Source organism: Candidatus Cybelea sp., from assembly GCA_036489315.1.
Taxonomy (GTDB): domain Bacteria; phylum Vulcanimicrobiota; class Vulcanimicrobiia; order Vulcanimicrobiales; family Vulcanimicrobiaceae; genus Cybelea.
In genome coordinates this window covers 1-53,709 of sequence record DASXFZ010000041.1, presented here as the reverse complement: position 1 = coordinate 53,709, position 53,709 = coordinate 1, and the positions used below count along the sequence as shown (strand labels likewise).

Genomic DNA, 53,709 nt, shown 5'->3' with positions numbered 1-53,709 from the left:
CGTAACGAAGACGATGCGCAGGGAACCCATATGAAGCTCTTTTCGCCCGAGCGCGCCAACGCCCTCATTTCTAAGCTGGAGCCGCTGATCGAGGAGCTGCTGGCCAAGCGCCGCGAGCTTGCCATCAAGCTCTTGGAGTCCGATCCGGCGCTGCATCACGGGAGGCCGGCGCAGCGGCCGCGCTTAGCCGGAATGCGCTCCTCGCTTCCCGCGCCGCGATTCGCCGAGCTCAAACACGAGATCGGGCGCTTGATCTATCGGATCGAATCGTTTGGCTGCGTCGTAAAAGACATCGACCTTGGATTGCTCGACTTTCCCTCGATGCGCGGGGACGAGCCGGTCTATCTGTGCTGGAAACTGGGAGAGCCCGGGGTAGAGTACTGGCACGGCATGGACGAAGGCTTCTCCGCCCGCCGGATAATCTAACCGGCGGCGGCCTCGGCCTCGACGCCGACAAAGTCTTCCGCAAGCCCCTGCAGGCGCACGTCGCCGAAATCGGCCGTGTATGCGCCGCCCTCCGCGGCGATGATCTCCCCGGTCTCGGGAACACTCGCCAACTGCGGAATCTTCGCGCGAATATCCTCGGGGATGCGGACGCGATCGCCGACCGAGAGCGTGCGCTGATCGAAGAGCGCGTTGAGGTTTTCGAGGAGCATCGAAAGCGGGATGCCGTAATCGTCGCTGATCGCGCCGATCGTATGGGATTCGCTAATCGCGCAATTCGAGCAACCGCCTAGATGGAAGCGCGCGAAGACTCGGCGCGCACCGGCGTGGAGCTTGAACGCCTCGTCGACGGTCATTTCGGGGGTAAACTGCTGATTCATCATCGATTGATCTCTTTCGCTAGAACGCCTTTGGCGCCCCACCGGTTGCGTCTGTGCGAAGTACGCCTGTAAGCCGGATTCTGTTCCCAACTCGTGGGCGATGACCATCTCTCTGGGGCGTTCGTTACCGAACGCCTCGTTGCGACTTTGCTCGTTTGGACGGGCCGTCCGTATCGATCGAGCTGTCTTGCTTCGGGTGGGGTTTACCCGAGCCCGCGTCACCGCGAGACTCTGGGAGCTCTTACCTCCCAATTTCACCCTTACCCCAAAGTTGCGTTGCAACTTTGGGGACCCCCGTTCTTTAAGAGGCACTCCGGTGCTTCGCACCTGCGCGCCCCCCAGCGGCTAAGCCGCCTGGGGCCCCCTGAGTTGCGCCGCAACTTACGCTTTGGCGCAACCTGGGGCGGTATGTTTCTGTGGCACTTTCCTTCGAGTCACCCCGACAGGACGTTATCCTGCACCCAGCCCTATGAAGCCCGGACTTTCCTCCCCCCGATCGCGTCGAGGGGCGGTCACCCGGCGTACTCCGCGACGGTAGTATACCACCGAGCGAGGATTTCAGCCGCATCGACTAGGCGTGGGCCTGGGCGGCTTAGATAGGCGTTGCCGTCCATTGCTAGGACCCGGCCGCTCCGGCGCGCGTCGAGTTCCCGCCAGTGCGCTACGGCGTCGAGCTGGTCAATGGCGCGCCCGGTAGCGGCGAGGTCGAAGCCGCATGGGCTGACGACGACGGCCTCCGGCTGTGCGCGCGCGATCTCCGCCCACTCCAGGCGCTGCGAGTTCGCACCAGGATTCGCCAAGATCGGCTCGCCGCCGGCGAGTTCGACGATGCCGGGAATCCAGTGCCCGGCGCTCATCGGCGGATCGATCCACTCCAAGGTGAGCGTCCGCGGACGATGCGAACGGCCCTGCGATTCAACCCCGAGCGCGGCAGCGCGCGCGCGCAGCGTTTCGAGCAGCGCTTCGGCTTCCGGCGCATGGCCCGTCACCTCGCCCAAAAAAGAAATCGTTGCAAACACGTCGTCGAGCGACGCTGGCTCGAGCGAGACGATACGCGGCCCGCTCCGCTGCGGGTGAGAGGAACGCAACTGTTTCGCCGCGCGCACGACGATTTCGTACGAGACGGCACAGACTTCGCAGAGCTCTTGGGTAACGATGAGGTCGGGTGCGAGACGCTCGAGCAGCGCCGAATCGAGGTGATAGAGGCTCGAGCCGGCGTGAACCGCGGAGCGCACGTGGCGATCGATCGCCCCGGGATCGCGCAGCTCCGGTCCGGCCGCGGACGTTAGTTTGGGTAAGTCCCTCGCTCGCGCCGGATAATCGCACTCATGCGTGACGCCGGCGATTTGCTCGCCGGCGCCGATCGCAAAGAGAATCTCCGTGGCACTGGGGAGCAGGCTAACAATCCGCACGTTTCTTTGGGCTTACTCTCCTTGCGCGAGCGAGTACCCGCGCTCCCCGTTGAAGGTGTAGAGCCCCTCGGTCTTGATCACGTCGAAACCGGCTCGGTTCGCCGCCTCGAGCAGCGCGACGACGTGATCGGCGGTAAACGGCTTCCCATCGCCTTCGAAGCGGCACGACCAGTGGTCGCTCCAGTAGGTATCGGGATTTCCGTTCGGCCAGACCTTCGTGCCCCGATTGCTGATCGTGGTGAGGCGCGTGCCGTCGACGTCGAGCTGCTGCATCAGGCCGGCGATCACGTCGGGATCTCCGTCGCGACGGTCGATGAAAAGGTCGACGCCAGTTCGCACCTTCATCGGCGGTTTGCCCGCCGGCCGGATCGCCAGGTTCATCTGAACGTCCTTATCGTATTCGGCCGGTTTGAGGTTTTCAGGCTTCTCGCCCAAACGCGCGATGACCGCATCGGCAAACTCTTTCGTCCCGACTTTTTTGCGCGACGTCCCTTCCTTGAAGATGTCGTAGGTGTGAACGCCCTCTTCGATCGTCACCAGCCAGGCGTTGTGCACTCGCTCCGCAGCGTCGGCCTGGCCGACGTGCACGAGCATCATGATCGCGCCATGCAGCAAGCCTGAGGGATTCGCCATGTTTTGCCCCGCGCGGCGCGGCGCCGAGCCGTGGATCGCCTCGAACATCGAGCAGTGGTCGCCGATGTTGGCCGAGCCCGCGAGGCCGACGGAGCCGGTGATCTGCGCGGCGACGTCGGAGAGCACGTCGCCGTAGAGATTCGGCATCACGATCACGTCAAAGGCTTCGGGCGTGTCGGCCATCTTGGCCGCCCCGATGTCGACGATCCAGTGCTCGTTCTCGATCTCCGGATACTCGGTGGCGATCTCGGTGAAGGTCCGGTGGAACAAGCCATCCGTAATCTTCATGATGTTGTCTTTGGTGAAGCACGTGACTTTTTTGCGTTTGTTCGCGCGAGCGTACTCGAAGGCGTAGCGGATGATGCGCTTGCTTCCCGGGCGCGAGATCAACTTGAGGCACTGGGCGACCTGATTGGTCTGGCGGTGCTCGATGCCGCCGTAGACGTCCTCCTCGTTCTCGCGCACGATGACGACGTCCATCGCCGGATGTTTGGTTGCAACGTACGGATAGAGCGACATGCAGGGCCGCACGTTTGCGTACATGCCCAGCGTCTTGCGAACGGTGACGTTGAGGCTTTTGAAGCCGCCGCCTTGAGGCGTCGTGATCGGCGCCTTCAAAAAGACCTTCGTGCGGCGCAGGGATTCCCAGGACGAAGGCTCGATGCCGTTGCTCAAACCTTTTTCGTAGATCGACTCGCCGATCTCGATGCGTTCGAGTTCGAGCCGCGCGCCCGCAGCGTCGAGAATGCGCAGGGTCGCGGTCATGATTTCGGGGCCGATTCCGTCGCCGTAGGCAACGGTGACTGGTGTCGTCATCACGCCGCGACGCACCGGAACTTCGCGTACATGTAGGGATAGTCGTCGAAGAACCAGTTGCGGAAGCTTCGCCGGATCATCGTGCGGGCGGTCACCGGGCTCGCGCCCTTCATCACGTAGTGGCGGCCGTCAAAGAAGTCGGCCGAGTATTGCGGATAGGAGGCCATCGGCTCGAATCCGGGCAGTGGGCCAAAGGGTGTTGCGGTCCACTCCCAACCGTTGCCGATGAGGTCGGCGACGCCCCAGGCGCTGTCGCCGTCCGGGCGAGCGTCGACGGGTTCGGGGTCGAAGCGCGCCATCCCGAAGTTGCCGTGCCGAGCCTGCGGTTCTTGCGTTCCCCACGGGAAGGCGCGTTCGCTGCCGTCGGGCGCGCCGTAGGCGGCGCGATGGTACTCGGCTTCGCTCGGGAGGCGCATCCCCGCCCAAGCAGCGTAGGCTTCGGCCTGCCGATGAGTGACGTAGACGGGCCACGATAGCGGCAAGGGTATCTCCTCAAAAAGCGTGTGAAGGAACCACGCGCCGTCGCGTTCCTTCCAAAAGATCGGCGCGGGGCCGCCCTCGGCGACGAAACGAAGCCAAGCTCCGTTCGTTACCGGATACCGCATAATATCGAAGCCTGCAACGTCGACGGTCGTACGGCCGAACTCGTTGTCCCAGCCAAAGGGAATCTCGCCGGGCCGCGCCCCAAGCGTCGCGGTTCCCTGCTCGACGCGGATGAGGGGCGACCGCGGGTCTGCGTGATCGCGATGCTCCTGCGCGATTCTCTGTTTGCGGCCGGGCTCCAACTGATGGATGATGTAGAGCAGCGTCTCGTGATGCATCTCTTCGTGTTCGAGGATCGTCCACGCCGCCTGCGCGCGAACCAGCCGCGGATTCGATGGATCGTCGATCGCGCCGGAGTGCAGCGCACGTTCGACCGCGGTATCGCATTGCACCCCAAACGCAGCAACTGCATCGCGAGCCGGCCAATCGCTTCGAGCGTGACGGCGGGCCTCGTCACGACTGCCCGGATCGATGCCGCGCTCGAAGAGCCGTTCGAAGGCGGCATTGAGGGCGGGCGCGCCGAGGCTGCGTTCGTTGAGCGTGAAGTAGCTAAACGCCGGTATGTGTCCTTCGTAGAACGCAAACGGATGGCGCAGCGGGATTGGACGATCGTAAAACGCGTCCTCGTGGACGAGCCCGAAGAGCCGGGCGCTCCGCTTGCGGTTTTCGCGATACCGCGCGAGCATGCCGGCGCGGTCGATATCTGGCGTAGTAATCATGATCCTGACCTAGAGCGTTCCCCGTTTTTCCTGTTCTCGCTCGATCGAAACGAAGAGCGCTTTGAAGTTGCCTTTGCCGAAGGAGAGGCTGCCCTTGCGCTGGATGATCTCGAAGAAGACGGTCGGCCGGTCCTGCAGCGGCTTGGTGAAGATCTGCAGCATGTAGCCCATGTCGTCGCGGTCGACGAGGATCCGCAGCTCGCGCAGCGTCTCGATCGCTTCGTCGATCGTACCAACCCGTTCTTGGAGCATCTCGTAATACGAATCCGGGGTGTCGAGGAATTCGACGCCGTTGGCTTTGAGCGCGCGGATCGTTTCGGCGATGTCGTCGGTGCGGATCGCCATGTGCTGGACGCCGGCGCCGTGGTAGAAGTCGAGATACTCCTCGATCTGCGATTTCTTTTTGCCCTGGGCAGGCTCGTTGATCGGAAACTTCACCTGATGGCGCGGATCGGTCATCACCTTGGAACGCAGCGCCGTGAACTCGGTCGAGATGTCTTTGTCGTCGAACGAGACGAGTTGCGAGAAGCCGAAGACGCGTGCGTAGAAATCGCCCCAGGCGTCCATCTCGCCCCAGCCGACGTTGCCGACGCAGTGATCGATGAAGAGCAGGCCGGGCTTCTGGGTGCCGGCGATGCGGCGAGGCGCTTCGACGAATCCGGGGGCGAAGACGCCGCGATACCCGTCGCGTGCAATGAACGAATGCACCGTGTCGCCATAGGTTGCGATCGCAGCGCGAACGATGCGTCCGCTTGCATCTTCAAGGACTTCGGGCGGGGCGACGACGCGGGCACCGCCGCGGACCGCCATCTCGAAGGCGGCATTCGCGTCCTCGACGAGAATCGCGATATCTTTGATGCCGTCGCCATGCAGGGCCACGTGACGGGCGATCTCGTCGTCCGGCTGGAGGCTCGCGGTCAGGACGAAGCGCAGCTTGTTCTGCTGCAGAAGATAGCTGACGCGATCGCGGACGCCGGTCTCCGGTCCGGCGTAGGCGATTTGCTCGAAGCCGAAGGCCGACATATAGAAGTGCGCGGCCTGCTTGGCGTTCCCGACGTAGAATTCGACGTAGTCCCAATCGATCTGCGCTAGCGGGTTGCTGCGGGCCTCGGTGATTGTGCTCATAATCGAGAGCCTTAGCGAAGGCGCGGCGGCGGCCCTGTCGCGAAAGCAGGCGCCCTATGGGAACATCGGTTGCAGCGTCGCCGGCTGTTTTTGCGGCTTTCTCCGATTTAGTTGACTACGCGGGCCTCTTCCCGCCGGCGCAACTCTCGCTGTCGCAGGCGCGAGAGGAGTATCGTCAAGCTCGGTCGGGCCCCTACGCCTGGATGCTCGGCCGGTTTATCATCCCTTTAAAACTCCTAGCGGAGGAAGGGCAGAACGCGCCCGCGCCGTTCTCGGTCATCGCCGCTCCGTCGGAAATCGAAAGGCTCGCAGCACTCCGCAACGCCGGCGTTGCGATCGAGACGATCGAGTTGCCGGTGACCACCGGAAGCGATGACGAGGGCACGGTGCGCGAATCGCTGCAGCAGCTTCGCGTAACGCTCGATCTGCTCGGGCTCGGGGATCTGCCGGTCTATCTCGAGTTCGTGCGCTCGCCCGCGAACTCGCTATCGATCGAAAGCGAGCTCTCGGCCGCGGCCTCGGCGAGATTCGGTGCGAAGCTGCGCTGCGGCGGCGTCACCGGCGATGCCTTTCCGCCGGTAGACGAGGTCGCGCGCTTCATCGCCGCCGCGGCGGCAGCGAGCGTGCCGTTTAAAGCAACGGCCGGACTGCACCATCCCGTGCGCCACTTCAACGCGCAGAGCGGTTTCGTGATGCACGGCTTTCTCAACATCTTGGCGGCCGCTGCGCTGGCGCCGCGCGTCGATCTCGCCACGCTGAGCCGGGTCGTCGCTGAAGAAGATCCGAGCGCGTTTGGCTTCGAAGCGCCGGCGATGCGGTGGAGGGAGCAGCGTGTCGACGTTGCTCGCCTGAGGGAGACGCGCGAGCAGACCTTCGTTGCGTACGGCAGCTGCAGCTTCGCCGAACCCGTTGAGGACTTGACGGCGCTGGGGGTTCTCCCTACCCAATGAGCCCAGGCGACACGACCGACCAACGGCTCGAATCCTGGATCGAAGTTGCACCCGAGAGCGACTTTCCGATTCAAAACCTTCCCTTCGGCGTCTTCGAAAAGCGCGGCGTCGCACGAATCGGTGTTGCGATCGGCGATCTAATCCTCGACCTGCGCGAACTCGCCGAGACCGCAATGCTCGACGACCTCTGCGAGCGGGAGCTGCTGACGGCCGCGGTTCTCAATCCGCTGCTGGCTGCAGGGGCGAGCGTCTGGGGGCCGCTGCGGGAGCGGCTCTCGCAGCTGCTGCGCGCCGGAGGCGATCCGCGTCTAGCCCGGTTGGATCGAGAAGCATTTTTTGCGCGTCGCGATTCGGCCGAGATGCGCGTGCCGATGGAGATCGGCGACTACGTCGACTTCTACTCGTCGCTCGAGCACGCAACGAACTTGGGACGCCTCTTTCGACCCAACGCCGAGCCGCTGATGCCGAACTGGCGCTGGCTGCCGGTTGGGTATCACGGGCGCTCGAGCAGCATCGTCATCGACGGCACGCAGGTTCGCCGTCCGCAGGGACAACGCAAGGCCCCCAACGAGGACGCCCCCGACTACGGGCCGAGCCGGCGGCTCGATATCGAACTCGAGGTGGGCTTCGTTATGGGTCCGGGCAATCGCTTGGGCACCCCAATTCCGTCTGCTGACGCGCGCGAGCATATTTTTGGCCTGGTGCTCGTCAACGACTGGAGCGCGCGCGATATTCAGGCTTGGGAGTATCAGCCGCTGGGGCCATTCCTGGGCAAGTCGTTCGCGACGACGATTTCGCCGTGGATCGTTACGCTCGACGCGCTCGAGCCGTTTCGCGTTGCAGGGCCGGTACAAGAGCCGGCACCGCTTCCGTACCTTAAGACGGAGGGTCCCTGGGCCTACGATATCTCCCTCGCGGTCGATCTGCAGAGCGATGGCATGCGCGAGCGTGGCACTGCTGCGCAAACGATCTCCCGGACGACGTTCCGCGACATGTACTGGAGCATCGCGCAGCAGCTCGCGCACGCAACCTCCAACGGTGCCGTCGCGCGACCGGGAGATCTGTTTGCCTCGGGAACGATCAGCGGCTCGCAAGGCGCGAGTCAGGGCAGCTTTATCGAGCTCTCATGGAACGGCGAGCGCCCGATCTCACTGGGGGGCGGCGAGAGCCGCGCTTTTTTGCAAGACGGCGACGAGGTTACGCTGCGCGGCTGGTGCGAGCGTCCCGGAGCACGCCGCATCGGATTCGGCCGCGCTCGCGGGCGAGTGAGGCCCAGCTAGGACGCCACTGCGCAGCGGCTTCGTCTAGACGGCGCTGGACGTCTCGATCCACGAACGGAAGTACGCCGGATCTTCGGAGCGAAGCGCGGCCTGCGTAAGCTGCAGCGGCCGGAACGTATCGACCATCACCGCGATCTCGTCGGTCGACGTTTTCCCGAGGCTCGACTCGACGGCGCCGGGCTGCGGGCCGTGCGGCGCGCCCGCGGCATGCAGAGTGATCGAGCCCTCTTCGACCCCTCGCCGGCTCATGAAATTTCCGCTGACGTAATAGAGTACTTCGTCGCAGTCGACGCTCGAATGATTGTACGGCACCGGAATCGCGAGCGGGTGATAATCGAAGAGCCGCGGCACGAACGCGCAGAACGCGGCGCCGGGCGCTTCGAAGGTTGCGTGCGCCGGCGGCGGCTGATGGAGCTTGCCAGTGATCGGCATGAACTCTTCGAGGTTGAAAGCGTAGGGGTAACAGTAGCCGTCCCAGCCGACCACGTCGCACGGATGATTCTGCACGATGTAAATCGCGTTGCGTCCACCGTTGGTAACGCGCACCTCGTACTGGCCTTGCGCCTCAACCGGGGCCTGCAGCAGCGGCGCTCGAAAGTCGCGTTCGTAGTACGGCGCCTGCTCCTCGAGTTGTCCGAACTCATTGCGGTAGCGGCGCGGAATCGTCACGCTGCCCCGCGACTCGTGAACGAGCATCCGGGTCGGCGAGGCTGGAACGACCCGGTAGGTCGTTCCGGTCGGTATCACGAGATAGTCATGCGCGCGATAGGCGAGCTCGCCGAACTGGCTTTCGATGATTCCGGAGCCGGTGTGGACGAAGAGTAGCTCGTCGCCCCCGGTATTGCGATAAAAGTATTCCATCGGGCGCTCGGCGCTCGCAATCGAAAGGACGATATCCTCGTTACCAAGCACCGGCGTGCGCGATTCGATGGCATCGAGCCCGGACTGCGCAAGCTGCGGCGTCTTGAAGTGGCGGTTGCGCAGCGGCTCGTTCGCCGAGAAGGCAATCGCCGGGCGATCCCAGGGAAGTACGTCGAGCGTCGCGGTCGGCGGCCGGAGGTGATAGAGCAGCGAGTAGACGCTCTCGAACCCTTTGGTTGAGAAGAGCTCTTCGGCGTAGAGGCCGCCGTCGGGGCGTCGGAATTGAATGTGGCGCTTATGCGGGACGCGGCCTTCCCGAAGATACGAGGGCATTACGCCGTACTCGGCTCGACGCCCGGCTCGACCGCAGCCCGCTCGCCGGCCGAAAAGCCGTTTTCGCGGTGGGAGCCGTCGCAAAAGGGCTTGGTTTGCGAGCCGCCGCAGCGGCAGAGCGCAACATTCTCACCCGAAACGGTGTAGGGGTTTCCGTCGGCGTCGGTGAGCGTGATCGTTCCTCTAACGAGATATGGGCCGCTCTCGCGAACTTTGATCGTAACGTCGTTCATTGCCGTCTGCTTCGACAGCTTTCGACGGCGCTCCGGCTTAGGGAGTCGATGCGGTGTTTTGGAGAACGCCTCGCGCGATGACGTGTCCTTCCATCTGCCGTTCGAGCGCGGCGCCCGTCAAGGGCTGGTCGGCGGCAAAATGCGAGACGTCGAGCGCGTACAGGGTGATCGTATAGTGATGCGTCGGCCCGGGAGGCGGGCATGGGCCGTAATACTGCGCGCGTCCAGTCGAGCTTTCGCCCACTTCGCCGGGGGCAAGTTTCGCATTGGTCTCGAGGCGACGGGTCTGAGCCGGCAGATTGTAAACGACCCAATGGTAGAACCCGCCGGAAACCGCTGCGTCGGCGTCGTGCACGATCACCGCAAAGGATTTCGTGCCCTCCGGCACACCGCTCCAGTTTAGCGAGGGCGATGTATTGGTGCCGCCGCAGTCGCGCGCCATGAACGGTTTTGGTATGGCGCGCCCGGCGGCTAGGTCGCTGCTGTGCAGCTGGATTGGCGCCGTCGCGGCGGCGAGCGTGGCGGCCGCGATGAGCAAGGGGCGAACCATGGAAAGATCGTTGGCTGCTTGTGCTATCATGGCCTGGCCATGATGGGAGTTGGGCTTCGCGCGGCGTAAACTCGTGAACCCCGCCAGAACCGGAAGGTAGCAACGGTAAGCGAGCACTTACGGGTGCCGTGAACCACCTGACTCTCGTCGTGGTTACAGCAGTAGAAGCGTTATGATGCAGCAGTTCTCACCGTTATATGCCGCCCTAATCGCCTTTGGCGCTGCCTTGGCGGCGCTCGTGATCTATCACCTCGCCATCGTACGCCCCGCGCTAAGCCGAGTGCAGGCGCTGGTCGATGTCCACGACGAGCTCATTTCTGGGGGCGCCGGTCGCGCCTCCGAGCGCCTTGCGGCCCTCGAGAGCGCGGATACGTCGCTTCGCTCCACGCTCGAAAGCACGCAGGGTCGCCTCGCAGCGCTGGAGGCGCTTTCGCTTAGCGACGTTTCACGCTGCGGCTTCGTGCGCTACGACGCCTTTGCCGACGCCGAGTCAGGCCTCTCGTACGCGCTTGCACTGCTCAATCGCCAAGGCAACGGCGTGGTGCTGACGAGCATCTACTCTCGCGCCGACACGCGCACGTACGGTAAACCCGTCGAGGCCTTCAAACCGACGATTCAGGCATCGGCCGAGGAGCTGGAGGCGATCGAGCGGGCTCGCGCAGCGGGCTCGTAGAACGACGGTCAACGTGAATTTATTGCTTTGCGACCTTGCGAAGCTGCTGTACGGCGCGGTCAACGTCTACACGATCCTGCTCTTCGTCTATGCGATCATTTCCTGGTTTCCGGATCTGCGCCGAGGGCGCTGGGTCTACTACCTGGCTTCGATCATCGAGCCGGTGCTCAACCCGATCCGTCGCGTGATCCCGCCGATTGGCGGCCTCGACCTGGCGTTCCTCGTGCTGTTGCTGATCCTGCAGTTCGTCGTCAGGCGCGGCGTCTTCTCGCTCGAAGTCAACGCCTGCATCCAAATATTCTGATGACACTGCGGGCCGAGCACCCACATCGTCTCGACGTTGCGGACAACGTGCGGAACTTCTGCATCATCGCTCACATCGATCACGGCAAGACGACGCTCTCCGATCGTCTGCTCGAAATCACGCGGACGGTAGCCGCGCGGAATCTCGAAGAGCAGGCGCTGGACGCCATGGACCTCGAGCGGGAGCGGGGTATTACGATCCGCATGCACCCGGTGACGCTGGATTATCGCGCCCGCAACGGCGAAGATTACCGGCTCAACCTCATCGATACGCCGGGGCACGTCGACTTTTCATACGAGGTCTCACGGTCGCTGGCCGCCTGTGAAGGCGCGCTGCTGATCATCGACGCGGCGCAGGGCATCGAAGCACAGACGCTCGCGAACTATCATCTCGCGCTCGAGCACGACCTAACGATCATCCCGGTGATCAACAAGATAGATCTGCCGGCGGCCGATCCCGAGCGCGTCATGGGCGAAGTCGAAGAGCTGCTCGTGATCGAGAAGAGCGAGTGCATCTTGGCCAGCGCCAAAAACGGCGTGGGAATCGAAGAGATCGTCGAGGCGATCGTCCATCGAATTCCGCCGCCGAAGGGGCACCGCGACCGCCTGCGCGCGCTGGTCTTCAACGCGCAGTTCGACCCATATCGAGGCGTCGTCAGCTACGTGCGCGTCGTCGACGGCGAGCTCACCGCCGGCACGCGCTTTGTCTCGATGGCACATCAGCGAATCTTCGAGTGTACCGAGGTCGGCATCTTTACGCCCGACATGCGCGCGACCAAGTCGCTCGAGATCGGGAGCGTCGGCTACGTCATCGCGAACATCAAGTCGCTCGGCGAGATCGACGTCGGCGATACGATCACCTCGGCGAGCGATCCCGCGCACATCCCGCTGACGGGTTACCGCAAGGCCGTGCCAATGGTTTACTGCGGCCTCTATCCCAATGAAGGCGAGTACGACGGGCTGCGCGACGCGCTGGAGAAGCTCAAGCTCAACGACGCGGCGCTCGTCTACGAGGCGGAGAACTCGGCGGCGCTGGGCTTCGGCTTTCGCTGCGGCTTCCTGGGGCTGCTGCACATGGAGATCGTCCAGGAACGGCTCGAACGCAACTACGGACTCGATTTGATCGCGACCTCGCCGTCGGTCGGCTTTCGCGTAGTTCGCAGCGACGGAACGGTCGTCACGATCGACAATCCCTCGAAGCTGCCGCCGCCGACGGCGATCCGCATGATCGAGGAGCCCTACGTAAAGGCGACGATCATCTCGCCGCCCGACTACGTTGGCGCGATCATGGATATCACGCAGAGCCGGCGCGGAACGCTCGATAACATGGAGTACCTGCACGACGGGCGCGTCATCGTCACCTACGAGATGCCGCTCATCGAAGTGATCGTCGATTTCTTCGACGCGCTCAAATCGCGGACGAAGGGCTACGCCTCGCTCGACTACGAGGTCATCGGGTATCGCGAAGGCGACCTTGCGAAGCTTGAAATCCTGCTCAACAACGAGCCCGTCGATGCGCTCTCATTTATCGTGGCGCGCGACAAGGCGGTGGCGCGCGGCCGCGCGATGACCGAGAAGCTCAAGGAGCTGATTCCACGGCAGATGTTCGAGGTGCCGATTCAGGCCGCGATCGGCGGAAAGGTCGTCGCGCGCGAGACGGTGAGCGCGATGCGCAAGAACGTCCTTTCGAAGTGCTACGGCGGCGATATTACGCGAAAGCGGAAGCTGCTCGAAAAGCAGAAAGCCGGCAAGGAGCGGATGAAACGCGTGGGAAGGGTCGAGCTGCCGCAGGAGGCGTTCATGGCGGTCCTTCGCCTGGGGAGCTGACGCCGGCTATGGCACGCGGCCAAAGCCTGAGCGGAATGAAGACCTACGTTGCAACGCACAACGAAGGGAAGCTGCGCGAGCTCAAGGCGATCTTCGGGGACTCGCGGTTGACGCTGGTCAAGCCGCGCAAGTATCCCGACGTCGTCGAGGACGCCGGCAGCTACATCGGCAACGCGATTTTGAAGGCTCAGGCACTCGCGACGGTGCTGCAGGAGCGCAACGTCGCCGCCGGCGTACTCGCCGACGACAGCGGGCTGGAGGTCGATGCGCTCGACGGCGGTCCGGGCATCTACTCGGCGCGCTTCGGCGGAGCGGATATCACCTGGCCGCAGCGTCGCGCAACCCTGCTCTCGGATTTGCGGGGCGTCCCGCCCTATCGCCGTACGGCGCGCTTCGTCTGCGCCCTGGCATTCATCGCACCCGGCAGCGGGCCGATCGCCGCGACAGGTGTCGTCAACGGTTACGTTCTGGAAAATGAGTTTGGCAGCGGAGGCTTTGGCTACGATCCAATCTTTCTTTATCCGCCTGCGGGCTGCAGCTTTGCGGCGCTGAGCGAGAAGGAGAAGAACGACGTCAGCCATCGGCGGCGCGCCGCGGACGCGTTGCTCGCTGCCCTGCAGCGTGTCTAAGGCCCGCAGCCGTGTCTGAGTTTCCGGTCGAGCAAGCCTCGGTCGACGACGTCCGAGCAATCGCTCGCCGGCAAGCCTTCGACGAGGCGGGCATCCGCTTCGCTCTCGAATCCGCCGAACGGGGCGCGGCGTGGGTCGCGCGGGATGTGGGCGAGAGTGTCGGCGTAGCGGTTGCGCGCGATGCCGAGGGGGAGCGCTACGTGGGGGATCTGTTCGTCGAGCCGTCCTACCGCGGCCGCGGCGTCGGCCGCGAGTTGCTCGCGCAGGCGCTGCGCGATTGCGACGAGCGGGCGCGCGTTGTGCTGGTCGATCCCTCGGATTCGGCGGCGGTAGCGCTTGCGCTGCGGCAGCGGCTTTCACTGCGCGACTCGCTCCTGCGGCTCGCCGGCGCGATTCCGAAGGAAGAAGAGCTGGCGAAGATGGCGGCGGGTGACTATCGCTTCGCCGTCGAGCCGCTCGACGCAGCCGGGCATGCGTTCGGCTTACGCGGATTGGATCGGCTGGCGCGCGGCACGGCGCGCGACGCGGATCACGCCGACTTCGCGCTGCGCGCGGCGGGCAATGCGTTCTTTCTCAACGGCGAGTTCGTCGCCTACACGTACGTTTGGGCAGACGGACGCGTCGGCCCGATCGCCTGCGCCTCGCAGAACTATATCGTTCAGATTCTCGCGCATGCGCTATTGACGCTCACGCGCCGGTATAACGCATCCTGGTGCAGCGCGCTCGTTCCCGGATCGAATCTGCGGGTTGCGCGCGCCGCGATGCGCGCGGGATTGCGGATCGTGCAGAGTTTTGCGATCGCAACCGACGCGCCGGCGATGGATCTCTCGGCGTACGTTGCCGGACATACGCTGACGCTGTAAGGGAATAAATCGGCGGCAGAGGATTGCTCGGGAAATCGCGAAGCCTTCGACGGCCGCGAGGCGGGACGTAGCTCAGCCAGGTAGAGCGTCCGTTTTGGGTGCGGAAGGTCGCAGGTTCGACTCCTGTCGTCCCGAGATATTGAAGGCGTGGTATCCTCTGGGAGGGTCCATGCCTTCCTGCGCCCGTGGTCTAACAGGACAAGGCACGAGTCTTCTAAACTCGATGATGGGGGTTCGAGTCCCTCCGGGCGCGTGTGGAGGGCCGGCGGCCGGCGATGGATGCCCAGCAAGTTCGGGGAAGAAGCACGACGTATGGTGACTGTAGCTCAGTTGGTTAGAGCGCCGGTCTGTGGAACCGGAGGTCGCGGGTTCGGATCCCGTCAGTCACCCCAAAGCGGCGCGCCTTTAGCTCAGTCGGTAGAGCAGCGGACTTTTAATCCGTTGGTCCCGGGTTCGAGTCCCGGAGGGCGCAGAGACCGTAGCCCCTGCAACAGACCTCTTGCAGGGGCTACCTATTGAAGACCAGCGTTCTAAGAAAGAGGCCGCCCTTATTCGTAGGGAACTTTAGCGTTTCGGCGTATCAGGTTCGCTCGGAACATTACTCCATCTCAAAAAGGAGCATTTCAGCATGAAATTGTCGAGAACGGCTCAGCATGCATTAGGCACGCTGGGGGTTGCGGCATTGCTCGCCGGCTGTAGCGGCGGGACGCAGTCTTCGACGCCCACGATGGGCATGAATCCAGCAGCGGTGGGTGGTGCGCACGCCCTGGGCGCGCGCGGTCCCCACGCTACGTATACGTCGGTGAAGGCGCCGAAGGTGCACAGCGACAAGAGTAAGTCGCACGTTTCACCCGACGCCAAGAACGCCCCTCGACTGCTTTTCGTTGCGGACGACGGCACGAATGACGTCTACATCTTCACGATGCCGGCGATGGCACTCAAGGGAACGCTCACGGGCCTCAGCGAGCCGCAAGGCATGTGCAGCGACAAATCGGGCAACATCTGGATCACCAACACGGGAACGCAGCAAATCCTTCAATACTCCCGCACCGGAACGCTGCTCAACACGTTGAGCGACTCGATCGGATTTCCGGTCGGCTGCGCTATCAACAAGGCAACCGGCGATCTCGCCGTTACGAACATCTTCAACACCTCCGGTAACGGCACCGTCGCAGTGTATCCCAATGCGACCGGGACGCCGACGCAGTACAGCAATCCTAGCCAGTCTGAAAACTTCTTCGATGCCTATGACGGCAACGGGAACCTCTACGTAAGTGGAGAAGGCGGCGCCGGATACTCGCTCTCCGTGCTTCCCAGCGGAAGCAGCAACATGACGACGGTCAGCGTCAGCGGCGGCACCCTGTTCTTCCCAGGCTCGGTAAACTGGAACAAGAACGCCGGCTTGATCCTTGGCGACCAAGAGTGCAATGATGCTGGTGCGTCTTGCCTATATGCAGTCACGGTTTCCGGCTCGGTCGCAACGATCACTGGCTCGACGCCGCTTACCAACACCGACGGCGGTGGCTGCGACGTCGATCAAGCGGTGATCTCCCCGGGAGGCAAGTACTACGGGGGCGGATGCATCTCCGAGGGATCGGCTCCGAGCGTAGCGGCCCGTTGGGCCTATCCGGCCGGCGGCGCGCCGACCAACTCCACGACCACCGGCATTTCAGAGCCGATCGGCGCGGCCATCAGCAACAAGTAGCTGTTGCCGACGATTCTTCGTTGACTAGCTCAGCAGTCAGGCGGCTATTCTAAAGTTCTGCCGCAGTGCAGCTGAAGTCCTAAGCAAAGCGAGCCTTGCGAAAGCGGGCTCGCTTTTTTGTGACGGCGCTACGGCGTCACGGTAACGCGTAGGCGGTTAAGCTGCCGTTGTGGTCCGAGCAGTAGACCCAGCCGTTGACAACGATCGGGCTCTCCCAGTGGACGCTGCCGATCGTCTTCCCCGAACTCGACGTCGCGCTGCTCCAGAGCTCGGACCCGGTGCGCGCATTGAGCGCTACGATCTGGCCGTTGAACGCGACGAAGACGATGCCGTTGGCGACCACCGGTGAAGTACCGAGTACCGTCGAGCCCGCAGCGTTTTGCCAGATGCCCACGAGTTGGCTGACCCCCGACGCGCTGGTCTCCAGACGATATGCCTGAACGACGCTTGGAAATCCCATAAAGATCCACGCGTTATTCGAGGCATCGGTCCACACTGCGGGCGTGGAAAACAGCGCAGACGGCAGATTGAGCATTTGCAACTCTCCGCCGACGCCGGGGAGCGAGGCACGATCGACCAGCCGCAGCACGCCATCCTTACCGCCCTGTGCAAGCATTAACGGCGTAGTGCTCGACGGCTGGCGCGGCAAGAGCGTCGGCGAGGTGCTGCCGATGTCCAGATCGCGTTCCTGTAGCTGCTGGTAGTCCGTCGGCGTATAGCTCCCGTACAGGTCCGAAAGGTCCGGAGCAAGCGCGAGCACGGAGTCGCCGTAGTTGTGGCCGCCGGTGTTGGCGTTGAAGTCGCCGTTTCCCGTCGAGACGTAGATGCGGCCGTTCATCGACGAGTCGGGATCGACGACGGCGCTGCCGCGCGACCATATTCCCGAGCGCTGCTGCCGGCAGAAATGGGGTTCGGGGAGCTTGTGCACCTTGCTGCACAGCGAATTGAAGACTCGCTCTTCGCCGCTCGTGAGGCTAACGCCGACCACGTGCCCGAGGTACGGCAGGGCGTCGTCGTCGTTGTACGCGGAGGTCGTTGCGTACACATAACCATTGGCAACGTTGAGCGGAGCGTCGTCCGCCTCGGTATTCGGCATATGCGAGACGCGGGCCGGGAAACCCGCCGATCGAACCTCGCGACCCGTCGCAGCGTCGAGTTTGTGGACCTTGCCGTCGACCCCCGGGGCGTAGATTGCCGCGCCGGACGGATCCGCTGCCGGCGTGGATCGCGTGTACTTCGGCCCGTGGGTTGCAAACTTCCAAACGATTCGTCCTGAAAGCGCCTCGATGCCGAACGTAACGCCGCTTGTGGTCGTCTGATACAGCATCGGGCGGTGGGAGCGCCCGATACGCACACGATTGAGGAAAATCGGCGTCGAGTCCGCGACCAAGCCGGCCCCGAACGCGATCTGCCATCGCTCACGCAGGCGATGGACGTTGCCGACCGTGAGCGCCCGCTCGGAAGAGTTGAAGCTGCTGCGGGCCGGATCGAACCCAAAAACGGGCCAATCGACGGCACGTGCGGGAAGCCCCGTCATCAAAAAGACGATCGCAAAGGCGCTCGATCTCTGGAGCATAGTCGCAATTTGGCGCTGCTTGCTTATTCATCCTCCGAGCGTACGGAGCGGAGGCGAAACGCCGGAATCCAGGCTTGGCGGCCCCGCCTGAGCGCGGATCGGGCCGCCGCCCATCCGCTCCCTGACGCTCGATGCAGGCATCGGCCAAGCTTTCGGACAATGGCACGCTCGCTTCCCTGAAGCGTTTGCATCGTCGATGCGATCGACGAACGAGTAGCGTCTTACGTCTATAACCCGCGCACGTTATAGATGATGTCGAGCGTCCTAAACTCGTCGCGTTGCGACTTCAACGCCGCCCAAACATCTTGCACTGTACTTGCATCGTACGTTAACGTGTTAACGGATAAGAGAATGAACTTACTCGCTCAATGTAACCATGCAGTTGCGCGTTTTTACGTTCGAAAAGTGTTCTTTCGTTCGTCGGAAATTGTCGGTCGCCGAACGCAAGCCAAAATAGCACGGCGTTGCGCGAGGGGATTCACCTCTTAGTACGAACGGTATCGCAGCCACGATAGGCCTCGCGAATATTTTAGCTACCCGGCACTATCTTCGGAGACCGAAATGAGTCGAATGGTTGGCTTGGCAAAAGGAGCTTGCCACAAAGCGATCTTGTCGCTGCGAATGCCACCGCTAGCCGCAGTACTGATCGTCGGCGCTCCACTTTTGGTCACAGTGTCGCTCTGGGCCATGCGCGCGGAGCATTACCACGCAAACGTAAACCTGATCTACTACCCGACCTGCGCGCTCGTTTACCTAGTTTGGGTATTTCCGATACTAGGTTTTATGCTTTTCAGTTTTCCTCAGCTGCGGCCGAACCCGCCTCATCCGCCAAAGCATCGCTTTATTTGCATGATTCCCGCGTATAACGAGGAACGCGTCATTGTAAATCCCGTGCTGAGCTTACTCGGGCAGGATTACCCGGCAGAGCTCTACGAGATCTGGGTAATCTTCGACGGAACGGACAACACGGCGCAGATCGCGGGCGACCTCGGCGCAAAGGTGATGTTCACTCCCACCAGAGGCTTTGGTAAACACCGAGCTCTCGATTATGCGTTTCGAGAACTCTTGAGTGAAGACGACGACCGGTACGTGGCGGTTTTCGATGCGGACAACGTCGTTGGCACTAACTATCTCCAATCGATGAACAACGCCATAGAAACGCGCGGCTTTCGCTGCATGCAGGCATTTCACGACGTCCTCAACGGGTCGGATAACTGGATCACCAAAGCGCTATGGTGTTCCTGCGTCTCTGCCTCCCGCATGTACTTAACGGGACGCATGCGCACGTTTTGCAGCGTGCTCATATGCGGGACGGGTTGGTGCTGCGAGGCGAAGCTGCTGCGCAAACACTGGGGCGGTACGCGGACGCAGACCGAAGACATCGAGCTCAATGGAATTTTGGCTGTCGAATCCGGGGTTCGGGTCGGCTACGTTCCCGAGGCACATATTTACGACGAAAAGCCGCAGAATATCTGGGTGGCGATCCGGCAACGCATGCGCTGGATGTGCGGCCACTCGCGGGTGGCGTACTACCATTTCTTTCGCTGCCTTTGGCAAGGCATCGTCCGCGGTGACATCGCGCTGTTGGAACTCGCGCTCTATTATCTCGTGCCCTTCGCGCTGCTGGCGAGTTTTCTCACCTGGCCAATCCTAGCCGGGATCTGGGTTCGCGACTTTACAATCACGGGACCCTTAGCGGGTGGAACGGTCCAACGCGTCTTTGAAGGGATTGCGCTGTTCTTCATCTTTGGCTATCAGGTCGTTGGCTTCTGGGGCGCGGAGAAGCTCGGCAAAAATCCGTTCGTTAGGGGCGGCCGGGTGCTCCTGTACTCATTTTACACGCTTATCTTTACCGTTCTCGCTTGGCCGCCGGCTGTAATATGGGCGATATTCAGCGTGGGGAAAGCGGACTGGCTGTATCATACGCCGCACGTCAGCAACGTTACGGTGAACGCTGAAGCCGAGCCCGATCTCGCACTGGCACAAGGCGCGCCCGGACGACCAAGCGCGTTGGAAGTTTCCGTCGAGCAAGGGCTAATAAAACCGGGAGGCGAGAGCGCGCAGCGGGCGCGTTGCCCGTCTGAGCGCTCATCTGCGGCATCAATTGCCGAAGGAGTCATTTTGTGAGGCGATCCGTCCAAATCGGTATTCTCGTCGGCGCGGCGTTTTCGTGCTGCGGGCGCGTCGCGCTCGCGGACGCCTACGACCGGCTGGACGTCAGCGGTACGTCGATCGGTTTTAGCAGCCCGGGCAATGCCTACGGACCGTGGATCATCCAAGACGCGAAAATCGTATTCGTTACGCCGGGCGTCCAAGCGATTAACTTTGAAGTCGCGCACCAGGCCGACGGCGACGTCTCGTTTCCTACGCACGGGGAATACTTCGCGGCCGGAATCAACCACTCGATAACGTCGCGCCTTTACGGCGACTTCAACTTCGGTTACGGCACGTCGAACCCGTATTCGCACACGAATGCCCATCTCGAGTTCGATTATAAGACGACGCCGGATCTCAGGCTCGTTATGGCCGTAGCCGAGGACTACGTTACCTACTGGGGCGGCACGACGCTCAAGCAGTTTTCCACCGGACCGCAATACTACTATCCCGGCGGAGACGTTCAACTACGCTATCTGGTTGCCGCAAACACCGGCGCCCAGACCAAGAGCGGGCTTCTCGCGGCGTGGGACGTTACCCCGACGATACGCTCGAAATATTCGGCGACGGGTCTCTTTGGTTCGCAGCAATATCTGGTTTCGATCCCCGGCCTGCCCCAAGCGCTTGCAAACGACTTTGGGCAAACCTACACGGTGGGTACCGAACAGCAGCTCGGCCGTACTACCCAGCGGGGAGCGCGGTGGGGAATCGAAGCCAATGGGTTTTTCTCTCATTTGGTTAACGCGACCAACGGCGCCCCGGTCTACCAGGCGCGCGGGGTAACCTTCGGAATTTGGAGCATCTTTTGAAGGATGAACCAGCTTTCAGGAGTGCCTCCGTACCCCGCTCGAGCTTCCTAGCGAGGCTCGCAGGCGCGGCGATCCTTCCCTCTGCCATGTTAGCGCTGCCGCAGGCCTGCTCGGGCGCGGGCCCGGAGGGGCGGCGGCACTCCTTCGAACGATGGGTTCTGAACTATCAAGTCACGTCGAACGATCTTTGCAGGTACTACCGGTTTGGTCCGCACGCAGGTGAAGAATCGCCGCTGGCGACCGCGTACGCGATATTGTTGCTCAACGAAAGCCATCCCGACGTAGCAGATCGGCTCGTCGGCGGCCTCGGCCGCCTGCAAAAGGCCTACGCATCGAATCGCTTCGTGGGCGGCGGAGTGCCCTCGATCGCCAACGACCCGGCACCATTGTTCTACTCCTCGGATGCATTGGCCGCGACGAAAGCGGTTATGGAAGCGCATAAGCTCCGCCCCGACCCGGCCAAGCTTCGGATCGCGGGCGGATTCGTAGAATTCGTCAAGCGGATGGTGGACGGCGAGCGCCAAGGGATGCTCGTCGATAACCTCGATTTCCCAATGCAGTACGCCACTCCGGGCGGCCAGTTTCAGAATCTCTTGGTTCCCAACGTCGCGATGCTCTTCTGGGACGCCTTGCATGACTTCGCCCAGGCGAACGGGGATGGCGCGACCGCCAAACTCTTTGCGGGCGGTCAGGCGTTTTTGCTCCGCGCCCAGGCTGCAAATGGCGCGTATTACGACCACTATGATCCGGGCTACCCTCCGCGCGGTTACTCCGCGCAACGCTGGCGCTGGTACAAGATCGAGGACGATGGCCGAAAGATCGGCATCGGGGACAACATGATGATGTCGGCCCTGGGAGCGCAGCGCATGGGCCAGAAGAGCGCCGTCGACGCGTTCCTGCGCTGGGCCAAGCCAAAAGACGGTGCTTTTTTTGCCTACATCGATGTCGGCACCGGCGGCTCGGGGTTCCGCTCCGGATCGGCACCGTATTACGACGTGGTTACGTCGGCAATGTATTTCCAGCTGCTGGCAGTCGCCGGCCGGCTCGACAATGAAACGCGACGATCGCTCGAACACGTTTTCGGCTTGTCGGCCGCGTCCGATGGCGGCTATCGCTGGGGACTGCAGGTCGACGGCGGTGCGGTGCAGGATTCTGCCGAAGCGCTCGTCACCGGCTACTGGATCGCAATAACGTAGGTCGCCGAGGCGCCGTGCGGATTCTTGCAAAGTTAGGTTGCCGATGCGCGGGCATATTAGTCGTTTGCAGCGCCGTTTTCGCGGCGTGTTCGCCGATGAATATCGGGCCCGACGTTCGAGTCAACCCTGCAAACGCGTCGAGCGGGGTCGCCCATCCTTATCAAGTGATCTACGGTTTTAAGAACGTTCCGGATGCTGCGACGCCCTTCGACGGCCTCACCGAGGTCGACGGCACGTTTTACGGGACGGCCTATAGTGGAGGCAAGGAGGTCGGCGCGGTCTTTACCGTCGCGGCCGACGGTGCCGAGAGCGTTCTCTACGACTTCAAACGCGGCGCCGACGGCGCGAAGCCATTTGGCGGATTGACCGAAGTAAACGGCTTGTTATATGGCACGACCCAAGAAGGCGGTACAAAGGCGGATGGAACCGTTTTTTCGATTACGACCTCCGGAACGGAAACGGTGCTCCACAGTTTTAGCGGCGGCCAAGACGGAGAATATCCACGCTCCGATCTCACGAACGTTGCCGGCATGCTCTATGGCACGACGTATCTCGGGGGCTCGAGCCAGAACGGCACCGTCTTCGAGATCGGAGCATCGCAACCGGAGAAGGTACTCCATCGCTTCCGCGGGGGCTCCGACGGGGCGCATCCGTACTCGAGCCTCACGGCTGTAAACGGCCTGCTTTTCGGCACGACATCTGAAGGCGGAGGAGCGGGGAACTATGGAACTATCTTCGAGATTTCGATGTCCGGTCAGGAAAGCATATTTTACCGTTTCAAGGGCGGTGCCGACGGGGCGCAGCCGATCGCGGGCTTGACGCGCGTCGGCAACAAGCTTTACGGCACGACGCGGCTTGGAGGCGCGCGGGGGCTTGGAACGGTTTTTACGATCACGACCGCCGGCGTAAAAACGGTGCTCTACAGCTTCGAGGGAAGTCCGGACGGTGCGAAGCCGCTTTCCAAACTCGTCGTCGTGGGCGACGAGCTCTTCGGAACGACGAGCGCCGGCGGAACCAATGGCTACGGTACCGTCTACAAGATAGGTGAAAACGGCGCCGAAGTCATTCTCCACCGGTTCAACGAATCGCACGGCCGCGGTCCGGTGGGACGTTTGATGTATGCCAACGGTCAGCTTTACGGAACCACCGCGTGGGGCGGCGGCAACCCGCGCAAAAACGGACCCGTCTGCTGCGGAGTCGTCTACAAAGTGAAGCCGTGATGCGGGGAATTCGGGTCGTCTTCATCGTTATGGCTGCTCTCGTATTGACGGCCAGTTTTGCGAACACGCCGCCGGCGCCGCAGGCCGGGCTTTCGCAGATCGATCACATCGTAATAATCGTGCAGGAAAATCGCAGCTTCGATAACCTGTTCCACGGCTTTCCCGGAGCGCACTCGGTCTCGACGGGAAAACTGCCCAACGGAAAGACGACTGAGCTAAAGCCCGTCTCTCTCGCGGCCTTCTACGACATCTCGCACGGGCTTCAAGACGCCAAGACCGCCTACGATTCGGGCAAAATGGACGGTTTCGCCAACGAGTATAGCAACGGTCAAGGTAGCGGTGATCCGTATCCCCAGTACAAGTACGTTTCCAAATCCGAGATCACGCCCTACTGGGACATGGCACAGCAATACGTGCTGAGCGATCGGATGTTCTCTCAGTTGGACGGCAGCTTCGTTGCGCACCAGTTTTTGATCGCCGGTTGGGCGGGCCGAACGTACAATCACCCCGCCGATGCCCCCTGGGGCTGCGACGGCCCCTCCGGCAACGTCATCGGCGTGCTCAATGTAGCCGGGCAGCCCTACGGCGAAGAGACCCCGTGTTTCACCTACTCGACGATTGCCGGTGGTCTGGATTCAAAGGGCGTTTCGTGGCGCTACTACTCGCCGAAAACGGGCGACGGTTACCTTTGGAACGCATTCGATGCGATCGCGAAAATTCGCAACGGCCCGGATTGGCAAAAACACATGTCCTTTCCCGAGACCAAAATACTGAACGACGTCGCGAACGGCCAGCTCGCCGGCGTGACGTGGGTGATCCCGTCAAACGCGCTTTCCGATCATCCCGGCTCGAAGAGCAAACGTGGGCCATCGTGGGTGGCGTCGGTCGTTAACGCCATTGGGAAAAGTAAGTTCTGGTCCTCTACTGCAATCTTCGTGATATGGGATGACTGGGGCGGCTGGTACGACGACGTCAGCCCTCAACAGCAAGGCTTCGACGGGCTCGGCATGCGGGTGCCGCTGCTCTGCATCTCACCCTTCGCCAAACCGGGGTACGTCGACCATACTCCGTACCGGTTCGGAAGCATCTTGAAGTTCGTAGAGCAACGATTCGATCTGCCGGCGCTCGGGCGCAGCGACTCGGGCGCCGCGGCGCCGCTGAACTGCTTCGACTTCAAGAAGAAGCCCAGCGCGTTTCGCCCGATTCTCGCACCCTACGACGTCCGCGACGTCGAGGCCCACGCAACGAACACGGCGCCGGACGATGAATGATATGAACCTGCGGATAGGCGGATACGCGCTGCTTTTCGCGCTGGCATCGGCCGGCGGATGCTCGAGAGAGGGTGCCCAGACGCTACCGCAGACCATGCCGTTTCGCGTCCAGCCGGGCGCACAGCATTTTACGCTTCGTTTGAAACTGTACGTCTCCGATCCCGTCGCCAAGGCAGTGCACGTTTTCCAACTTACCGGGTCGGTAGTCAAGGAGCTTTCGACGATCACGCAGGGCATCGACGCGCCGGCCGGACTCGCCGTCGACAAATCGGGCGACCTCTTCGTCGCCAATACCGCCGGCAATACCGTTGCGGAGTACCGCGAAGGCGGCCACACGCCGGTCGCGACGTTCAGCAAGGATTTGACGGGTCCGATCGACGTTGCCGTCGATGGCAGCGGGATGCTCTACGTTGCGAATTTCTATTCGTTTCCCCACTCGGTCGTCGAGTTTCCCAAGGGTTCCGCGGAACCGTCGGCGACGATTCGAAATCCCTGCTCCTGCTACCCGACCGGTCTAACGCTGGATGGCGCCGGCAACATGTACGTGAACTACGAGAACCTCTACTGGTACATGTACTACTACGAATATCGGCACGGAACGACCAAAGGCGAGGATCTCGGCCTGCAGTCCGGATTGAAGTTCTGGGAAGACGGGGGGGTCGTGTCGAATAGCGCGGGCAGCCTGCTCGTAGCAAACGCCACGCTCCCCGGCGTTCAGGTCTTTGCCAAAGGCGGAAAATGTCACGGACTCTCTTGCATGCCAACGAAAACCTTTGCCGCGCAAGGCTCTCCACGTTTCCTCGCGCTTGATGCGGGTGGGCACTACGTGTTCGTAACCAACACGGCCGCTAACTCCGTCGACGAATACAGCTATCCGGCTGGGACGCGCATCAAGAGCATTACAAGCGGCCTCAAGAGCGTCTACGGCGTTGCGGTCAGTCCGCCGGCTTCCCTCGACGAAAGCCGTCGAACAGAGGATACAAAGTGAACATAATTAAGCTGCTCCCCTGCGCCGCGATGCTCGCGGCCTGCTCCCAATCGGGCAACTCCTCGGCGATTCCGCGTACGGCGGCTCTCGTGCGTGTCGATGGCGCTTCACGCAGCCAACCGGCCGCGGGCGGCACTTTCAAGCTGCTCTATCGGTGGACCGGGGGCCCCAACGGAGGCGGCCCATTTGCCGACCTCACCAGTTTAAACGGAGCCCTCTTCGGCACGACATACGCGGGCTGGTCGCCGCAGTATTACGGCACGGTCTTCAAAGTGACGACTTCGGGCGATGAAACGGTGCTCTATCGATTTACAGGGGGCAAGGACGGCATACGCCCGTTCGGGGGAGTTACGTACCTAAAGGGCGAGTTTTATGGAACGACGCAGCAGGGCGGCGCGCACAACTGCGGGATCGTTTTCACGATTACGCCGTCGGGCACTGAGCACACCCTCTATAGTTTTAAGTGCGCGAATGCCGACGGAAGCTATCCGCGCGCGAGCCTGGTAAACTTCAACGGTACCCTTTACGGCACGACCTACCAGGGCGGCGCGAACAATCTGGGAACCGTTTTCTCGATCACCCCGTCCGGCACGGAAAAGGTCCTTCACAGCTTTCGCGGCGGCCAGGACGGCGAGAAACCCTTCGCGAGAATGGTCGTGCTCAACGGGGCGCTTTACGGCACGGCGAGCGCCGGCGGCGGACCGGCCGGCGGGGGAGCCGTCTTTAAGATCACGCCGGCCGGCGCGGAGACCATAATCCACCGTTTCGCCGGCGCGGGCGACGGCGCCGAACCGCAGGCCCGTCTGCTCGTGGTTCGCGGGGTGCTTTACGGTACGACGCGCAAGGGCGGCACAAACAACAAGGGGAGCGTATTTGCGATCTCGCTCCCGGGCCAAGAAAAGGTGATTTTTAGCTTTAACGGGACCGACGGAGCCGCACCCGATGCCGGACTCGTCTTTGCCAAGGGCGTGCTTTTCGGGACGACGGCTTTCGGCGCTCCGGGTAACTACGGAGTCGTTTACAAGCTCACGAAGACCGGCACTCAGACGGTGCTGTATGCGTTTAAAGGTCAGCTCCAAGGCTTCGGGCCGGTGGCCGGCCTGACGGTGGTAAATGGCGTTCTGTACGGCAACACAACGTGGGGCGGTCAGAAAGAAGACGACTATTCGTGTTGCGGCATCGTGTACTCGGTGTCGCCGTGATGTGCAAAAGTGAGGGCTCCGAGATGTTGAAATTCCGCAGTCGTGCCGCGCTCAGCGCCGTGGTGGTGCTCCTTGCGAGTTCTGCCTGTGCGACCAGCCGCGTCAATCCCGTAGGCAGCGCGCCGCAGGGCATCGGGTCGCCGCTCTTCTCGCGTGACGCTGTGGCGAAGCCGGCCGACACGACGTCGATTCTCAAGAAGCTCACGAAGAACGTCGTGATCGGATCGACGGTCGATTCTCACAACGGCGACAAAGGTCCCCGTTCCATATCGATCGTCCCCAGCGGCCACGGGCTGCTGCAAAAAGGACAGTTGCTCGTATGCAACTTTAGCGATAAGTCCGGCGCGGCTGGAGCGGGGACCACGGTTGAAGTACTGAACCCAACTCCGGGTTCGAAGCCCACTCGCTTTGTTGCAGATGCCTCGATTAAGGGCTGCGACGGGAGTGTGATAACCGGTGCTTCCGAGGTGTATGTCGCGGGTTTTGCCGGGGGCACCGTTGTAAACTTCAACGAAGAGGCCAAGAAGATAAGGGCGTATACGGGTTCTCTATTCAAGGTGCCGCTCTCAGAGGTAAGCGCGAATCCAATGGAGCCCTATTCGCCGGCCTATGTCTACGTGAGCAACGCCGAGTCCGGGTCGATCGTCAGCATCAGTGTCGGCTTTTACGGTAACGGGCAGGCGACCGAAGTAGCGGACGGCTTTGCGGTGAACAAGTCCGCCCCTGGAGGCAAACTCGGCCCCTCGGGCCTTCAATACAACTCTTATCCCGATACGCTCGACATCGTCGATGGCGTGACGAACACCGTCGTTGAGTTCTTGCACGCGAGCAATCTGCTTGAGAAAGATGAGATCGTCGTTAAGCCGGGCGGCAAGACGTTCCAGTGCAAACACGCCAAGACGACCTGCGGGAAACTGATTCATGCCGGCTCGCCGTTAAACGCCCCGCTGGCCTCGGTGCTGCTGCCAAACGGAAACCTTATCGTAGCCAACACCAAGGGGACCGCCAACGAGCTCGTCGAGTTGACGCCCGCGGGCCAGATCCTAGCCACGAAGGTCGTCGACAAGAGCCATACCCAAGGCGTCTTTGGGCTGGCGGCAACGGGGACCAATGATACCAACGCGGCGTTGTTTTACACCGACACGAACTCCAACAGCGTGCACGAGCTCGAGCAGTAGCCCTGCGTGCAGCGCGAAAAACGAACGGGAGGCTCGCTACATGCGAGCCTCCCGTCTAGATGAGCGGAACGCAGAACCGTCGCTAGTCGGGAATGATTCCCACGTCGCCGGCCACGCAGGACGGACTGTAGTTGGGATTACAAGCGACGATGTGCTGGTCGTATTTAACCATCCCGCCCGAAGGCGCGAGCTGGAACCTTTCGGTGAGCGAGCCCTGGACCGGGTCGCCAGGATTCGGACTGAAGGCCCCGAGAACGCGATAGGACAGACGATGATTCTCGTAGGTAAACATCGTCTGGTCGAAGTACCACGCATCTTTTGAGCACGAAAAGCCGATCATGACGCAGGTTTGATACGTGGTCGTAGATCCCCACGTCACGTCCTCACACGAGAAATACTTTGACGGGCACGCTAACATTTGTCGCCCATGCGGATGCTTACGGGCGACCATGGCTAGATAGATATGCTGACCCATCGGCGCGACCGCCTTCGAAGCGCTGGAAACTGACTGCGAGCCACCGGGCACGGCTTGTGAGCCGCCAGAACATGCGGAAAGACCAAGTGTCGCAGCAACCGTTAGAACGAGTAGTATACGCACCTTGAACTCCTTCGCAGCTATGGTGCTAAACGATGCCACCGACGCAATGGTGGTGGAAACCGTGCAAACTACTACGGTAGCAACTCGCTCGCTTCCCCTGGCAAACGAGCCGATTACCAATGTTTGAAAACGTTGACGTATTAACGAAAAATGCGCGCTAGTTAGCACGCTAGTCAGCGCTTGCTCGCTCGTGCTGGAGCCCTCGGTTTTTCGCCGGCGTCGCAGTGTTGAAATCGCGCCGCGACGTCATTGCCAGCAGCTCGGATCGTTACTGACCGAATGGCCTTGTTGGCCTTTCCGGCGCCATCGGGGCAAGGTGATCCTGCGGGCCTGGGCCCGCCCTACTGATCCCCGGAACGTGATATGGTTGGACAACATGGGAGGATGACCATTACGCCCGCACTACCGCTTGAAATTCAGAGTCTCATAGATAACCACATCAATGGATTCAACACCCAGGACGGCGCCCTATTCCGAAGCGTTTTCGGCGACACGGCAATTATTATCGACGGTATAGCCCCATATCGCTGGCTGAATCCCAATGCTCCAGATAACTGGCTCGCTGATGTCCGCGAAATGGCGTAAGGACCTTCACGTGACCTATGAGCACCTCTCATACGAAATGGGGTTCTGGAATGTCGAAGGGTCCTATGCTTACGCCGTCATCTCAGGGACGCTGACCGTGACGATCAACAATCAAACCGTCGCTCGAACCGGCACCCTGGCGTACACATTCGCAAAGCACGGAGGCGAATGGAAGATCGAGTCACAGGCTTGGGGACGTACATCCTAGCCACTCCAGCTCCACTTCTACGCCGAAGTCTGGCGGGCAATTTGCGAGGCGGCCGGTCTACAGGGGGTGTCGTGGTCCATCGTCTCCGTCACAACTGCGCGATCCAGCTACTCCTTCACAACATCCACCCCGAGATCGTGTCCGAGAGGCTCGGCCACAAAGAAATCGGCTTTACCCTTAAGACCTGCAGCGCTTACATCCCGACCAATGCAGAAGGTCGCTGCCGGCGCCATGGGCGAAACCTTTGCGGCCCTACGGGACCTCAAGGGCAAGAACGAGGCCGCGTAAGGTGGACCTTAGGCGGACCAAGAAAAAGGGCCTAGGCCAAAAACTTAATAGATAAAGGCATATGCACCGCTAGCTCAATGGTAGAGCAGCTGACTCTTAATCAGTTGGTTGAAGGTTCGAGTCCTTCGCGGTGCAGAGATTTGAAAGCCTTGCGGGATATAATGTTTCGTGAGGCTTTCTTTTTCTCGAGTTTCGAGCATGTCCGGCAAATGCACGGCAGTTAGGCCGTTTTCCGTTTGGCGGGCTTAGCGAAGAGGCTCACCAGGCCGCGTACGCGTCCATGGTGAGGGTTATGGAAGCGTGGCTGAGCCGTTGCTGGACGACCTTCGGGTTAACGTTGGCCATGAGAAGAAGAACCGCACAACCTTACATGTTCCGCAAACATAATTCGTATCGGGATGCGCTTCTGCGATAAACGGGCCGCCAGAGAAGTTTAGCACGGCGGCGCCTTTAGGTGGCTTCGCTACGACTTGCAGGGTGACGCTTTTGCGCTTCCCGTTAGAACCTGCAGACTTACTCATTCGTACCCCTTACCCGGCTCAAGAGGCTCGCGGCTCGTGAACCATCTACTGGCGCGCCATCGCCACCTTGATCTGATCCTCGGCACTGATGAGGTGACTGTGGTCGTCGTCGCCGATATCGAGGCGAACCCATTCGACCTTTCCGTTGAAGGCGTTGCCGGTCGCGCCGTAATCCGGAGAGGCGGGCGAGCCGGTGTCGGAGCCAACGTCACACGCCTCGTCGGCCGAGTAACCCATGGGCTCGGTTTTATCGACGCGGCCTTTTCCAACTTCTTTGCCGTCGCAGTAGAGCGTGACGTCGCCGCCCTTGGCGAGGCCGCCCCCGTCGTATTTGAACTCCATTCGCACCTGATGCTTGCCGGACGGAATCGGCTGGGAAGTTTCGGTGAAGTAGTGTTCGAGGCCAAAGAAGTTGTAACAGTACTTCAGTCGCCCCTCGTTTGCGTAGAGCGTCCAGCCGCCAACGAAGCCGCCTTGCGTGACGATCACGCCCTTCGCGCCTTCGTCGGGAACGGTAATCTCCGCGGTCACAGAGTGCGATTTGTTTTTGAGGTTGATGATGCAGCCTTCGGCGACCCGCATGCCGGCAAAAAGCGTCTGCGACGTTCCGGTAACCAGTTGCGGACGGCCGGCGAGATCGGGGTTGATGCGTTCGTAGCTGCGGTCGTCAAGCGGTACGACGTTGTATTTCACCGCTTCGATGAGCCAGAGCCGCTGCATCTCCGCGAGCTTCTCTGGATGATCGGCGACCACGTTGCGTGCCTGCGACCAGTCGTCGGGAGCGTACAGTTCCCACACGTCGTCGTCGAACGGCGGCGGCTGGTCGGTCGTCCACGGGGTGCGGTGCTTGGTCACTGCCGTCCAGCCCTGGTGATACAGCCCGCGGTTTCCGAACATCTCGAAGTACTGGACCGAATGCTCTTCGGGAGCCTTTGCGTTGTCAAAGGTGGGCGCCATGCTCACGCCCTCCAGCGGCGCCTGGTCGATGCCGTTGACGCTGCGGGGTTCGGGAACGCCGGTAACGTCTAAAACCGTCTTCGCGACGTCGATAACGTGATGAAACTGATCGCGCGTCTCGCCCTTGGAGCGGATGCGGCTCGGCCACGCGACGATCGTACCGTTACGCGTGCCTCCGTAGTGCGAGGCAACCTGTTTGGTCCACTGATACGGCGTGCACAACGCGTGCGCCCAGCCGACGGCGTAGTGATTGTACGCCTTCGGCGTTCCGAAATCGTCGATCCGGCTGAGCAGAAACTCCGTCGTCTCGATGCCGGGCATTCCGTTAAGCGTCGTCATCTCGTTGAAGCACCCCTTGAGCGTGCCCTCCGCCGACGCGCCGTTATCGCCGATGATGTAGTAGATCAGCGTGTCCTCAAGGATACCGAGCTCGTCGAGCGTGTGAAAAAGGCGGCCGGCGTGATGGTCGACCTGCTCGAGAAATCCGGCGTAGATCTCCATCTGCCGCGCCAAGACCGGCTTGAGATCGGCCGGCATCTCGTCCCAGGCCGGGATCTCCGCATGGCGCTTGGTGAGTTCCGCATCCTCGGGAATCACGCCGAGTTCTTTCTGACGCGCGAACGTCTTTTCGCGCAGCTTGTCCCAGCCGTCGTCGAACTGGCCGCGGTACTTATCCGACCACTCCTTGGGAACGTGATGCGGCGCGTGCGTCGCGCCGGGAGCAAAGTAAACGAAGAACGGCTTATCGGGCATCATCGCTTTCTGCTGGCGAATCCACGTGATCGCGCGATCGGCCAGGTCTTCGGTCAGCGTGTAGCCTTCTTCGGGCGTCTTGGGCGGGTCGACGGCCCTCGTGCCCTCGTAGAGCCCCGGATAGTACTGGTTCGCCTCGCCGCCGACGAAACCGTAGAAATGTTCGAAGCCCGAGCCGGTCGGCCACTGATGAAACGGCCCCACGGGTGAAACTTCCCACATCGGCACTTCGTGGCACTTGCCGAACTGTGCCGTCGAGTAACCGTTGAGCAGGAGAATCTCCGCGAGGGGTGCCTTGCTCTTTGGACGGACGCTGCTATTGCCCGGCGCCGAGGTCGCCATCTCGGTGATCGCGCCCATGCCGACCGAATGGTGGTTGCGTCCGGTCAGCAGCGCCGCTCGCGTTGGCGAGCAGAGCGCTGTCGTATGAAAGCGCGTGTACTTCAAGCCGCGCCCGGCGAGCTTCTCGGCGTTGGGCGTGTGACACGGCCCGCCGAAGGCCGATGAGGCGCCAAAGCCGGCGTCGTCGATCAGCACGATCAGAACGTTCGGCGCGCCCGCAGGCGGGCGCAGGGGCTTGATGGGAGGATACTTCGTGTTCGGATCCTTCGCATCGTAGGTCGTGAGCCCGACGAACTGCTCGTCAGGAATCGGTAAGACGTCGCGTTTTAGGGCGTCACTGCTAGTCGACATAAGAATGGCGGGGTTCGGGCCACAGCGTCGGCACGACCTTCTCGCCTTATCCTCGGAGGTAAGCTGGAAAGACTTTCACGATGCCTGGCGGTAAATCTGAGCAATGGGACGTGTCGTACCGATTTTACGCATTCTCGACGTGGCGAAAGCAAAGGACTTTTATTGCGGCTTCTTAGGTTTTCAGATCGACTGGGAACATTATTTCGCTGCGAATCTTCCGCTGTACGCGCAGATATCGCGAGACGATGCCGTACTTCACTTGAGCGAGCACTTTGGAGACGGCACCTTCGGAGCGCACATTCGGATCGAGACGCCGGGGCTGCGCGCCTACCAAGAGGCGCTCCTCGAGAAACAGTACCGGCATTCGCGGCCCGGCCTGCGCAAACAAGAATGGGGCGAGATCTCGATGGCGATTGCCGACCCTCTTGGCAACGTCGTAACCTTTTACGAAACGTTGCCTAAAGAAGCGTAGCTGCAGCAGCGCCCGCCACGCGCCGCTACGGCGCCGCCGCCCAACTCTGCGTGATCTGCTTTAAGGTGGGTCGCGGCGTCAGCACGTCGAGTACGCCGCTCCCGCGCGAGACCGAGTTCAGCCCAAACCATGCCTCGTCGTTGCTGCATCCGGGATAGTGTCCGTTGAAGGCGATGTTGCCGACGTGCTTATCCTTGTTCCCGCTCTTCCACCACTCGTCGCTCCACTCAAAGTAGAAGCCGCCGGCAAGCACGCCGCCGTCTTCGAATCCGTCGCTCAGCCACCGGCCGTTGTTCCAGACCAGGTCGACGAGCCCCGGCATTCCTGGATCGCCGTTCTTAGGAAGCTCCTTGACGTCGCGGTTATCGGGGCCGGACTGTTTGTCGGGATGACACGCGCCGGGCTGATTGATGCCGTTGCGCCAGTCGTAGGTATTGGTCCAGTCGACGTGATACGCGGCGCTCGCGCCGTACTCGGTCAGCATCGTGGGTTTGCTCGTCGTCTGCTTGAGCTCTTTGAAGAGCGAGGTAAAGGTGCGTCCGCGGTAGATGTTAATTCCCCACGCGTCAACCGCCGCACCGAACTTCTCGCCCGCTTTGACGAAACCGATCTCCCCGTCGGGTTCGGAGGTCGTGACGATCTTGTCGGGATCGCCGCCGTCGGCAAAGCCCTTTTTCGCCGCCTTTGCGACCGTGTTGAAGCCTTGCCACCATTTCGCATTCGTGAGGAAGTTGTCGGCGCCGATCTCGTTGCTGATCGACACGCCGAAGACGGCAGGGTACTTCGCGTACTTCGCGTCGAGATCGTGATACTGCGTGGCCAGCGATTTGACGGCCCCGTCGTTGAGCAGTTTCTCGCCCGTAAAGTGGATGCTCATCAGAACGTAGACCGGCTTCTTCCCGCCGTTCCAGGCGGCGTTGAGGAACTTTGTGATCGGCCCGGTATCCTTGTCGAAGTCCGGCGGCACGACGTTGTAGACGTGGATCGCGTTGGCGCCTGCGGCACGGATGAGCGGAAGATCGCGCGACCAGACCGCTTCGTTGCCGTCGCGCAGCGCATCGTCGAGCATCGGCGGGTCGGAGACGTCCTTACCGATCGGCGTCGGCCAATAGACCAGGCCCTTAAGGAAGAACTTCTTCGCAGCGGCCGGCCGAATCGCCGAAGAATCCAGCCGGACTCGCTTGAGGTCGATGTAGCGGCCGTCGACGATGAACTCGGTGTCGACCTTCCCGGACGGGGCGGTCGAGGGCCCCGGCAGGGCCGTGTGAGGAATGTCGTTGGTGCTGTTGCACGCTGCAGCAAACGCAAAAAGAAGCAGCGCGATGGGAAGCTGACGCATCGGTCAATCATAGCAGAGCCACCAAGCGCCGCTACACCGGAAGGAAAAGCATCGGAGGCGTTCTATCTAAGGAGGTCGCCGGGCAAGTGGCGGAACTGGCAGACGCGCTGGATTTAGGTTCCAGTGGGGCGACCCGTCAGAGTTCGAGTCTCTGCTTGCCCATTGCGCGCTGCGCGCCAACGGAAGGGTTCGTGCGGAAGTAGCTCAGTGGTAGAGCATCGCCTTGCCAAGGCGAGGGTCGCGAGTTCGAATCTCGTCTTCCGCTAATTTATTAGATATGACCAGCTCGACTTTGACCCGACTCGCGCCCACCGAGGTGGCGCTTGAGTTCTCGATCGGTGCAGATGAGCTCGCGGCGGCCGAGGAGCGAGCCTACCGCAAACTCTCCAAAGGCGTGCGCCTGCCCGGATTCCGCGCCGGGAAAGTCCCTCGCAAGATTTTCGAGCAGACCTATGGCAGCGAAGCGGTCACGAGCCAAGCCGTTGAGGACGTGATTCCCGAGGTCTATGCCAAGGCGGTGCGCGAGCACGACCTCGACCCGGTGGATCGCCCCAAAGTCGAAGTGATCGAGGAGAGCGACGGGCGCCCGGTCCGGCTGAAGGCGACCGTCGAGGTCCGCCCGGCCATCGAACTCGGCAAGTACATGGGAATCAGCGTTGCTCGCCCGCCGATCGAGGTGACCGACGACGACGTGGAACGGAGCCTGGCCGCGCTCGCCAAAGAGCGTGCGACGCTCGTTCCGGTTGCCCGGCCCGCGGCCATGGGCGACCTTGCGACGATCGACTACGCCGGGACCATCGACGGCGTCCCGTTTGATGGCGGAAGCGCCCAAGGCCAGAGCGTCGACCTCTCCGAGGGCCGCTTCGTTCCAGGGTTCGTTGCCGGCATCGTCGGGATGAACGCCGGCGAAAGCCGGAACGTCGAGGTGCGCTTCCCCGATGACTATCCCTCGGCTGCGGTGGCCGGCAAGCCTGCCGTCTTCGCCATCAGCCTGCACGAACTCAAAGAATACGAACTGCCGGCAATCGACGACGAGTTCGCGCGGGCCGTTTCCAGCAACCAGACGGTCGAGGAATTGAGAGCCGACCTCCGCTACCGGCTCGAGGCCGTGGCGAAATCCCGCCGCCGCCGGGCCATCGGGAACGAGGTCGTCGAAAAGCTCCTCGCCAGCCACGATTTCGCGCTGCCGCCGACGATGGTCGAAGCGGAGCTCGACCGTCTGGTGGAGGATGCCGCGGCCGGCGCGGCCTCGCAGGGCGACGAAGATCTGCGAGCCTCGCTTCGCCCGGAGGCCGAATCGCGCGTAAAAACCACGCTTTTGGTCGAGCAGATCGCAAAAGCCGAAAAAGTCGCAGCGACGCCCTCGGACGTTTCCGAAGAACTCGAAACGCTCGCACGCCGATACGGTCAGCCGGCGGCGCGTATACGCAAGGCGCTAGGCAACAACTTGCTCTCCTTGATGGAGGGCATCGTGCGAACCAAAACGCTCGAGCTGCTGATCGATAGCGCGGAGGTCGAGGGCGACCAAGAAACTACGCGTTCGGTGTCGTAGTTAAACGATTCATGGGACATTTAGTACCGATGGTCGTGGAGCAAACGGCACGAGGTGAACGCGCCTACGACATCTATTCGCGGTTGCTCAAAGACCGCATCGTCTTCGTCGGCGGCGTGATCGACGACAATATGTCGAGTCTGGTCATTGCACAGCTGCTCTTCCTCGAAAAAGAAGACCCGGACAAGGACATCGATATGTACCTCAACAGCCCCGGCGGGAGCGTTACGGCGGGACTGGCGATGTACGACGCGATGCGCTTCATTAAGCCGGACGTGGCCACGATCTGCATGGGCCTGGCGGCCTCGATGGGGTCGATCCTGTTAACGGGAGGAGCCGCCGGAAAGCGGTATGCCCTTCCGAACTCCAAGGTCGTGATCCATCAGCCCTTTGTCCAGCAAATCGGCGGCCAGGCGACCGAGATCGAGATTGCCGCCCGCGACCTGGTCGCTACCCGGCATACGGTGGCGCGGATCTACCAGGAAACCACCAAAAAACCGCTCGACCAGGTTCTCAAAGACATCGAGCGGGATTATTATATGACTGCCCAGGAGGCCAAGGACTACGGGATAATCGACGAAATTATCGAAAACCGCCATGGCTTGCCGATACCGGCATAGGAGGTAGGGGGACCCCGGAAGCTGATGTTTCGCTTTGGAGACGACAAAGGTCAGCTGAAATGTAGCTTCTGTGGAAAGTCCCAGGAGCAGGTTCGCAAATTGATCGCCGGCCCAGGGGTCTATATTTGCGACGAGTGCATCGAGCTTTGTAACGAGATCATCGAGGAAGAGCTCTACAAAAACGTCGACGAGAGCCTGCGCCTACGCAACATCCCGAAGCCCAAAGAGATCAACCACATTCTCAATCAGTACGTGATCGGGCAGGAGCGCGCGAAGAAGTCGCTGGCCGTCGCGGTCTACAACCATTACAAGCGCATCAACGCCGGCGGCACGGCCGACGACGTCGAGCTTCAAAAGTCGAACATTCTGCTGGTTGGGCCGACGGGTTCGGGCAAGACCTACCTCGCACAGACGCTGGCGAAGATCCTCGACGTTCCGCTCGCGATGGCCGATGCGACCTCGCTGACCGAGGCCGGCTACGTCGGCGAAGACGTCGAGAACATTCTGCTGAAGCTCATTCAGGCGGCCGACTACGACGTCAAGCGCGCCGAAAAGGGCATCGTCTACATCGACGAGATCGACAAGATCGCGCGAAAGAGCGAAAACCCCTCGATCACCCGCGACGTTTCGGGCGAAGGCGTGCAGCAGGCGCTGCTCAAGATTCTCGAAGGCACCACGGCCAATGTCCCGCCGCAAGGTGGCCGCAAGCATCCGCATCAAGAGTTCATCCAGATCGATACGACCAACGTGCTCTTTATCTGCGGCGGCGCCTTCGACGGCCTCGAACGGATCATCGAGTCCCGGGTCGCGGCGAATAACATGGGCTTCCGGGCGCAGCCCGAAGGCAAGCGCGACATGCGGCTGGGCAAACTCTTCCAGCAGCTGATGCCCGAGGATTTGCTGCGCTTCGGCTTGATTCCGGAGTTCATCGGGCGTCTGCCGATCGTCGTAACGCTCGATGCGCTCGACGAGCTGGCGCTGCGCCGCATCCTCACCGAACCGCGCAATGCACTCGTTCGCCAGTTCCAGAAGATCCTCAACATGGATGGCGTCGACCTGCAGTTCACCAAAGAAGCGCTCGTCGCGATCGCCAACAAGGCACAGCGCCGCAAGACGGGTGCGCGCGGACTTCGCTCGATTCTGGAAGAGACGATGCTCGAGGTGATGTACGATCTCCCCTCACTGCAAGGCGTGAAGAAGTGCGTCGTCAACAAAGACGTCATCGAGAAGAAAGAGGCGCCGACGTTGATCTACCACCCCGACCAAAAGAAAGATATGCCGGCTTAGGGGCTACATTTGCCCCATCTCTTCGTCGCCGAGAGCCTCGATTACCAAGTCGTAAACTTCGGCTCTCGGCTCCTCGACCTGGGCCAAATCTAACCCCTAACCCCCGCTCCGGTTCGCTTTCACCAAGCTTCATCGTTCTGAGCGCTCTGAGAGGCGGCGTTGGCGGCGGTGCTGAACGCAGGCCCACCGATGGACCGCCCTAAGCAGTACGATCCGCAGGCGACCGAAGCGCGCCTGTACGCGCACTGGGAGCGCAACGGTTACTTTCACGAGGACCCGGATCCGGCACGGCCGCCATTTATCATCTGCATGCCGCCGCCGAATGTAACGGCCCGCGCGCATTTGGGGCACGGCTCGACCTACGCGCCGATGGACGTGCTGACGCGCTACCACCGAATGCTTGGGGACAACGCGGATTGGCTGCCGGGCCTCGATCATGCGGCGATCGCCACCGAGGCGGTGCTGATCAGAGAGCTCGGGAAGGAGGGCCGCCGCCGCGAAGACCTCGGCCGTGAAGCATTCGTCGAGCGAGCGTGGGAGTGGTCGCGAACGTACGGCGGCCAAATCTTCGAACAGTTTCGCCGGCTCGGCTTCGGGCCGGACTGGCAGCGCTCGCGCTTTACGATGGACGACGCCCTCTCGGCGGCGGTCCGGCGCGTCTTCGTCACCCTTTATCGCGACGGCCTGATCTACCGCGGAACGCGTCTGATCAACTGGGATCCGACCGCGAAGACCACCGTCTCCGATGCCGAGCTCGAATACGTCGAGCGCGACGGCACGCTATGGCGTATCCGCTATCCGTTCGATAAGAATGATCCCGATAGCGGCATCGAGATCGCGACGACCCGCCCCGAGACGATGCTCGCCGACGTCGCCATCGCCGTGCATCCCAACGACGAGCGATACGCGGCGCTCGTCGGGCGGAGCGTCTGGCTGCCGCCGCTCTTCGATCGTGCGATTCCCATCGTCTCCGACGAGGCCGTCGATCCCGAGTTTGGAACGGGTGCCGTCAAGGTTACGCCGGCGCACGATCCGACCGACTACGAGATCGGCCTGCGCCACTCGCTGGAGATGCCGTCGGTGATCGGACTCGACGCGCGCATAACCGGAGCGGACTGCAGCGTCGGTCCGTATCTGGGGCTGGATCGCTATGCGGCACGGGAACGAATCGTTGCCGACCTGCAAAAAAGTGGTGCGTTGCTCGAAGCGCAGCCGCACCGGCATTCCGTTGCCACGAGCGAACGCAGCGGCGATGTCGTCGAGCCCTTGCTGTCGCTCCAGTGGTTCGTTCGCATGGCGCCGCTCGCGAGGCCGGCGCTCGACGCCTACCGCGACGGACGGGTCCGCTTCGTTCCCGAGCGGCACGGACGCACCTACGAGCGCTGGCTCGAAAATATCCGCGACTGGAACGTCTCGCGTCAGATCTGGTGGGGACACCGGCTTCCCGTTTGGTACGCGCCCGACGGCCGCGAAGTCGTCGCCGAGAGTGAAGAAGAGGCGCGAGAGATCGCACGGCGCACCTACGGCACGACCGATCTTACGCGCGATCCCGATACGCTCGACACCTGGTTCTCGAGTGGCATCTGGCCGTTCTCGATTCTTGGTTGGCCGGAGGAGTCGCCGGAGCTGCGTTGCTGGTATCCGTCGCAAGCGCTGCTGACCGGCGGCGAGATCATTTTCCTCTGGGTCGCGCGCATGGTAATGCTGGGCCTCTACTTCATGAGGAACGTCCCGTTTAGCGACGTGGTCATCACCCCGCTGGTTTTCGACGCGGCCGGGCGGAAGATGTCGAAGTCGCTCGGCAACGTGATCGATCCGATGGACCTCGCCGACAAATACGGCGCCGACGCGTTTCGCCTCTCGATCCTGCGGCAGATGCGCCTCGAAAGTCAGGAGATTCGCTACCACGAGTCGCGCTGTGAGGAGGCGCGCAACTTCAACAACAAGATATGGAACGCAACTCGCTACCTGCTTGCGTTGCCCGAGGGTCTGCCGCAAGCCGCCACGCTCCCGGCCGCCGGCGCGCTAACCATCGCCGACAGATGGATCCTCACTCGCCTGCGCGAGACGGTCGTCCGCATGAGCGAACTGTTGAGCGCCTACGACTTCGGCAACGCGGCCGAAACCATCTGGCGTTTCCTTTGGTACGAGTACTGCGACTGGTATGTGGAAGCCACCAAAGCGCAACGGAACCGCCCGACGAGGGCGGCGGTGCTCTCATTCGTCTGGAACAACGCGATGCGTTTGCTCCACCCGATCGCACCCTTCATTAGCGAGGAGATCTGGCTCGCGCTGCCCCACGACGGACCGACGATCGTGACCGCGAACTGGCCCGACGCCTTCGAGATCCCCGCCTTCGACGAGGCGGCGGCGGAGTTTGCCGCCCTGACGCGCGCGATCGAACGCGTCCGCAACCTGCGCGCCGAGATCGGCGTGCATCCCAAGGAACGCATCGCAATTGCGGTGCCCACGAATGTCCCCGACGAGCCGGCCGAGCTGCTCGCACTCTTCGCCGCCGGCACCATCGAGCGCTCGGGGCCGGCTGGGGCATCGCTCGAGGAGGCGCTCGCCTCGGTCAGCGTTCACGCACCGCACGGCGTCCTCGAGGAGCGCTATCGCAAGGAAGTGGCGCACCTGCGGTCGGAGATCGATCGCGGAGAGAAAAAGCTCGGAAATGAAGCCTTCGTCGCAAACGCCGCGCCGCACGTCGTCGCGAAAGAGCGCGAGAAACTGCAGGGATACCGTCGCGACCTCGAGCGCGTCGAAGCGGCGCTGCGCGCGCTAAAGGAGCCCGCATGACCGCTACCGCGCCCTATCGTATTTTGGCCAAGCGTGACGAGATCGCGCGCGTCATCTCGCGCCTCGCGTACCAAATCGTCGAACCCAACGAGGCGCAGGACGAACTCGTCATCCTCGCCGTGCGCCGCGGGGGCGAGGCACTGGCCGTGCGAATCGCCGCCGAAATCGAACGGATCGCCGGCCGCATGCCGGCGCTCGGGTTCCTCAATATCAACCTCTACCGCGACGACCGAGTGACGCACGAGCTGCCGGAGTCGCAGATTCCCGTCGACCTCTCCGGGCGGCACGTCGTCATCGTCGATGACGTGCTCTACACCGGGCGCACGATTCGCTCGGCGCTCGACGCCGTCACCGACTTCGGAAGGCCCGCGGCGATCCGCCTCTGCGTGCTCGTCGACCGCGGCCTGCGCGAGATCCCGATTCAGCCCGACTATGTAGGCCGGTTTACGCCGACGTCGCGCAATCAGCGCGTAAAGGTCGTTCTCTCGCCGCAGCCCTCCGACTCGGACGAAATCGATATCCTGGGAACCACCGATGCGGATTCGCCGTAGCCTCCTCGATCTCGACGATCTGACCGCTGAAGAACTCGCGTACATTTTCGACCGCACGACGCAGTTCGAACAGACGCCGCCCGGGCCGAGGCTCGCCGGTAAAGCCTGCGTCAACATGTTTTTCGAGGAGAGCACTCGCACGTTCACCTCATTCAACCTCGCCGAACTGCGGCTGGGGGCCGACGTCGTGAACCTCGTCCCGCGCAATTCGAGCCTGGCAAGCAAAGGCGAGACGCTCGAAGATATGGCGATGACGCTGGGCGCGATGGGGATCTCCGTCGTCGTCGTGCGCCATCCGCAGGCCGGCTTCCCCGCGAAGATCGCGCTGGGCTTCGACGGGCACGTGATCAATGCCGGCGACGGCGCGCACGCCCATCCGACGCAGGCGCTGCTCGACATCTACACCCTGATCGAAGAGTTCGGCGATCTTGCCGGGCGCTCGATCGCGATCGTCGGCGACGTTCTGCATAGCCGCGTCGCGCATTCGGCGATTCGTGGTCTCGGACGGCTCGGTGCGAGCGTCGTCCTCGTCGGCCCGGAGCCGTTTCTGCCGTCCAGCTATGCCGGCAACGGCGTCCGCGTCGAACGCGATTTCGACGCGGTGCTGCCGGACGTCGACGCGATCGTTTTGCTGCGCATTCAGCGCGAGCGCTTCGCCGCGATGCCGATCACCGATACGGAGTACGTGAGCGCGTACCGGCTCGACGCACGAAGGCTCAAGTCGCTGCGGCGAGAGGCGATCGTCATGCATCCCGGGCCCTACAACCGCGGGATGGAGCTCGACGATTCGGTGCTGGCGTTCGCAGGCTGGCGCTACGCACGCCAGGTGCACCACGGCATCGCGATCCGAATGGCGGTTTTGGATCTGCTCGTTAACGCGAGAAGCCTATAACCGATGGAAGCCCTCCTCATCAAGGGCGGCAGGGTCGTCGACCCCGCGAACCGCTTCGATGGACTGCGCGACGTGCGGATCGGCGCTGGAGTCATCGAAGCGATCGGCGAGCACTTGACGGCGCGAGAAGAAGAGCTCGTCATCGACGCCCGCGGGTCGATCGTCGCTCCCGGCTTCGTCGACATGCACGTGCACCTGCGCGAACCCGGCTATCCCGAAAAGGAGACGATTGCGACCGGCACGGAGGCCGCCGTCCGAGGCGGCTTTACCAGCGTTGCCTGCATGCCGAACACGAAGCCGGCGCTCGACGCGCCGGCAACGCTCGAGCGGCTGCGCGAGCAAATCGCTCGCGAGGCTCGCTGCCGCGTCTACCCGATCGCCGCCATGACGCTCGGGCGTCTGGGCTTGGAACCGTGCGACTACGAAGCGCTCGTGCGCGCGGGCGCCGTCGCGTTCTCCGACGACGGCGACACGATCGCCGGCGCGCCCGTCGCGCTCGCGGTAGCGCAGCGCGGCCGCGCGGTCGCCGGCGTCTTCATTTCGCACTGCGAAGATCCGAGTTTCCCGAGTGCTGCGGGCCGGCCGCCGATGGCCGAAGACCTCGCCGTCGCGCGCGATCTCGTTATCGCCGCGGCGACGATGAAGAACTGGCACGTCGCGCATCTCACGACGCGGTGCGCGCTCGATCTCGTGCGCGTCGCACGCCGGCAAGGAGCGCCGGTAACGTGCGAAGTGACGCCGCACCATCTGATCCTTACCGGCGAGAGCGCGCGCGAGCTCGGCCCCGCGGCGCGCGTCAACCCGCCGCTGCGTGAAGAAGAAGACTGCGCCGCGCTGCGTGAAGGCGTTCGCGACGGCACGATCGATGCGTTCGCCAGCGATCACGCACCGCACACGAGCGCGGAAAAAAGCGGCGCCGGCGGAACCATCGCTCCCGGCTTCTCCGGCTTGGAGGTCGCGGTGGGCGCCTACGCGCACGCGCTCCCCGATCTGCCCGTCTCCCGCTTCGTCGAAATGCTGTCGACCAATCCCGCGCGCATCTTGGGAATCGCCGGCGGTTCGCTGGAGCGCGGCGCGCGGGCCGACGTCACCATCTTCGCGCAGCGCGAGTGGATCGTAGATCCGGCCGCGTTCGCATCGAAGGGTAAGTCGACGCCCTTTGCGGGCTGGAAGCTGCCCCGTAGAGTTCTGGCGACGATCGTCGGCGGCGAGCTTCGCTATCGAGCCGAGATTGCCGTATGACGGCGTTAACTCCGGCGGCGCTGTTCTTGGCCGACGGCAGCCGTTTCGACGGCCAGGGCCTCGGCGTCGAGGGCATCGCGCTAGGCGAGGCGGTTTTCTATACGGGGATGACCGGTTATGAAGAAGCGCTGACCGATCCGTCGTATGCGGGGCAGATTCTGACGTTCACCTACCCGATGATCGGGAACTACGGCATCTCGGGAAGTGCCGCGCAGTCCGGCCGCCCGTGCGCCGCCGCGACCGTGATCAAACAGATCGCCCATCACCCCTCACACCACCTTTCGAAGCAGAGCTTGCCGTCGTGGCTTGACCAATGGCTCGTTCCCGCCCTCGTCGAGGCGGATACGCGCGCGATTACGATTGCGCTGCGGGAACACGGAACGATTTGGGCGGCGCTGGCCGTCGGCGAGCCGGCTTTGCGCGAGGCCGAACGGAGCCTCGCCGACTACGTGCGCACCGCTAACACGAAAGCGCTCGTTCCCAGCGTTGCCGCGCGCGAGGCCTTCGTCGCGGCGTCCGGTCCCGGCCCCAGAATCGTCGTGATCGACTGCGGCGTCAAACGCGCGATCCTGCGGCAGCTCGAGGCGCTCGGGGCGGCGGTCTCGGTCGTTCCCTACGACGCGAGCGCCGACGAAGTGCTCGCACTCGAGCCCGACGCGGTCGTCGTCTCGCCCGGGCCTGGAGACCCGACCGATCTCACGCAGACGATCGACGCGCTTCGCGGGCTGGTCGGTCGCAAGCCGCTCTTCGGCGTCTGTTTGGGGCATCAGCTGCTGGCGCTGGCGTGCGGCGGCAGAACCTACAAGTTGCCGTACGGGCATCGCGGCGGGAACCAACCGGTGAAGGAGCTCGAGGCCGGGGCGGTGATCGTCACCGCCCACAACCACGGCTACGCCGTCGACGCGCAGTCGCTTCCCGACGATCTCGAGGCAACGATGACCAACCTCAACGACGGCACGAATGAAGGCTTCCGTCACCGCACCCTGCCAATTGCGGCGGTGCAGTTTCATCCGGAGGCGTCGCCCGGCCCATTCGACGCGCGCTATCTCTTCGCGAAGTGGCTTTCGGGAGTCTCCCGAGCTTGACGCGTCTCCTAACCGGCCTGGTCGCCGCCGCATTCGCGGCGCTTCTTTCCTGCAGCATGTGCACCGCACAGAGCCTGCAGCGGCTCTCGGTTGAGTCGTTCGTGCTTTCCGCCGACACGACTCGGCCGCGGGTCGACGCGCCCTTTCACCTCATCGTTTCGCTGCGCGTGCGCGAGCGCGTGAGCGAGATCAACAACATCGAACTGCCGCTGCTCGCTGCGCTCGAACTGCTCGGCGACGAGCGGGAGATCACGAGCGATTCTCACGGATCGCAGTACCGCGAAGTGATCACCGTCGTCGCCCACGACCCGGGAACGCTTGCGATCGCGCCGGCGACGCTGCAAGCCGTCGACGCGCGAGACGGCCACCCCAAAGAGTGGTACACGAATGACCTGAAACTCGTCGCGGGGCAATCCCCCGAGCGAATCGCCTCCAGCGTCCGCTCCGCGTTGCTCGGAGTGGTTTGGATCCTCGCGCCGCTCGTGGTGCTCGTCGCGCTCGGCGTCATCGTCCTCTTGGCGGTGCGTGCGGCGGCAAACCGCCCCAGAGTCGTGGTTCCAATCGTCCTCGAACCCGTCGCGCCGCCGCCTCCGCAGCGGACGCTTCGCCAGCAAATCGAAGACGCACTGGTGGTCTTGAGGGCCGAACGCACGAGAGCCGCCGCGGTACGCGTTCGCGCCGCCGTCTGGCGGACGATCGGCGCCTCCGAAGGGGCGACGCTCGCCGACGTGCTGCGCCGTCCCGGAACCGATGACGTGCCGCTGCGCGACGTGCTGATCGCGCTCGAGCGCAGTGCCTTTACCTACGACGCCGATCTTGCACCGGCGATCGAAGACGCGTGCGGCGCGCTCGAGCGGTACGCAGGATCGCTCGTATGATCGCGGCACGGGAACCGGGCGATCTTCGCGCCGCGCTCGCGAAGACGATCGTCGGACAAGAGGCGGTCATCGAAGGCCTGCTCCTCGCACTGCTCTGCAACGGCCACGTGCTGCTCGAGGGCCCGCCGGGGCTGGCAAAAACGCTGGCCTGCCGGTCGCTGGCCGCCGCGCTCGAAGGCGAGTTCAAACGGGTTCAGTTCACGCCCGATCTGCTCCCCAGCGACATCGTCGGCACGCGGATCTTCGATCAGCGGGAGAGCAGCTTCGCAACGGTGCTCGGCCCGATCTTTGCCAACGTCGTGCTCGCCGACGAGATCAACCGCGCACCGGCGAAGGTGCAGTCGGCGCTGCTGGAAGCGATGCAAGAGCGCCAAGTAACGATCGGACCGCAGTCGCACGCGCTGCCCGACCCGTTCGTCGTCATGGCGACGATGAATCCGCTGGATTCCGAGGGGACCTACGCGCTGCCGATCGCCCAGATGGACCGCTTTTTGATGAAGATCAACGTCGGATATCCGACCCGCGATCAGGAACGCGAGATCCTCGATCGCTTTGCGCTAGCCGATACGCAGCCGGTACGCGCGGTGGCGACGCTCGACGACGTTCGCAGCTGGCGCGCCGCAGCGCACGAAGTGCACATCGACGAGAAACTCAAGCGCTACATCGTCGACCTGGTGGCGATTACACGCGAGGCGGAGGGGGTGTCCGTACGTTCGAGTGGAGGCGCGACGCATCGCGCCTCGGAGCTGATCGACTACGGCGCGAGCCCGCGGGCGACGCTGGCGCTGGCCTTCCTCGCGCGCGGACGGGCGCTGCTCGACGGCCGGGACTTTGCGCTGCCCGACGACGTGCGCGCGGTGGCGGCGGCCACGCTGCGCCATCGAATCGGCTTCAATTACCGGCTCGCAACCGAAAACATCGCCGCCGACGAGGTGATCGCCGCCATGATCGCCGCGGTTCCCGCACCGTAGGGGAATGACGCTCCGAGAGGCGCTTCTGCGCGCGCGCCGGCGGCCGCGTCACTTCGGCGCCGGCTCGCCGACGATCTATCGCGGCGACGGCTACGAGTTTGTCGAGCTGCGATCGTACGTGCCGGGAGACGACGTGCGGCGCATCGACTGGGCCTCCACCGCGCGCTCGGGCGAGCTGCAGTCGCGCGTCGTGCTCGAGGACGTCACGCTCACGCTCGCCGTCATTCTCGACACCTCAGGCTCGATGTGCGTCGGCCGGCGCCGCCCGCTGCTGGCGGCCGGACGCGAGGCGCTGGACGATTGGTTCGGGGCCGCAATGTCGGACGATCGCTGCATTCGCGTCGACGGCGCGAATATCACGCCGGCGGCGCTCCAGCGCGGCTCACGACGGGCCGTCGCGCACCGCGACGCCGCGGACGAGTTCGACTTGGGGCGCACGCTGCGCACTGCGCGCGCGGCTCTGCCGCGCGGCACGGCGCTCTTAGCGATCTCCGATTGGTACGACCTTGGCGAGCAGTTCGATCGCGAGCTGGCCGATCTCGGGTCGCGTTTCGATTGCACTGCGCTCTTGGCGCGCGATCCTTGGTACGAGCAGCTGCCGCTGGCCGGGATCGTTCGTCTGCGCGGCGCCGAGGGCGGCGAACTGCGTGGCTACATTGGAAAGCGCGAGCGCGCGTCGTATCACGCGGCGGTGCGCGCGCGCGAAGCAACCCTGCTTCGCCGCTTCGAAACCGCGAACTGGCGAACCGGCGTGCTGCGCGAAGAGAGCGGGCGCGGTTCGCTCTTAGCCGCCTTTGGTTTACGCTCGTGAGCTTCGATCATCCGATTCGTCTGGTGGTGGGGATCGTCGCGTTGATCGCGTTCGGCTTTCTCTACGCGCTGCTGCAGCGGCGCGCGACCTCGCAAGACCTTGCTTACAGCAGCGTCACCTTCTTCGCGCAAGCCGCGAAGCCGCGAGCGTGGATCCCGCGCGCCCTACAGGCTCTTTGGATCGTGGCGCTGGGCGCCGTCGTGCTCGGGGCAAGCGGTCCGCACCTCTCGCTCTACCTTCCGGCGCGCGACGGGAGCGTCTTCATCTGTATCGATACGTCGGGCTCGATGTCGTCGACCGATGTCTTTCCGACACGCGCCGCGGCGTCGAAGGCAGCGGCCCGAGCCTTCATCGGCGAGAGCCCACCGGGCACGAAGATCGGCGTGATTGCTTTTGCGGGTGCGGCGGGCGTCGTCGTTCCGCTCAGCGCCGACCATCAGGCGGTGATCGCCGGGCTCGATGAGATTCCCGCGCCCAACGGCGCGACGGCGATCGGCGACGCGCTCGCGATGGCGGCGCGCCAGCTCCCGCCGCGCGGGCACCGGGTCGTTATCTTGATCACCGACGGCGTCAACAACAGCGGAACCGATCCCGCGGAAGTGGCGCAATACCTCGGCGCACATCACATTCCGATATATACCGTCGGCATCGGGACGCCCAACGGCGGACTCATCCCCGGGACGAACCAAGAAGCCACGATCGATGAGGAAGCGCTGCGCAGCTACGCAGGTGCCAGCGGCGGCGCGTACGCGCGCGTCGAGAATGCCGCGCAGCTGCGCGACGCGCTCGCGCGCCTGGGCCGCATCACCTCGCTGCAGAAACAGCACGTCGATGCATCCGTGCCGTTTGCCGTTGCGGGCGCGCTCGGCATGCTCGTCGCGTTTCTGCTGGGATTCGGCTTGGGCCGGTATCCGTGAACTCGCCGATCGAACTCTTGAACGGATGGATCGCCGATGCCGGCGGCGGCAGCCGCTTGGAGGCAATCGCAATGTGCTTGGCAACCGCCGACGCTCGGGCGCGCCCGTCCGCCCGCATGGTCCTGCTGCGCGGACTCGACGATCGCGGCCTGCGCTTCTACACCTCGTACGGAAGCCGCAAGGCGGAGGATCTCGCGGCAAATCCTTTTGCGGCCGTAACGTTCTACTGGCCGTGGATCGAGCGCCAAGCTCGTGTCGAGGGTGAGGTGAAGCAGCTCGCCGAGAGCGAGTCGGACGAGTATTTCGCGGCGCGCCCGCGCGGGCACCAGCTTGCTGCGTGGGCCTCCGAACAGAGCGCCGAGATCGAGTCGCACGCGCTGCTATCCGAGCGCTACGAGCACTTCGAGCAGCGCTTCGAAGGGGAAGAAGTCCCGCGTCCGCACTCCTGGGGCGGTTATTTGCTCGTACCGGACTACTTCGAGTTTTGGCAGGGCCGCCCCAATCGGATGCACGAGCGCACGGCCTACGAACGCCGCGGCGGCGATTGGCGCAGGCGCCTCCTGCAGCCGTAGCCGATAGGGACCGCAGCACCGCTCCCCAAACACAGAGGCCCGAAGTGTCGCGGCGGAACGTCATGGTCATCGGCTCGGGACCGATCGTCATCGGGCAGGCCGCCGAATTCGACTACGCCGGCGTTCAAGCGTGCCGCGCGCTGCGTGAGGAAGGCCATCGAGTCGTCCTCGTCAACTCGAACCCCGCCACGATCATGACCGATCCCGAGATCGCGGATGCGGTCTACTTAGAGCCGTTGACGACGGCCTCGGTCGAAGAGATCGTCGCGCGCGAGCGGCCCGACGCGCTGCTCCCGACGCTCGGCGGCCAGACCGGCCTCAACCTTGCCGTCGAGCTCGACGAAGCCGGCATCCTGCAGCGCTACGGCATCGAGCTGCTCGGAACGCCGATCGATACGATCCGCCTCGCCGAAGATCGCGAGCGCTTCAAGCTCAAGATGCAAGAGATCGGCGAGCCCGTCGCCGAGAGCGCGATCGTCACCGATATCGAAGCGGGCGTCGGCTTTGCGGAGATCGCCGGCTATCCGCTGGTCGTGCGTCCCGCCTACACGCTGGCGGGCACGGGCGGCGGCATCGTTTCGAACGAGGCCGAGCTGCGCACGACGCTGGACGCGGGGCTCTCGGCGAGCTTGATCCATCAGGTCCTGCTCGAAACGTCGCTGCTGGGCTGGAAAGAGATCGAGTACGAAGTGTTGCGCGACGCGGCCGACAACTGCATCGTCGTCTGCAACATGGAGAACATCGATCCCGTCGGGGTCCACACCGGAGATTCGATCGTCGTCGCTCCCTCGCAGACGCTCTCGGACCTCGAGTACCAAATGCTGCGCACCGCCAGCATCAACGTCATCCGCGCCCTCGACGTGCAGGGCGGCTGCAACATCCAGTTTGCGCTCCACCCCACTAGCAGCGAGTACGCGATCATCGAAGTAAACCCGCGCGTTTCGCGTAGCTCGGCGCTCGCGTCCAAAGCGACGGGCTATCCGATCGCCAAGATCTCGACGCGCATCGCGCTCGGGCAACGCCTCGATCAAATCGAGAATCCGGTCACCGGCGTAACGAAGGCCGCCTACGAACCGACGCTCGATTACGTCGTCGTCAAGATTCCGCGCTGGCCGTTCGACAAGTTCCCGATCGCGGACACGCTGATTGGAACGCAGATGAAGTCGACGGGTGAGGCGATGGGGATCGGGCGGACCTTTCGCGCGGCGCTGCTCAAAGCGGTGCGCGGCCTCGATCTCAACCGTGAGACGCTGACCGGACCGCTGCGCGAGTGGAGCGACGGCGAGCTCGAAGCGGTCATCGCGCGGCCGACCCACGAGCGCCTCTTCGCCGTCTGCGAACTGCTCGCGCGCAGTGCGGAACGCGGTGCGACGATCGAGCGGATCGTGGAACTCTCGGCGATCGATCGATTCTGGCTGCACGAGCTCGCGGAGCTCGTCGAGCTCGAACGACGCGCGCGCGGGGGCAACGGCGACGCGGCAACGCTGCTCGCGGCGGGATACTCGACCGCGAGCTTCGGATCCCCGAGCGGTGAGGGGAGCGCGTTTCGCATGGTCGACACGGCCGCCGCCGAGTTCCCGGCGAAGTCGCCCTACTACTATCTCTCGCGCGGCGAGCAGGATGAGATGCGCCCCACGCCGGCGCAGGCGGTCGTCGTCGTGGGAAGCGGGCCGATTCGTATCGGGCAAGGCATCGAGTTCGACTACAGCTGCGTGCACGCGGCTTGGGCGCTGCGGGCTGCGGGCCGCTCGCCGGTCGTCGTCAACAACAACCCGGAGACGGTGTCGACGGACTTCGACATCTCCGACACGCTGGTCTTCGAGCCGCCCGGCGCCGATGAGGTCGAGGCGGCGTATCGCGCGACCGCTGCCTGCGGAGTCATGCTCGCGTTTGGCGGACAGACGGCGATCAACCTCGCCGGGGAGCTGACCCGGCGCGGCGTCACGATCGTCGGAAGCGATCGCAAGTCGCTGGATATGGCGGAGAACCGGGAACAGTTCGACGCGGCGCTTTCGCGTTTGGACGTCGCCCGCCCACAGGGAAAGGCCGCGCGCAGCTTCCGTGAGGCTCGCGTGATTGCACGCGAGTTGGGCTTCCCCGTCCTGGTGCGCCCCTCGTTCGTGCTGGGCGGCCGCGCGATGGAGATCGTGTACAACGAAGCGCAGTTGGCGGCCTACGCGGAATCGGCGCCGCCGATCTTGCCCGAGGCACCGCTGCTGGTCGATAAGTACCTGCGCGGCCTCGAGGTCGAGGTCGACGCCGTCTTCGACGGCGAGGATGCGCTGATTCCCGGAGTCTTCGAGCACATCGAACGCGCCGGCGTCCATTCGGGCGACTCGATCAGCGTCTATCCCGTTCAAGTAACCACGCCCGCGATGGAGCGCCGCATCGCGGAGGTGACGCACGCGATCGCGCAAGAGCTCGGCATTCGCGGGCTGATCAACATTCAGTTCGTCGTACACGACGGCGGGCTCTACATCATCGAGGCGAATCCGCGCGCGAGCCGCACGGTTCCGATCATCCAGAAGGCGACCGGCATCAATCTGGTGGCCGCTGCGACGCGAATCGCGCTGGGCGAGCGGCTGCGGGATATGGAGTACGGCGTCGGCCTGCAGCCGCACGTTCCGTATGTCGTCGTGAAAGTGCCGGTCTTCTCGTTTTCGAAGATGCGCGGCGTCGAGACAATCTTGGGGCCGGAGATGAAGTCGACCGGCGAGGTCTTGGGGATCGACGAAAGCTTCGGCGGCGCGCTGCGCAAGGGTTTTCTCGCGGCCGGCATCCGCTTGCCGGGAAGCGGTGCGCGCGTCCTCGCCTCGATCGCCGACGAGAGCAAGGAAGAATCGGTGGCCGTACTGCGCGCCTACGCCGAGCTAGGGCATCGCCTCGTCGCCACGCCCGGTACCCACGCGCTGCTCGCAGCGGCCGGCATCGAGAGCGAGCGCGTCAACAAGATCGCCGACGGGTCGCCGCACGTGGTCGACATCATCGCCTCGCGCGCGGTCGATTTGGTGATCAACGACGCGAAGGGTGCCAGAGAAATCACCGACGACTACAAGATTCGCAGGGCCGCGGTCGAAGCGAGCATTGCGTGTTTGACGAGTTTAGATACGGCGCGGGCGCTGGCGGAGGCGCTCGCAAGCCGGGCCGGCCCTCCGCGCAGCCTTCAAGAGTACCGCAGCGCCTTGACGACGATCCGGACGTAGACGGCGCGCCGGACGAGCGGGTCTTCATTCTCGGCGGCAACGCCAGCACGATGGCCGCGACGAGCAGCTTTCGACCCACGAAAAAAGGCGATCGCGGCGGAGAAATCATCACGATTCGGCTCGTGCCGCTCGCCTGGACGCCGCGCGGCGTCGCGGTCGGCAGCGCGCTGCAAGATGTGGGGATCCCCCTCTCGGGCCTCTTCGATTGGATCGATCGCACCTTTCCGCCCGAAGACGAGGGGGCGTTCATCGCTTCGGTTCGAGATGTCGAGATATTGGCTCGTACGCACTGGGAGACTCCCTTCCCGCAGGTAGTCGACGAGCGCAGCGTTCTGAACCTCGAAGACCTCCCCGAGGCGGTCGCCGATGGGCTCGCGCAGCCGCCGAGCGATCTCGTTGCCTGCGCGGCGTGCCGCCGGCTCTGCGTGCGCAACGAGTTCCTTTGGAAAGAAAAGCAGCTCTGCGCCTGGGATCATCACGCGTCCGCGTTCGGTAAGCGCGGGCCGTGGCATGAGGGTCAGTACGAAGAGCGCCACTTCGAGACGATTCCCGACTGCGCGTACGTCGCGACGCCGCTGCTCGACGAACTCGGCGTCGAGGAGGTGCTTTCGATGGGCAAGGTTCCGCCGAGCGTCGCGCACGCGCTGGTGAACGCGTTTGTCGCGACGCAGCCGTCGCGAGCACACATGGCGGTCAAAACCGATGCCGGCTTCTCCCTGCTGCGCGAGGCATGACCAACCGCGCCATCCGCGACTTGGCCGCCTTCTTCGTCGTCCTGTTCATCGTCTTAGCGATTCGCCAGATCTATATTGCGTTGGTCGCGGCGCCGAAAATCGCCCAGCGCGCCGACAATCCGCGTCATGCCCTGCTCGACGCCGGCCGCGGTCGAATCCTTGCCGGCGACGGCACGGTCCTCGCGCAGACCGCGGGCGGGCGCCGCGAATACCCGCTGGGCGCGTCGCTGGCCGCACTCGTCGGCTACGATTCGACGCGCTACGGTGCCTCCGGCATCGAGGCAGCCTTCGATCGCGCGCTCTCGCCCCCCGACGCCAGCGGGGACGCGATCGCGCAGCTGCAAGAGCTTGCCGCAACCTTGCGGGGATCGACTGCACCGCCCCGCGGCGCCGACGTGATTACGACGATCGTTCCCGCCGTTCAAGCACAGCTCTTTGCTTCGCTGACGCGCTATTCGCGCGCGGCAGGCGTCGTGATCGACCCGCAGACGGGTGCGCTGCTTGCGATTGCGAGCGTACCGAGCTACGATCCCAACGACTTCGACGGGGAGTTTCCTTCGCTGCGCGGTGACGCCGGTTCTCCGCTGCTCGATCGCGCGCTCGACGGTCTCTATCCACCCGGCTCGACCTTCAAGATCTTCACGGCGGCGGCGGCGCTGGACAGCAACACGGTCGCGATGGATTCACATTTCGACGATCCGGGGTATCTCCAGATCGGTGACTTTACGCTGCACGACAACGAAAGCGAAGCAACGGGCTACGGCGATTTGACGACCGCCTTCGCGCTCTCGAGCAACGTCGACTTCGCGCAGATTGCCCTGAAGATGGGCACGGATACGTTCTATTCCTATCTCGATCGCTGGGGCATCGGCGCGTCGCTCGATTTTCAGCTTCCCGCCGAAACCAGCCGGGTGCCGCCCAAGGCGGCCATCGTCCCCGGCGAGCTCGCGCAGATGGGTTTCGGCCAGGGCGCGCTGCTCGTCTCCCCGTTGCAGATGGCCTTGATCGGTGCGACGATCGCAAACGGCGGGGCCGAACCGCGTCCGTACGTCGTGCGTCAGATCGTTCGCGACGGAGTTCCCGCAAGCGTCTCCGCCACCGGGACGCTCGCAAACCCGGTATCGAGCGACACGGCCGCGAAGGTAACGAAGATGATGATCGCCGTGGTCGAGCGCGGGACCGGCACACCGGCGCAGATCCCGCACGTGAGCGTCGCCGGGAAGACCGGGACGGCCACGAATCCGCTCGGTCGCTCGCACTCCTGGTTCGTCTGTTTCGCGCCGGCAGAGCATCCGCGGGTCGCCGTCG

General features: G+C 63.2%; 48 protein-coding genes, 7 tRNA genes and 2 other RNA genes. 45 read left to right on the top strand and 12 right to left on the bottom strand.

What is annotated here, in order from left to right; translation table 11 throughout:
• Window positions 1-426 (top strand): DUF2203 domain-containing protein (locus tag VGG51_09000; GenBank protein ID HEY1883157.1); only part of this gene is annotated, 426 nt, incomplete at its 5' end.
• Here the strand turns inward: VGG51_09000 and VGG51_08995 are convergent.
• Together VGG51_08995 and rnpB are read right to left on the bottom strand one after the other, a co-directional pair.
• Window positions 423-827: a hypothetical protein gene (locus tag VGG51_08995; protein HEY1883156.1), complete on the bottom strand. Its 405-nt coding sequence runs from the start codon at window positions 825-827 to the stop codon at window positions 423-425. The genes VGG51_09000 and VGG51_08995 overlap by 4 nt on opposite strands.
• Before the next feature lie 50 nt (window positions 828-877).
• Window positions 878-1,352: RNase P RNA component class A (gene rnpB, locus VGG51_08990), an RNA gene on the bottom strand.
• A gap of 128 nt (window positions 1,353-1,480) precedes the next feature.
• Between rnpB and VGG51_08985 the strand changes: the two genes are divergently transcribed.
• Complete coding sequence (locus VGG51_08985; GenBank protein ID HEY1883155.1) at window positions 1,481-2,113, top strand: hypothetical protein; 633 nt, start codon at window positions 1,481-1,483, stop codon at window positions 2,111-2,113.
• A gap of 135 nt (window positions 2,114-2,248) precedes the next feature.
• Here the strand turns inward: VGG51_08985 and VGG51_08980 are convergent, their stop codons facing one another.
• The 3 genes from VGG51_08980 to hppD are packed head-to-tail and all read right to left on the bottom strand — an operon-like array spanning window position 2,249 to window position 6,072.
• A complete protein-coding gene (locus VGG51_08980) occupies window positions 2,249-3,685 on the bottom strand; it encodes an NADP-dependent isocitrate dehydrogenase (protein ID HEY1883154.1) in 1,437 nt (478 codons plus the stop codon).
• Window positions 3,685-4,947 carry an SUMF1/EgtB/PvdO family nonheme iron enzyme gene (locus VGG51_08975; protein HEY1883153.1) on the bottom strand — a complete coding sequence of 421 codons (1,263 nt, stop codon included), beginning with the start codon at window positions 4,945-4,947 and terminating at the stop codon, window positions 3,685-3,687. Before VGG51_08975 ends, VGG51_08980 begins: the two co-directional genes overlap by 1 nt.
• 9 nt (window positions 4,948-4,956) lie before the next feature.
• A complete protein-coding gene (gene hppD, locus VGG51_08970) occupies window positions 4,957-6,072 on the bottom strand; it encodes a 4-hydroxyphenylpyruvate dioxygenase (protein ID HEY1883152.1) in 1,116 nt (371 codons plus the stop codon).
• 56 nt (window positions 6,073-6,128) lie between these two features.
• Here hppD and VGG51_08965 point away from each other — a divergent pair, with 56 nt between their 5' ends.
• Both VGG51_08965 and fahA read left to right on the top strand, forming a co-directional pair.
• Window positions 6,129-7,022: a hypothetical protein gene (locus VGG51_08965; protein HEY1883151.1), complete on the top strand. Its 894-nt coding sequence runs from the start codon at window positions 6,129-6,131 to the stop codon at window positions 7,020-7,022.
• Window positions 7,019-8,302 (top strand): fumarylacetoacetase, encoded by a 1,284-nt coding sequence (gene fahA / locus VGG51_08960; protein HEY1883150.1) that lies wholly within the window; start codon window positions 7,019-7,021, stop codon window positions 8,300-8,302. Before VGG51_08965 ends, fahA begins: the two co-directional genes overlap by 4 nt.
• 24 nt (window positions 8,303-8,326) lie before the next feature.
• On the opposite strand, the gene VGG51_08955 is transcribed toward fahA, so the two are convergent.
• From VGG51_08955 to VGG51_08945, 3 genes are read right to left on the bottom strand one after another with little or no spacing between them, the layout of a single operon-like run.
• On the bottom strand, window positions 8,327-9,496 hold the full coding sequence (locus VGG51_08955; protein ID HEY1883149.1) for a homogentisate 1,2-dioxygenase: 1,170 nt from the start codon (window positions 9,494-9,496) through the stop codon (window positions 8,327-8,329).
• Window positions 9,496-9,729, bottom strand: coding sequence for a CDGSH iron-sulfur domain-containing protein (locus VGG51_08950; protein ID HEY1883148.1), 234 nt, complete (start codon window positions 9,727-9,729; stop codon window positions 9,496-9,498). Before VGG51_08950 ends, VGG51_08955 begins: the two co-directional genes overlap by 1 nt.
• A 37-nt stretch (window positions 9,730-9,766) precedes the next feature.
• Window positions 9,767-10,279: a YbhB/YbcL family Raf kinase inhibitor-like protein gene (locus VGG51_08945; protein ID HEY1883147.1), complete on the bottom strand. Its 513-nt coding sequence runs from the start codon at window positions 10,277-10,279 to the stop codon at window positions 9,767-9,769.
• Window positions 10,280-10,326: 47 nt separating this feature from the next.
• Here VGG51_08945 and ffs point away from each other — a divergent pair.
• From ffs to VGG51_08890, 11 genes are all read left to right on the top strand, one after another.
• An RNA gene (gene ffs / locus VGG51_08940) (signal recognition particle sRNA small type) lies at window positions 10,327-10,425 on the top strand.
• Window positions 10,426-10,451: 26 nt separating this feature from the next.
• Complete coding sequence (locus tag VGG51_08935) at window positions 10,452-10,952, top strand: DUF4446 family protein (GenBank protein HEY1883146.1); 501 nt, start codon at window positions 10,452-10,454, stop codon at window positions 10,950-10,952.
• Between the two features lie 13 nt (window positions 10,953-10,965).
• Entirely contained in the window at window positions 10,966-11,256 is a 291-nt protein-coding gene (locus tag VGG51_08930; protein HEY1883145.1) for a YggT family protein, read from the top strand.
• Window positions 11,256-13,082, top strand: a complete 1,827-nt coding sequence (gene lepA / locus VGG51_08925; protein HEY1883144.1) for a translation elongation factor 4 — start codon at window positions 11,256-11,258, stop codon at window positions 13,080-13,082. Before VGG51_08930 ends, lepA begins: the two co-directional genes overlap by 1 nt.
• An 8-nt stretch (window positions 13,083-13,090) precedes the next feature.
• Window positions 13,091-13,711, top strand: coding sequence for an RdgB/HAM1 family non-canonical purine NTP pyrophosphatase (gene rdgB / locus VGG51_08920; protein HEY1883143.1), 621 nt, complete (start codon window positions 13,091-13,093; stop codon window positions 13,709-13,711).
• Window positions 13,712-13,722: 11 nt separating this feature from the next.
• A complete protein-coding gene (locus VGG51_08915) occupies window positions 13,723-14,574 on the top strand; it encodes a GNAT family N-acetyltransferase (GenBank protein ID HEY1883142.1) in 852 nt (283 codons plus the stop codon).
• 61 nt (window positions 14,575-14,635) lie between these two features.
• A tRNA-Pro gene (locus VGG51_08910) sits at window positions 14,636-14,709 on the top strand.
• A gap of 44 nt (window positions 14,710-14,753) precedes the next feature.
• Window positions 14,754-14,827 (top strand) — tRNA-Arg (locus VGG51_08905).
• 62 nt (window positions 14,828-14,889) lie between these two features.
• Window positions 14,890-14,966: transfer RNA gene (locus VGG51_08900), tRNA-His, on the top strand.
• A 7-nt stretch (window positions 14,967-14,973) separates the two neighbouring features.
• Window positions 14,974-15,046 (top strand) — tRNA-Lys (locus VGG51_08895).
• A 156-nt stretch (window positions 15,047-15,202) separates the two neighbouring features.
• Window positions 15,203-16,279, top strand: a complete 1,077-nt coding sequence (locus VGG51_08890; protein ID HEY1883141.1) for a hypothetical protein — start codon at window positions 15,203-15,205, stop codon at window positions 16,277-16,279.
• Window positions 16,280-16,415: 136 nt separating this feature from the next.
• On the opposite strand, the gene VGG51_08885 is transcribed toward VGG51_08890, so the two are convergent.
• A complete protein-coding gene (locus VGG51_08885; GenBank protein ID HEY1883140.1) occupies window positions 16,416-17,855 on the bottom strand; it encodes a PQQ-binding-like beta-propeller repeat protein in 1,440 nt (479 codons plus the stop codon).
• An 849-nt stretch (window positions 17,856-18,704) separates the two neighbouring features.
• Here VGG51_08885 and VGG51_08880 point away from each other — a divergent pair.
• The 8 genes from VGG51_08880 to VGG51_08845 all read left to right on the top strand — a co-directional run bounded on the left by VGG51_08880 (window position 18,705) and on the right by VGG51_08845 (window position 27,873).
• Entirely contained in the window at window positions 18,705-19,982 is a 1,278-nt protein-coding gene (locus VGG51_08880) for a glycosyltransferase family 2 protein (protein ID HEY1883139.1), read from the top strand.
• Window positions 19,979-20,818: a hypothetical protein gene (locus tag VGG51_08875; protein ID HEY1883138.1), complete on the top strand. Its 840-nt coding sequence runs from the start codon at window positions 19,979-19,981 to the stop codon at window positions 20,816-20,818. The genes VGG51_08880 and VGG51_08875 overlap by 4 nt, the downstream gene beginning before the upstream one ends.
• An 86-nt stretch (window positions 20,819-20,904) precedes the next feature.
• Window positions 20,905-22,014, top strand: coding sequence for a hypothetical protein (locus VGG51_08870; GenBank protein HEY1883137.1), 1,110 nt, complete (start codon window positions 20,905-20,907; stop codon window positions 22,012-22,014).
• A gap of 95 nt (window positions 22,015-22,109) precedes the next feature.
• Window positions 22,110-23,234 (top strand): choice-of-anchor tandem repeat GloVer-containing protein, encoded by a 1,125-nt coding sequence (locus tag VGG51_08865; GenBank protein ID HEY1883136.1) that lies wholly within the window; start codon window positions 22,110-22,112, stop codon window positions 23,232-23,234.
• Window positions 23,234-24,505 carry an alkaline phosphatase family protein gene (locus VGG51_08860; protein HEY1883135.1) on the top strand — a complete coding sequence of 424 codons (1,272 nt, stop codon included), beginning with the start codon at window positions 23,234-23,236 and terminating at the stop codon, window positions 24,503-24,505. The genes VGG51_08865 and VGG51_08860 overlap by 1 nt, the downstream gene beginning before the upstream one ends.
• 1 nt (window position 24,506) lies before the next feature.
• The gene (locus VGG51_08855; protein ID HEY1883134.1) at window positions 24,507-25,493 is read left to right on the top strand and encodes a hypothetical protein; all 987 of its coding nucleotides are present in this window, start codon (window positions 24,507-24,509) and stop codon (window positions 25,491-25,493) included.
• The gene (locus VGG51_08850; protein ID HEY1883133.1) at window positions 25,490-26,695 is read left to right on the top strand and encodes a choice-of-anchor tandem repeat GloVer-containing protein; all 1,206 of its coding nucleotides are present in this window, start codon (window positions 25,490-25,492) and stop codon (window positions 26,693-26,695) included. Before VGG51_08855 ends, VGG51_08850 begins: the two co-directional genes overlap by 4 nt.
• Window positions 26,662-27,873: a hypothetical protein gene (locus tag VGG51_08845; GenBank protein ID HEY1883132.1), complete on the top strand. Its 1,212-nt coding sequence runs from the start codon at window positions 26,662-26,664 to the stop codon at window positions 27,871-27,873. Before VGG51_08850 ends, VGG51_08845 begins: the two co-directional genes overlap by 34 nt.
• A gap of 82 nt (window positions 27,874-27,955) precedes the next feature.
• Here the strand turns inward: VGG51_08845 and VGG51_08840 are convergent, their stop codons facing one another.
• Window positions 27,956-28,213 (bottom strand): hypothetical protein, encoded by a 258-nt coding sequence (locus VGG51_08840; protein HEY1883131.1) that lies wholly within the window; start codon window positions 28,211-28,213, stop codon window positions 27,956-27,958.
• Window positions 28,214-28,855: 642 nt separating this feature from the next.
• Here VGG51_08840 and VGG51_08835 point away from each other — a divergent pair.
• From VGG51_08835 to VGG51_08825, 3 genes are all read left to right on the top strand, one after another.
• Window positions 28,856-29,056 carry a hypothetical protein gene (locus VGG51_08835; GenBank protein HEY1883130.1) on the top strand — a complete coding sequence of 67 codons (201 nt, stop codon included), beginning with the start codon at window positions 28,856-28,858 and terminating at the stop codon, window positions 29,054-29,056.
• A gap of 10 nt (window positions 29,057-29,066) precedes the next feature.
• Window positions 29,067-29,264 carry a hypothetical protein gene (locus tag VGG51_08830; GenBank protein HEY1883129.1) on the top strand — a complete coding sequence of 66 codons (198 nt, stop codon included), beginning with the start codon at window positions 29,067-29,069 and terminating at the stop codon, window positions 29,262-29,264.
• A 351-nt stretch (window positions 29,265-29,615) separates the two neighbouring features.
• A tRNA-Lys gene (locus tag VGG51_08825) sits at window positions 29,616-29,687 on the top strand.
• A 431-nt stretch (window positions 29,688-30,118) separates the two neighbouring features.
• Here the strand turns inward: VGG51_08825 and VGG51_08820 are convergent.
• Window positions 30,119-32,476 (bottom strand): arylsulfatase, encoded by a 2,358-nt coding sequence (locus tag VGG51_08820; protein ID HEY1883128.1) that lies wholly within the window; start codon window positions 32,474-32,476, stop codon window positions 30,119-30,121.
• 103 nt (window positions 32,477-32,579) lie between these two features.
• Here VGG51_08820 and VGG51_08815 point away from each other — a divergent pair, with 103 nt between their 5' ends.
• Entirely contained in the window at window positions 32,580-32,948 is a 369-nt protein-coding gene (locus tag VGG51_08815; protein HEY1883127.1) for a glyoxalase superfamily protein, read from the top strand.
• Between the two features lie 25 nt (window positions 32,949-32,973).
• On the opposite strand, the gene VGG51_08810 is transcribed toward VGG51_08815, so the two are convergent.
• Window positions 32,974-34,287 (bottom strand): hypothetical protein, encoded by a 1,314-nt coding sequence (locus VGG51_08810; GenBank protein HEY1883126.1) that lies wholly within the window; start codon window positions 34,285-34,287, stop codon window positions 32,974-32,976.
• An 80-nt stretch (window positions 34,288-34,367) separates the two neighbouring features.
• On the opposite strand from VGG51_08810, the gene VGG51_08805 reads away from it, so the two are divergent.
• The 18 genes from VGG51_08805 to VGG51_08720 form a co-directional block, all read left to right on the top strand.
• Window positions 34,368-34,449 (top strand) — tRNA-Leu (locus tag VGG51_08805).
• Window positions 34,450-34,480: 31 nt separating this feature from the next.
• Window positions 34,481-34,552: transfer RNA gene (locus VGG51_08800), tRNA-Gly, on the top strand.
• 12 nt (window positions 34,553-34,564) lie between these two features.
• Window positions 34,565-35,839: a trigger factor gene (gene tig, locus VGG51_08795; GenBank protein ID HEY1883125.1), complete on the top strand. Its 1,275-nt coding sequence runs from the start codon at window positions 34,565-34,567 to the stop codon at window positions 35,837-35,839.
• 11 nt (window positions 35,840-35,850) lie between these two features.
• Window positions 35,851-36,459 (top strand): ATP-dependent Clp protease proteolytic subunit, encoded by a 609-nt coding sequence (locus VGG51_08790; protein ID HEY1883124.1) that lies wholly within the window; start codon window positions 35,851-35,853, stop codon window positions 36,457-36,459.
• Window positions 36,460-36,483: 24 nt separating this feature from the next.
• Window positions 36,484-37,746 carry an ATP-dependent Clp protease ATP-binding subunit ClpX gene (clpX, locus tag VGG51_08785; protein HEY1883123.1) on the top strand — a complete coding sequence of 421 codons (1,263 nt, stop codon included), beginning with the start codon at window positions 36,484-36,486 and terminating at the stop codon, window positions 37,744-37,746.
• Window positions 37,747-37,935: 189 nt separating this feature from the next.
• Window positions 37,936-40,545 carry a valine--tRNA ligase gene (locus tag VGG51_08780; protein HEY1883122.1) on the top strand — a complete coding sequence of 870 codons (2,610 nt, stop codon included), beginning with the start codon at window positions 37,936-37,938 and terminating at the stop codon, window positions 40,543-40,545.
• Entirely contained in the window at window positions 40,542-41,096 is a 555-nt protein-coding gene (gene pyrR / locus VGG51_08775) for a bifunctional pyr operon transcriptional regulator/uracil phosphoribosyltransferase PyrR (GenBank protein ID HEY1883121.1), read from the top strand. Before VGG51_08780 ends, pyrR begins: the two co-directional genes overlap by 4 nt.
• A complete protein-coding gene (locus VGG51_08770; protein ID HEY1883120.1) occupies window positions 41,080-41,988 on the top strand; it encodes an aspartate carbamoyltransferase catalytic subunit in 909 nt (302 codons plus the stop codon). Before pyrR ends, VGG51_08770 begins: the two co-directional genes overlap by 17 nt.
• Window positions 41,989-41,991: 3 nt before the next feature.
• A complete protein-coding gene (locus VGG51_08765; GenBank protein ID HEY1883119.1) occupies window positions 41,992-43,230 on the top strand; it encodes a dihydroorotase in 1,239 nt (412 codons plus the stop codon).
• On the top strand, window positions 43,227-44,315 hold the full coding sequence (gene carA / locus VGG51_08760; GenBank protein HEY1883118.1) for a glutamine-hydrolyzing carbamoyl-phosphate synthase small subunit: 1,089 nt from the start codon (window positions 43,227-43,229) through the stop codon (window positions 44,313-44,315). The genes VGG51_08765 and carA overlap by 4 nt, the downstream gene beginning before the upstream one ends.
• The gene (locus tag VGG51_08755) at window positions 44,312-45,193 is read left to right on the top strand and encodes a hypothetical protein (GenBank protein HEY1883117.1); all 882 of its coding nucleotides are present in this window, start codon (window positions 44,312-44,314) and stop codon (window positions 45,191-45,193) included. The genes carA and VGG51_08755 overlap by 4 nt, the downstream gene beginning before the upstream one ends.
• On the top strand, window positions 45,190-46,164 hold the full coding sequence (locus VGG51_08750; GenBank protein ID HEY1883116.1) for a MoxR family ATPase: 975 nt from the start codon (window positions 45,190-45,192) through the stop codon (window positions 46,162-46,164). The genes VGG51_08755 and VGG51_08750 overlap by 4 nt, the downstream gene beginning before the upstream one ends.
• Window positions 46,165-46,168: 4 nt before the next feature.
• Window positions 46,169-46,975 (top strand): DUF58 domain-containing protein, encoded by an 807-nt coding sequence (locus VGG51_08745; GenBank protein HEY1883115.1) that lies wholly within the window; start codon window positions 46,169-46,171, stop codon window positions 46,973-46,975.
• Entirely contained in the window at window positions 46,972-47,892 is a 921-nt protein-coding gene (locus VGG51_08740; protein HEY1883114.1) for a VWA domain-containing protein, read from the top strand. The genes VGG51_08745 and VGG51_08740 overlap by 4 nt, the downstream gene beginning before the upstream one ends.
• Window positions 47,889-48,464 carry a pyridoxamine 5'-phosphate oxidase gene (gene pdxH, locus VGG51_08735; GenBank protein ID HEY1883113.1) on the top strand — a complete coding sequence of 192 codons (576 nt, stop codon included), beginning with the start codon at window positions 47,889-47,891 and terminating at the stop codon, window positions 48,462-48,464. The genes VGG51_08740 and pdxH overlap by 4 nt, the downstream gene beginning before the upstream one ends.
• A 44-nt stretch (window positions 48,465-48,508) precedes the next feature.
• On the top strand, window positions 48,509-51,667 hold the full coding sequence (carB, locus tag VGG51_08730) for a carbamoyl-phosphate synthase large subunit (protein HEY1883112.1): 3,159 nt from the start codon (window positions 48,509-48,511) through the stop codon (window positions 51,665-51,667).
• Window positions 51,553-52,401, top strand: a complete 849-nt coding sequence (locus VGG51_08725) for a hypothetical protein (GenBank protein ID HEY1883111.1) — start codon at window positions 51,553-51,555, stop codon at window positions 52,399-52,401. Before carB ends, VGG51_08725 begins: the two co-directional genes overlap by 115 nt.
• A partial coding sequence (locus VGG51_08720; GenBank protein HEY1883110.1) for a penicillin-binding protein 2 occupies window positions 52,398-53,709 on the top strand: 1,312 nt, incomplete at its 3' end. The genes VGG51_08725 and VGG51_08720, both read left to right, overlap by 4 nt.

Bases quoted from the DNA above. Each gene is read 5' to 3' on its own strand.
- VGG51_08995 (HEY1883156.1), bottom strand. From the start codon at position 827: ATGATGAATCAGCAGTTTACCCCCGAAATGACCGTCGACGAGGCGTTC.
- VGG51_08980 (HEY1883154.1), bottom strand. From the start codon at position 3,685: ATGACGACACCAGTCACCGTTGCCTACGGCGACGGAATCGGCCCCGAA.
- VGG51_08975 (HEY1883153.1), bottom strand. From the start codon at position 4,947: ATGATTACTACGCCAGATATCGACCGCGCCGGCATGCTCGCGCGGTAT.
- hppD (HEY1883152.1), bottom strand. From the start codon at position 6,072: ATGAGCACAATCACCGAGGCCCGCAGCAACCCGCTAGCGCAGATCGAT.
- VGG51_08965 (HEY1883151.1), top strand. From the start codon at position 6,129: ATGGGAACATCGGTTGCAGCGTCGCCGGCTGTTTTTGCGGCTTTCTCC.
- fahA (HEY1883150.1), top strand. From the start codon at position 7,019: ATGAGCCCAGGCGACACGACCGACCAACGGCTCGAATCCTGGATCGAA.
- VGG51_08955 (HEY1883149.1), bottom strand. From the start codon at position 9,496: ATGCCCTCGTATCTTCGGGAAGGCCGCGTCCCGCATAAGCGCCACATT.
- VGG51_08950 (HEY1883148.1), bottom strand. From the start codon at position 9,729: ATGAACGACGTTACGATCAAAGTTCGCGAGAGCGGCCCATATCTCGTT.
- VGG51_08945 (HEY1883147.1), bottom strand. From the start codon at position 10,279: ATGGTTCGCCCCTTGCTCATCGCGGCCGCCACGCTCGCCGCCGCGACG.
- VGG51_08935 (HEY1883146.1), top strand. From the start codon at position 10,452: ATGATGCAGCAGTTCTCACCGTTATATGCCGCCCTAATCGCCTTTGGC.
- lepA (HEY1883144.1), top strand. From the start codon at position 11,256: ATGACACTGCGGGCCGAGCACCCACATCGTCTCGACGTTGCGGACAAC.
- rdgB (HEY1883143.1), top strand. From the start codon at position 13,091: ATGGCACGCGGCCAAAGCCTGAGCGGAATGAAGACCTACGTTGCAACG.
- VGG51_08890 (HEY1883141.1), top strand. From the start codon at position 15,203: ATGAAATTGTCGAGAACGGCTCAGCATGCATTAGGCACGCTGGGGGTT.
- VGG51_08885 (HEY1883140.1), bottom strand. From the start codon at position 17,855: ATGCTCCAGAGATCGAGCGCCTTTGCGATCGTCTTTTTGATGACGGGG.
- VGG51_08880 (HEY1883139.1), top strand. From the start codon at position 18,705: ATGATTCCCGCGTATAACGAGGAACGCGTCATTGTAAATCCCGTGCTG.
- VGG51_08870 (HEY1883137.1), top strand. From the start codon at position 20,905: ATGTTAGCGCTGCCGCAGGCCTGCTCGGGCGCGGGCCCGGAGGGGCGG.
- VGG51_08865 (HEY1883136.1), top strand. From the start codon at position 22,110: ATGAATATCGGGCCCGACGTTCGAGTCAACCCTGCAAACGCGTCGAGC.
- VGG51_08860 (HEY1883135.1), top strand. From the start codon at position 23,234: ATGCGGGGAATTCGGGTCGTCTTCATCGTTATGGCTGCTCTCGTATTG.
- VGG51_08855 (HEY1883134.1), top strand. From the start codon at position 24,507: ATGAACCTGCGGATAGGCGGATACGCGCTGCTTTTCGCGCTGGCATCG.
- VGG51_08840 (HEY1883131.1), bottom strand. From the start codon at position 28,213: ATGATCGGCTTTTCGTGCTCAAAAGATGCGTGGTACTTCGACCAGACG.
- VGG51_08835 (HEY1883130.1), top strand. From the start codon at position 28,856: ATGACCATTACGCCCGCACTACCGCTTGAAATTCAGAGTCTCATAGAT.
- VGG51_08820 (HEY1883128.1), bottom strand. From the start codon at position 32,476: ATGTCGACTAGCAGTGACGCCCTAAAACGCGACGTCTTACCGATTCCT.
- VGG51_08815 (HEY1883127.1), top strand. From the start codon at position 32,580: ATGGGACGTGTCGTACCGATTTTACGCATTCTCGACGTGGCGAAAGCA.
- VGG51_08810 (HEY1883126.1), bottom strand. From the start codon at position 34,287: ATGCGTCAGCTTCCCATCGCGCTGCTTCTTTTTGCGTTTGCTGCAGCG.
- tig (HEY1883125.1), top strand. From the start codon at position 34,565: ATGACCAGCTCGACTTTGACCCGACTCGCGCCCACCGAGGTGGCGCTT.
- VGG51_08790 (HEY1883124.1), top strand. From the start codon at position 35,851: ATGGGACATTTAGTACCGATGGTCGTGGAGCAAACGGCACGAGGTGAA.
- clpX (HEY1883123.1), top strand. From the start codon at position 36,484: ATGTTTCGCTTTGGAGACGACAAAGGTCAGCTGAAATGTAGCTTCTGT.
- VGG51_08780 (HEY1883122.1), top strand. From the start codon at position 37,936: ATGGACCGCCCTAAGCAGTACGATCCGCAGGCGACCGAAGCGCGCCTG.
- pyrR (HEY1883121.1), top strand. From the start codon at position 40,542: ATGACCGCTACCGCGCCCTATCGTATTTTGGCCAAGCGTGACGAGATC.
- VGG51_08770 (HEY1883120.1), top strand. From the start codon at position 41,080: ATGCGGATTCGCCGTAGCCTCCTCGATCTCGACGATCTGACCGCTGAA.
- VGG51_08765 (HEY1883119.1), top strand. From the start codon at position 41,992: ATGGAAGCCCTCCTCATCAAGGGCGGCAGGGTCGTCGACCCCGCGAAC.
- carA (HEY1883118.1), top strand. From the start codon at position 43,227: ATGACGGCGTTAACTCCGGCGGCGCTGTTCTTGGCCGACGGCAGCCGT.
- VGG51_08750 (HEY1883116.1), top strand. From the start codon at position 45,190: ATGATCGCGGCACGGGAACCGGGCGATCTTCGCGCCGCGCTCGCGAAG.
- VGG51_08745 (HEY1883115.1), top strand. From the start codon at position 46,169: ATGACGCTCCGAGAGGCGCTTCTGCGCGCGCGCCGGCGGCCGCGTCAC.